Genomic DNA, 56,475 nt, shown 5'->3' on the forward strand with positions numbered 1-56,475 from the left:
CGCATGCCATCGCCGATGACCCGACGTCGGCGGACGCCGAGGATGTTCGGGGGCAGGCCGGGTAGATCCGGATTGGTCAGGAAAAACGCCGCGGAGTAGTGCTCGATGGTGCCCGAACTCAGGACGAGCAACGGCGAGCCGTTGACCGTGAGTTCCCACCTGTTGAGGAACCTGGTGTCGGCGCGCATCAACCCGCCGATTGAGTTCCGGGGGACGTCACCAGCGGCGTTGGAGAACATGAAGGTGAGCCCGTCGAGCACCGCGACGGTGGCCGGACCCAGATCCGGTGGCAGCTTGCGGACGGTCCGGCTGGGGATCCGCTCGTTCGGCGTGAGACCCGGCGTCGGGTCGGCCGGGGTGGGGCGTCGGCTTGGCGTGGTCACGGCGAACCTCCGCGGGAGGGTAGACGTTTGCATTATCGCCGAGTCCCATTCCACCCACGCCGAGATGCCACAAGTGCTGCGGACACGTCTCCTGCTCACCCCAGCACGCGCCGCGACCGCAAGTCGGGGTTCCGTAGGGTGGGGTCCCTGAGAAGGTTGTTCGGGACCGAGGCGGGAAGCCACGACAAAGGTAGGGCAGCCCGGCGCAGGCAATCGACAGCCCCGCCCGCCTGCGGGAGGTCAGCGGTGGTCAGCGCGGCCTCCCACCGTGCCTGAGTCCGAACGGGCGTGGCGGTCACCGCGGCCGGCCTGAACAACGGCGAGCCGTCGCCTGTGGTGACTGGGTTCGAGTCCCGGGCGGCCCACTCGAAACGGATACCCAAACGGAGGGGTCCACGAGCAGCGAAGCCGCAGGCCGGGGGGAGACCATCCAGCACACGATCGCGGTAAACCCCTATCGAACTGGAAAACCACTCGACGAGCCCTTCGACGGCGTCCACTCCGCCCGCCGCTGCACGTACCGAATCATCTACCGGATCAACGTAGCCAACCGCTTCGTGGAGATCCACTCGATCCGCCACCGGCACGACGCCTACCGCTTCTAGGCCACGGTTGGAATCGCACCCACCCGGGGTGAAAGGACCGTCCGCCCGCCCTCAGTGGGGTGGCGGAGGGCGGTGAGTGATCCGGCGGGTGAGAGGCACCTGGTGCAGACCGGCGCTGGTGACCGCGTAGAACACCGGCAGCACGACGAAGATCGCCAGGCCGGCGAGCGGCGCGAGCAGATAACCGATGAGCCCTGCGGCGACGTAGAGGATGATCCCGACGAATGCCCGCACCCGCTCGACGGGGAAGTGCCGTTCACTCACCTCTTCCCTGAGTAGGTCCTTGCGCCGGGCCAGGTAGTGGAAGAACGCCAGCCAGCTCGCGCAGAGCAGCGCGCCGACCAGCGCGTAGAAGGCGACGGCCACGCGTTGGTCCTGCTGGTTGTGCTCCTGCAACGCGGCCGAGACGACGGCGGTCGGGAACGGCAGCAGCGCGGTGCTGAACAGGATGAAGAGATTCACCCAGTGCAGCCCCCGATCGCTCTCCTTGATGCGATTGAACGCGCTCTTGTGGTTCAGCCAGACGACGGCCACGTAGGCGTATGAGGCGAGATAGGCGGCGTAACCCGGCCACTGCTCCAACAGCCCCGACAGCAGGCGACCGGGCGGTACGTCCGGCACCCGGAGATCCACCACCAGCAGCGTGATGATGATGGCCAAGACGGCGTCGCTGAACGCCACGGCACGACTGGTGTCCGACCGGGTACCGAGGTCGTCGGTTGGCCTGTTCACGGCCGGTGCCTACCCACCGACGCGGACGATAACCGGGAACAGGAGTGAGCCGGCGGTGTGCGGGCTCAGGGGTGGTACTCGCCGCGGGTGCGGGGCAGCCACTCGGGGTGGTGGTCGCGCAGGTACCGGATGAGGCCCTCGCGGACGTCGCACCGGAGGTCCCACGCACTCGGCCCGTCGTCCGCCGATGCCTGGACCTGAATGACGACGGTCTGGGGCGTCGCGTCCACCATCTGCAGCACCCACTGCTGCCGGTCCCACAGTGGTGACGATTCGACGATCCGGCTCGTCACGGCACGGAGGTCGTCCAGGTCGGGGGTGTGGTCGACGTGGAGCCGGGTCTCGCCGACCACCGACGTCTCATGCCGGGTCCAGTTCCACCGGATCGGGCTGTTTCGAGGGCGGCGAATCGACGGTCCGCCACCCTCGAACGCGGAGGGGTAACCGCAGGTCAGGCCATACCCTGCCGGTTGACCCTTCCCTCTCGGGCCGCCTTCGACCGGCCATGGTCGCGCTCGGTCCCGGCCGATCCGGTCGCGGTGCGCTCGTGTCGCTGATCCGGCGAATGCTCCACGGTGGCCCCCTGCCGGCCTCGCGCTCCGCTGCCCGGATGCCGGCGGCCCCGCGCCGACTCGCCGCCGCTGTCATGCTTGTTGCGCTTGTGGCTACCCATGCCCGGCGGGTACCCGGCGCCAGGGCACCCATGCTTTCGAGCGGGACGGCTCCGGCGAAGGATGCCGAACTGTTCGGTAGGCCGAACTCCTCGAGACGGACACGGGCGGCGGGCCGAGATCTTCTCCACCGCACTATCGGCCTGCCGACGCCGGCTACCAGGTCATCGAAGGCGACCCCAAAACCGCCGCCGGACGCCGCCCAGTCGCCCTGGACAAGCGCACCATCCAGGTACTGCGCGACCACCGACGCCGCCAACGAGATCAACAATCTCACCGAAAGGCGACCGGAAAGACGTGGACCGACTCCGGCTATGTCTTCGTCCGCAAGGATGGCAGCCCCATCCACCCCGGCTACGCCAGCGGCCGATTCCGGCTCCTGGTCAAACGCGCCGGCATCCCACCGGTACGGCTGCACGACCTGCGCCACGGCGCCGCGTCCCTCGCACACGAAGCCGGCGCCGATCTCAAGACCCTGCAGGACATGCTCGGACACTCCAGCATCGTCGTCACCGCCGACACCTACACCAGCGTCCTACCCCACTCGCAGCGCCGCTGCGCCGACGCCACCGCCCACCTCGTCCTCGCCGCCGCCCACCGCACCCGCGCCAAGATCCGTAAGAACGGCCGCCGCAACCGCCACCAACCCCGAGCGGCGGCACATACTCCAGCCCGCAAGGCACCCGACAAGCACAAGAAGCCGCAGATCAACACTTCACGGCGAAACCTATCGTCACGGAAAGTGACAACACCCGAGTGGCACCCACGTGACACCCACCGTCCACGCAGGTCAGACAGCAAAGGGTCTGACCCGCGTTACGGCAGGTCAGGCCCCTTATGATCTTGCGCGCCCGAAGGGACTCGAACCCCTAACCTTCTGATCCGTTGCTGAACATCCGAGCACCGACGGAGCACCATCACAACCGGTAACCCTTAGCGACCAGCCGTAGCAGGACGATGACCGCTACGAGCCGGAACCGTGACGACCACGGCGTCGCCCTGGCGGGTAGAGAGGTCAGCGGATCACCCGGTGGACCTGGCCGCCGGGGCTCGCCAGCGCTCGGAACCTGCGGAGGGAGGTGGAACGCGGCATGACCTGCTCGATGAAACCCTGTGAGCCGCTTCGATGTCAGCGAATTTCCACTCTTCTCCTATCGGATCAGTATGTTATTCTCCTGGCATGACCGCTCGCATGACTGGCCCGGCCGGCGCCGCAGCTGCTGGGATGCTTGTCGTTCGGCGGCATGTCGACTTCCAGCGCACCCACAGCGCTCTCTGTCGCTAGGCGAGGCCTCTCCGAGTGGCGCGCATCGGAGCAGAGCCATAAACGGTTGATCATCGCCCGCTTCTTACGCCCATGCTGGAGTCCACGATGACAGTTGTGCCTGATGTTCTGCGCCTGCCGAGTCAGCGGGCGAATCTACCCGAGCGCGAGCTCCATCTGACGATCACGGTCCACCTCAGGCTTGATGCTGCTGCCCCTCACGAAAAGGACCTGTTGCGGCAGTTGGTGGAACGACTGTCGGCGGTGAGTGCTACCGGCCGGCCGGGCTGGTTCGGCCATGTCCGTCCCGACGTCCCGGATGGTCCGGATGTGGTTCGTATCGATCCTGATGCCCGAACCGTCACTCGCGGTGGCGTTCCGGTCGAGCTGTGCCGGCGGGAGTACGACCTGTTGCTGTTCTTCGCCGAGCATCCCGGCCGGGTGTTCACCCGCACTCAAATCCTGGACGTGGTGTGGAACCAGCCATTCACGGGGCCTCGCACCGTTGATGTCCACATTCGGCGGCTGCGACACAAGCTCGGTGTCCAACCGCCGTTGATCACCACGGTGCATGGTGTGGGTTACCGGCTCGCGGCCGATGCGCCCGTCGTGTTGGTGCGCGCCCTGTACCACGGTTTTGATGGCGCAAAGGTTTCCGTCGCGCCCACCGGTCCGCTCTCGGGTCACTTACGGCGGAGGGCGGCATGAGCACGGCTGTATCTCGCACGGGGTTCGCTCCGCCTGGTACGGGTGGCGACCCGCTGGCCGTTGCCCGCTGGTACGCCGCTCGTCGCGCCGACTGGCCGCAGGTGCGGTTCGACCGGCGTCGGCGCTGGTACCAGCGCCTCGCCGCGGGGTCGGAGACTGAGGTGTGGCTGTTGAGCTGGTTGCCAGGGCAGGGCACCGATCTGCACGATCATGGCGGCTCGGCAGGGGCGTTCCTGGTGGTTGCGGGAACGTTGACCGAACGCACCCCGGTACTCGACCGAGATGGCGGGGCGTGGGGGCTGCGTCAGGGCCGGATCGGTGCCGACCAGGGTCGGGCCTTCGGCGCCCGCCACATCCACCAGGTCATCAACACGGAGGCCCAACCAGCGGTGAGCCTGCACGTCTACCGTCCCGCGCTGCGGGAGATGACCCGCTACCACCTCACGGACAACCGGCTCGTCGTGACCGCCTTGGACCGGGCCGGGGTGGACTGGTGAAGCGCAACATTCTTCCGCCGGCCGGATCCCGAGGAATCGACGAGATCCTCGCAGCGGCCCGTAGTCGGCTGCGCCGGCTGTCCCCCATCGACGCCCACGCGGCGCAGCGGGCCGGCGCCGTGATTGTCGACATCCGGCCCGCCACGCAGCGGTCCACGCACGGGGAGATCCCTGGTGCCGTGGTGATCGAACGCAACGTACTCGAGTGGCGTCTGGACCCGCGCAGTGACGCCCGGCTCGGCTTCGCCGACGGGTACGACCTTGCCGTGGTGGTGGTCTGCCAGGAGGGCTACACCTCGTCGTTGGCCGCTGCGGCGCTGCATGACCTGGGCCTGCAGCGGGCGACCGACGTGGTAGGCGGCTTCGCCGCATGGCAGGCCGGCGGCCTTCCGGTGGAAGCCGGTTCGCCGGGCCGGTCCGATCCGGCAGCAGCCCACGGCACCGCCGAATAACCCCCACTGGCCTCGGCAGACCGGGCGGCCTGCCGAGGCCGGCTTTCCCGAGAAGAGAGACTGTCCCCCGGCCGGGGTCTGTCAGTGGGAGGCCGCAAGGCTCGGCGACACCGACGAGCGGTGATCGGGGCTTGTGGCGATGGTGGTGGGACTGTTCGGCGCGACCGTCAGGTGAACCAGAGCGTTGTCGTGGAGGCCGAGGGCGAGGAACTCGTTGCGGGTGAGGGTCACGGTGACGACCTGGCCGGTGACGGTGGTGACCTCGATGCGGATCTCGAAGCCGACGCGGGTGATTCGGGTGACTCGTCCGGGCACCGCTGCCGGCTGCCCATCGCCGGTGTGGATCTGCAGGTCGTGTGGCCGGACGAGGTGGTCGCCGAGTTGGGTGACGGGGCCGAGGAAGCGCATGACGAAGTCGTTGGCCGGGCGGTCGTACAGCTCGTCCGGCGGCCCGATCTGTTCCACCCGGCCCTCGTGGATGACGACGATCTCGTCGGCGACTTCGAGTGCCTCTTCCTGGTCGTGGGTGACGAAGACGGTGGTGACGTGTACCTCGTCGTGCAGGCGGCGCAGCCAGTCCCGGAGTTCCTTGCGGACCTTGGCGTCGAGGGCGCCGAAGGGTTCGTCGAGCAGCAGCACGGTCGGTTCGACGGCGAGCGCGCGGGCCAGGGCCATGCGTTGGCGTTGGCCGCCGGACAGTTGTGACGGTAGCCGGTCGGCGAACTGTTCCAGGTGGACCAGGGCGAGCAGTTCGTCGACGCGCGTGCGGATCTCAGCCTTGGGGCGCTTGCGGATCTCCAGGCCGAAGGCCACGTTGCGGCGTACGGACAGGTGCTTGAAGGCCGCGTAGTGCTGGAACACGAAGCCGACGTTGCGTTTCTGGGGTGGGAGGCTGGTCGCGTCCACGCCGTCGATCTCGACTCGTCCGGTGTCGGCGCGTTCCAGTCCGGCGATGATGCGCAGCAGCGTGGACTTTCCTCCGCCGGAGGGGCCGAGCAGGGCCGTGAGCTGGCCGGCAGGGATGCTCACCGACACGTTGTCGAGCGCGACGAACCCTCCGAAACGCTTGCCGACGTTGGCGATTTCGATACTCAACGGTCTTCCTTCGGCCTGAGGGCGGATACGACGATGATGCTGGCCACGGCGACGAGAGCGAGGAGGAAGGCGGTGGCGTAGGCTCCGCCCTTGTCGAAGTTCAGGTACTTCTCCTCGACCACGAGCGTGGCGGTGCGGGTCTGGCCGAGCACATTGCCGGAGACGACCTTGACCGCCCCGAACTCGCCCAGCGACCGGGCGAGGCTCAACACGACCCCGTAGATCACGCCCCATTTGATCGAGGGCAGGGTGATCCGGCGGAACGTCTGCAGCGCGTTGGCGCCCAGGCTGCGGGCCGCCTGCTCCTGGTCGTCGCCGAGTTCTTCCAGCACCGGCACGACTTCCCGGATGACCAGGGGCAGCGCCACGAAGACGGTGGCCAGCACCATGCCGGGCACCGCGAAGATGATCTGCAGTCCGGTTGATTCGAGTGTCGGACCGAACCAGCCTTCCCGGCCGCCGTAGACAAGTACCAGGGCGAGCCCGACGACGATGGGTGAGACCGACAGCGGCATGTCGAGCATGGCGTTGAGCAGCCGCTTTCCGGGAAACTGGTAGCGCACGAGCAGGATCGAGATGCCGACGCCGAACACCGTGTTGATCACGACCGCGACCACCGCGATGACGACGGTGAGCCGCAGCGCGTGGGTCACGTCGGGGTCGGTGAGGATCGCGGTGAGGTCCACGAATCCGTCGGCGAAGGCGTTGCGGCCGACGAGGTACAGGGGCCAGGCCACGAGGAGGAACAGGTAGGTCGTGACCACGAGCCGCAGCAGGTAGCGGCCGGGTTTTGGACTGCCGGTTCGCGTGCGGGTCGTGGTGGAGTGGTCAGCCACGGCGCACCATCCTGCGTTGGATGAGGTCGAGCACGACGATGACGGCGAACGAGATCGCTAGTAGCACGACCGCGACCGCCGCCGCGCTGTCGGGGTTGTCGTTCTCGATGCTGCTGAGGATGCGTACGGAGGCCACCTCGGTGCGCATCGGCAGGTTGCCGGAGAGCAGGACCAGCGAGCCGTACTCGCTGACCCCCCGGGCGAACGACAGCGCCGCGCCGGCCGCGATGGCCGGGGTGAGACCCGGAAGGATGATTCGCCGGAACGTGGTGAGTCGGCTGGCGCCCAGTGATGCCGCCGCATCCTCGGCCTCCGGGTCGAGTTCGGCCAGCACCGGCTGCACGGTACGCACGATGAACGGCAGCGTGACGAACAGGAAGGCGAGGAACACCGCGGCGCGGGTGTTGGCGACGTTGACCCCCAGGGGGCTGTCCGGCCCGTAGAGCGACAGGAGTACCAGACCGGCGACGATCGTCGGCAGCGCGAACGGAACGTCGATGAGAATCTCCAGCACCCGCTTGCCGGCGAACCGGTCCCGCACCAGCACCCAGGCGATCAGGGTGCCCATGACGATGTTGACCAGGGTGACGAGTGCCGCGGTGCCCACGGTGAGGCGGATCGCGGCGGCGGTCTGCTCGTTGGTCACCGTCTGCCATAGACCAGCCCAGCTCCCCTGGGACGCGGTCACCACCACGGCGGCCAGCGGGATGAGCACGAGCAGGCTGAACCAGAGCATCGCCACGCCCAGGCCCAGGCCGGAGACAGGAGTCAGCGGCAGGCCGCCCCGGGCGGGCCGGCGAGTGACCGCCGGCCCGTCCGGAGCGAGTACGGCCGAGGTCACTGGGCCTTCCCGGAGGCCGCGATGATCTTCGACACGATGCCGTCGTTCTCGTCAAAGAACTTCTTCGACAGCGCGGACCAGCTCTCGAAATCCTTCTCCACCGTCAGCAGGTTCTGCGGGGCCGGAAACGGGTTGTTCGGGTCGAGGGCGCCCTCGACGCCGCTGGTGTCGACGCCGTCGATGATCGGGCGGAACCCCTTCAGCGCGAACTGGCGCTGGCCCTGCCTGCCCAGAACGAAGTCCAGCCACTCCTTCGCCTTCGGGTCCGCGTCCTTGAGCACCGCGCCGGGGTTTTCGATCCGGATGGTGGTCGCCGGCAGCACCCAGTCGAGGTCCTCGCCGTTCTGACGGGCCAGGATCGTCTCGTTCTCGTAGGCGAGCAGGACGTCGCCGGTGCCACCGAGGAACGCGGTGGTGGCGTCCCGGCCGCTGTTGGGCAACGCCACCACGTTCGCGAAGAGCTTGCTGACGTACTCCTCGGCCTGGGCTTCGTTTCCGCCGTTGGCGGTGATGTGCCCCCAGGCGGCGAGGGCGTTCCAGCGGGCGGAGCCCGAGGAGGCCGGGTTCGGTGTGACGATCCCGATCCCCGGCTTGACCAGGTCGTCCCAGCCCTGGATGTTCTTCGGGTTCCCCTTTCGCACCGCCAGCACGACCACCGACGAGGACACGATGCCCTTGTTCGGGCCGTCGTCCCAACTCTCGTCGACCAGCCCCTCATCGACCAGCCGGGTCACGTCGCTGGCCACCGAGAAGTGGACGTAGTCGGCCTTCAAGCCGGCCACCACCGCACGGCTCTGGTCACCCGAAGCGCCGTAGGATGTCTTGAATCCCACGCCTTCGCCCGCGTCGGTCTTGGTCCACTCGGCCGCGATCGCCTTGTTCGCCGCCTCGGGTACCGCGAACCCGACGACGTTGAGTGTCGTGCCGTCTCCGGCCGCCTGCCCACTTCCGCACGCCGAAAGCGCCAGACCGGCGACGAGAACGAGCGCGGTGCTGAGCCGATATCTGTTTCTCACGGGGTTTCCATCCTCCTTCGCCGCGCGGGAGCGCGGTGCGTCGTGGCAGGTGACACCTGCTGTTCTGCGTCGTCCGCAAACCCTCCGCGCAGCAGGTCGGCGAGGCTGGCCCGGTCGACGACCTCCTCGACGGCCCGGTGGACCGACCGCCACACCTCGCTGAGCCCGCTGGCGACGCCCTGGTACGACGTTGCGGCGACGGGCAACCCACGGACCGCGGTGATCGCCCCGACGGTGGCCCGCAGCACGTCGCCGACCCTGATCTCCTCAGGCGAACGGGTCAGCCGGTAGCCGCCGTCGGTGCCGCGGAGGCTGTCCACCAGGTCGGCCCGACGCAGGTCGAGCAGGATGCCGCTCAGGAACGGATGCGGAATCTCCTGGCTCGACGCCAGCGCGGCACCCTTCACCAACTCCGGGTGCCGCGACGCCAGCACGAGCATCGCCCGCAGGGCGTAGTCGGTGCGCGCCGAGACGTACAGGACCCACTCCCTGCTCTCCGGTTTTCCTACTTGAGATATAGGAATAGTGGACTAAGGTGGTCTCGTCAAGACCCGTCCCGCCACTCACCGGGCAACGCCCCGCCGTGTGGGCGACTCCCCACCGGACAAGTGGCTTGAGGCTGGTGCGCCCCACCCAGGAGGCCGTCGCATGCACGCCACCGCCGGACCGCCGCTGACCGAGCAGGACGCCGAGGCGTACCTGGCCCGGCACGCCTTCCACACCGGCGCCCCCCGGCTCGTCGGACTGCGCGTCGAGTGGCTGCTGCGTGACTCGACCGGCCCAGGGCGCGCCGTGCCGGCGCCACGGGTGGAGTCGGCGCTCGCCGCGCACGGCGCACCTCGGCACGGACGGCACGAGGTCGCCCCTTCCGGTGCAATCACAGTGATCAGCCCGCCATACCGCGACCTGGGCGAGTGTGTTCGCCGTACCGCCGAAGACCTGGCCGCGATACGCGCGGGACTCGCCAGCGGCGGCCTGGCTCCCCTGCCCCGCGCGGTCGACCCGCGCGGCGCGACGACGGCCGCCGCGGCGGTGCGGGTACGCCTCGACGTCGGCCACGCCGGGTCCGGCCCGCTCGGGTTTCGCCGCCGGTGGGCCCTCGCCCACGCCGTCGGTCCGGTGTTGCTGGCCGCGTTCGCCAACTCGCCGACGACCGCAGGCGGCGGGTGGCGCTCCATCCGGCAGGCCATGCTGCTACGACTTGACCCCCGCCGCACCGCGCCACCGCCCGGCGGCGATCCCCGCGAGTCCTGGTCCCGCTACGCGCTGGATGCCCCGGTGGCCCCTCTCGCCGGTCCCGGCACGGTTCCGGTCGGGCTGACCTTCCGGCAATGGCTCCGTGCCGGCCATCCGCGTCGGCCAACTCTCGACGACCTCAACCGACACCTGGATACGCTGCTGCCCCCGGTGCGCCCACGTGGCCACCTGGAACTCGCGATGATCGACGGACAGCCGGCCGACGGCTGGCCCGTGCCGCTCGCCGTGACCGCCGGACTCTTCGCCGACGCCCAGGCCGGCGACGAGGCGCTGGCCGCCACCGAGCGGCTGCACGTCCATCGTGAGCCCTACCAGCGCGGTCCGTGGGTCCGCGCCGCCCGGCACGGCCTGCGAGACCCCCACCTCGCCGCCGCGGCGCCGGACTGCTTCCACATCGCGTACGCGGCCCTGGCCCGCACCGGTGCCCCGCCAGCGGTACGCGGCGCGGTCGCCGATTTCATCGAACGCTACGTCGCCCGCCACCGCTGCCCCGCCGACGACACCATCGCCACGCTGACCGGCGGCGGCACCACGGCGCGCACCTGACCACCAGCAGATCCGGTCAGGAGGTGTTCCCCGGACAACGACGGTCCGCGAGGTGGAGCCTAGAGCGCCCAAACCACCTGATCAGTAGGCAGGCGCGGCAGCCGGTCACGCCACGCGTCCGGGCCGGGCCGGCCGATGTTGAGCAGCAGCAGCACCTCGTGACGGCCGTCCGGGAAGAACTCCTGCCCGACTGCTGCGGCGTCGAAGCCGGCCATCGGGCCGGCGGCCAGCCCCGCCGCCCGGACGCCGACGATCAGGTAGCCGATCTGCAGGGCGGCGTTGAACCGGGCCTGCGCCGCCCGCTGGTTCCGGTCGGTCAGCCAGTCCTTCGCCTGCGGCCGGTGCGGGAACAGCTCCGGTAGCCGCTCGTGGAAGTCGATGTCGGCGGCGAGCACCGCGGTCAGCGGAGCGCTCTGGGTCTTGGCCCGGTTGCCGCCGGCCACGTGCGGCAGCAGCCGGGCGCGTGCCTGCGCCGAGCGCAGCAGCAACACCCGCAGAGGTTGGCCGTTGAGCGCGGTCGGCCCGTACCGGACGAGGTCGTGGATCGCGGCGACCTGAGCGTCGGTGACCGGCTCGTTGGTGAACGTGTTCGCGGTGCGGGCCGCCCGGAACAGCAGGTCCTGGGCGGCCCGGTCGAGCGCGAGCAGGTCGGCGGCGACGACGCTCACGCGGGCACCGTCGGCTCGGCCGTCGTGTACGCGCCGCGGTGGTAGACCAGCGGGTCCCCGTCCGCGCCCGGGCCGAGCGCGAGGGGTTCGGCGATCACGACGGTGTGGTCGCCGGCCGGCACGCGGTGCACGACGCGGCAGAGCATCAGGGCCAGCACCCCATCCAGCAGCGGCACCCCGAACGGACCGGGCGACCAGTCCGGGTACGCGGCGAACCGGTCGATGCCGCTGGTGGCGAAGACCCGGGCCGCGTCGCGTTGACCGGCGCCGAGCAGGTGCACGGCGACATGGTCGGCGCGGGCCAGCACCGGCCAGCTCGACGAGGCGTGGCCGAGGCAGAACGAGACCAGCGGCGGGTCCAGCGACACCGACGTGAACGAGGTCGCGGTGAAGCCGGCGCGGACCAGTTCCCCCAGCCCGCCCAGGCAGGCCGGGCCTCTGGTGCCCGGTGCCACGGCGGTGACCACGACCACCGTGGCGGCCTGCCGGCGCAGCACCGCGCGGAACAGGTCCCGATCCACCGGCAGCAACTCGGTGGGCGCGTGCGTCCGGGGTCGGTCGACGGTGGTCACGCCGGCACCAGGGCCGACGTGGCGTACGCGCTGGCCGGGCGGGGCAGCCCGTAGTGCTCGCGCAGCGTGCGGCCGGTGTACTCGTGCCGGAACAGCCCTCGCGCCCGCAGCAGCGGCACCACGTGGTCGACGAAATCCGCCAGCCCCGAGGGCAGCAGCGGCGGCATGACGTTGAAGCCGTCGGCGGCGCCGGAGGTGAACCACAGCTCGATCTGGTCGGCGACCTGCTCGGGGGTGCCGGCCACCACCCGGTGACCCCGGCCGCCGCCGAGCCGGCCGATGAGCTGCCGGATGGTGAGCCGCTCCCGGCGTGCCAGGTCGACGACGAGCTGGTAGCGGCTCTGGTGGGACTGCACGGCGGTGACGTCGGGCAGCTCGGGCAGGGGGCCGTCCAGTGGCAGGCCGGTGAGGTCGAGGCCGGTCATGCCGGAGAGCTGGGCCAGAGCGTGCTCCGGGACGATCAGCGCCTCCAGTTCGTCGGCGAGGGCCCGTGCCTCGGCCTCGGTGCCGCCGAGCACCGGGGCGATCCCGGGTAGCACCTTCACCAGTTCCGGGTCGCGGCCGGCCGCGGCGGTGGCCTGCTTGAGGGCGGCGTAGAACCGCTGCCCGTCGGCGAGGGTCTGCTGGGCGGTGAAGACGGCCTCGGCGTACCGGGCGGCGAAGGCGATGCCGTCGGCCGACGACCCGGCCTGCACCAGCAGCGGCCGGCCCTGCGGTGAGCGCGGGGTGTTCAGTGGGCCGTGCACCCGGAACCGCTCGCCGGCGTGGTTGATCTCGTGCACCCGGTCGGAGTCGGCGAAGATCCCGGCGGCGGTGTCCAGGACCAGGGCGTCGTCCTCCCAGCTGTCCCAGAGCTTGATCGCCACGTCGACGAACTCGGCGGCCCGGCGGTACCGCTCGGCGTGCGCGGGATGGTCGTCGAGGCTGAAGTTGCGGGCCTCGCGGGCCTGGGCCGAGGTGACGATGTTCCATCCCGCCCGGCCGCCGCTGAGGTGGTCCAGCGAGGCGAACTTGCGGGCCAGGTTGAACGGTTCGTTGTAGGTGGTGGACGCGGTGGCGATCAGACCGATGTGCTCGGTGGCCGTGGCCAGCGCGGCGAGCAGGGTCAACGGTTCGAAGACTGCCTGGATGTTGTGCCGCACGGCCGGCCCGACGGCGAGGCCGTCGGCGAGGAACACCGAGTCGAGGGTGCCGCGTTCGGCGGTGCGGGCCAGCTCGACGAAGTGCCGCACGTCTGCGACCCGGTGCGGGTCGGTGCGCGGGTGCCGCCAGGCGGCCTCGTGGTGGCCGACGCCCATCAGGAACGCGTTCAGGTGCAGGGTACGGGACACGGCAGGTCCTTTCAGGAGGCGGAGACGTCGACGCGCCAGGTGGAGAAGCGGCGTTCGACGGCGACGAGGAGCTGGTTGACCACCAGGCCGATCGCGGAGATCGTGATGATCCCGGCGTACATCTCGGGGATCGCGAAGTTGTACTGCGCGTAGTTGATGAGGTAGCCCAGCCCGGCCTTCGCGCCGACCATCTCGGCCGCGACGAGCACGAGGATCGAGTACGCCCCGGCCAGCCGCACGCCGGTGAAGATCGTCGGCACCGCGGCCGGCAGGATCACCTTCTGGAACAGCCGCAGGTGGTTCAGGCCCATCGAGCGGGCCGAGCGGATCAGCAGCGGGTCGACGCCCTTCACCCCGGCGATGGTGTTGAGCAGGATGGGCCAGGAGCAGGCGTACAGCACCAGGGCGATCTTGGAGGTCTCGCCCAGGCCGAGGATGAGGACGAAGACGGGCAGCAGGGCCAGGGCGGCGGTGTTGCGGAACACCTCCAGCAGCGGGCTGAGCAACTCGGCGAGGGGCCGGTACCAGCCGATCAGCAGCCCGAGCGGGATCGCGGTGAGCACGGCCAGGCCCAACCCGGTCAGCGATCGGGTGAGGCTGGCGCCCACGTGCTCGGCGAGTTGCCCGCTGCGCAGCAGCGCCGTCCACCCGACCAGCACCTCCGACAGCGGCGGCAGGAAGACCCGGTCGACCACGCCCAGCCGGGGCGCGGCCTCCCAGACCAGGGCCAGCGTGAGCAGCGCGGCGGTGCGGTGCAGCACCCGCCCGCCGAGGCCGAACAGCCGCCGGGGAAGCCGGGGCGCGGCGTCGGTGGCCGCCATGGGTGTCGTGGCGGCGGTGGCCGCCAGTCGGGGTCGTTCGGCGATGTCAACCAACGCGGGCCTCCTCGTGACGGGCCGCCGCCGGCGCCGCGCGGTCCGCGTCGGCGTCGCGCACAGCAGCAGGGGTACGACCGACGTCGGATCCGGTGCCGGCGATGCAACCGGCTGCCGAGGCGCCGGGCCGAGCCCACCGGCGGGGACGACCGGGCGCGGGAGCGGGAGCGGGTGGTCGCTCGGCGGACTGGGCGGCTCGCACCTCGTCGCGCAGCAGCGTCCAGATCTGGTGCCGGTGGTGGCGGAACGCGTCGGTGGAGCGGACGTCCTCCACCGCCCGGTCGCCCAGGTCGATGTCGATGACCTGCTTGATCCGGCCGGGCCGGGAGGTCATCACCGCGACCCGTTGGCCGAGGTGGACGGCCTCGTCGATACCGTGGGTGATGAACACGATGGTCTTGCCGGTGGCCTGCCAGATCCGCACCAACTCGTCCTGCAGCGAGTCGCGGGTCTGCGCGTCCAACGCGGCGAACGGCTCGTCCATCAACAGGATGTCCGGGTCGTACGCGAGGCTGCGGGCGATCGCCACCCGCTGCTTCATCCCGCCGGACAGCTCGTGCGGGTGCCGGTCGGCGAAGCCGGAGAGCCCCACCAGCTCCAGGTGGTACGCGACCAGGTCGGCGCGCTCGGCACGGGGCACGCCCTTGGCCTCCAGCCCGAACGCGACGTTACCCGCGGCGGTGCGCCAGGGCAGCAGCGCGTACTGCTGAAAGACGATTCCCCGGTCCAGACCGGGCCCGGCTACCGGCTCACCGTCGACGAGCACCTGCCCACCGCTGGGCTTCGACAGCCCGCCGAGCAGGTCGAGCAGAGTGGACTTGCCGCAGCCGCTGGGGCCGACGACGACCAGGAACTCGCCGTCGCGTACACCCAGGGTCACCCGGTCCAGCGCGGTGACCGCGCCGGCCTGCGAACGCCGCGTGGCGCGGACCGGGAAGATCTTCGACACCCGATCAAAGAGAATCTTGTTGGTGCTCACGCGGCACCGCCGTCGGTGGCGAACGGGTTGAACTGGTTGGTGTAGATGTCGCCGGGTTTCGGCTTGTCGCCCTTGAGCTCACCCTCGGCGGCGAGCCAGTCGATCCAGGTGCCGAACTCCTGGTCGCTGATCACGCCGCCGGTGCCGGCGACGCCGCTGCTCTTCCAATACCTCACCAGCGACGTGTCCTCGTTGCGGCCCCGCTTGGCGATGATCGACTCCATCCGGGCGACCACCGTCTCCCGGGGCTGGTTGCGCGCCCATTCGATGGCCTTGGCAACTCCCGCGACGAACGCCCGGACAGTGTCCGGGTTCTTCCGGATGAAGTCGTCACGGAAGACGTACGTGCCGCCGCTGAACACGCCGAGCAACTCGTAGTCGGTGAAGATGGTGCGGATGCCGCCGCTGGCGACGGCCTTGTCCCGGATCACGCCGCCGAGCACGGCCACGTCGATCTGCTTCTGCCGCAGCGACTGCTCGGTGCTGACCGGTGGCAGCGCGACCAACTCGACCTGTCTGATCTCGGCCGGGGTGAGCCCGCCGCGCGCGAGCCACGTCTTGAGTACCGCCTCGGCGTGCGCGCCGAGGGTGTTCATGCCGACCTTCCGGCCGATCAGGTCGCGCGGGCCGCGGACCGGACTGTCGTCGAGCACGTAGTAGCCCTGGAAGGTCTGGGCGTCGGAGCCGTAGTAGCTGACCACCGCAGTGATCGGAGCGTTCGCGACGGCGAGCTTGACGATCGCGCCGTTGAACGCCCCACCGAAGTCGCTCTGGCCGGTCGCGGTGGCCTGGATGTCGGCGGGGCCGCCGGTGACGTTGCCGATCCAGTCGAGTTCGACATCGCCGAGGTAGCCGAGGTCGGCGGCGAGTTCGGGCAGGGTGACCTGCCCGACGGAACCCTGGTAGCGCAGCTCCTTGGCCTGGTCGGAGCTGGCTTCGGCGCCCCCGCCGCAGCCGGTGACGGCGGCGAGGGCGAGCGCACTCGCGGCGGCGGTGAGCGTACGCAGGACAATACGACGGGATGAGGACATGGCGGATCTCCTGGGTCTGTCCACAGTGGGTGGTGAGGCACCCGGGCAGGTGTGTGGGCAGGCCGCTCCGCGGTGAGCGGACAAGCCGTGAGTGTGTGGCACCGGCACCGGACGTATTCCCGGTGCGGTGGTGGAAGCAGCGGCTACGGTGTGGCCGGTCAGTTACGGCGGCCGGCCGGCTGCGGTGGTGAGGTCGAGGTCAGCTCAACAGAGCGCGCTCGCGTGCCGGACCAGGTCGACGTGCACGCGAGCGGTGAGGAGAAGCTCATCCCGCCGCGACATGCACCCATGCTGACTGCGGATCCTGCAGCCGGTCAACGGTCTTCCGGAAGCGTTCACTGTCCCGAAACACCCACCTGAGAAGTGGGTTTGTGCAGAGCAGTCTTGGGCAGGCCCGTCAGAGTGGCCCGAAGGCATTGATCATCTGGTCAAACCCGAGGCGCGACAGTCGGTGTGAGGGCAGTCCAGGCGCCCCGCTGCCGGCCTCGCCATTCGAACCCGCAGTGCGACCGGAAATCGGCTCACGTCGTTTGTTGGGCTGGACCCGGAGACTCGGGTAACCGTCTGGATGTGTGCTGCCGATGTCATGGCCAGCGAGGAGTAGGACGCCCCGGTCCTCACTGATGACCGCTGCAACGCAACGCTACGGAGCGACAGAAGGCAGCACCGCCAGAGAAGGCTAGATCCGCCGCCCTGCCGGCCGAGCAACGGCTCACCCCCAGACAGCACGCGCTGATGGTCGGAAGGCACAGCTAGTGAGTATCGGCGGACAGCCCGGTACCAGCGGGCCGACGGACGTCGATGTACTGGGTGACCTCTACGAGAAGGGTGCCGTCATGGCGACGTCAGGTGTGATCTTCAAACGGTGCGGATGCCGCGACGACAGCGGCCGGCGTCTGGAACAGCGCTGCCTCGGACTGGTACGGCAGCCGCCGTTCGGGATCATGGCTGGAGTTCGAGGTTGAGGCGTCGGGTGTAGTGGGCTCGTCGGGCTCGGGTTTGATGGCGGCGTCGCCAGTCTGACCAGCGCAGACGGTGGGCGGGGTCGCGGATCGGGCGGAGTACGAGGGTGTTGATCAGCCGGCGGGTCTCGTTGACGGTCAGCTTGATCAGACCGGTGTCGGTGGAGTCGTCGGCGGCGTCGGCGGCGTCGGCGGCGCAGATCGCCAGGACGGCGACGGCGGCCAGGGCCAGGGTGGTGAACCGGTGCCAGGAGTCCCGGCGGCGGACCTGGTGCTGGTCGAGGCCGACCTGGCCCTTGGCGGCTTGGAAGCTTTCCTCGACCGTCCAGCGGATGCCGGCGACCCTCACGAGCTGGGCCAGGGTGGCCGGTCTGGGTGTCCAGCAGCGGTAGAAGGCCAGTTCACCGGTGGTGGTGTTGCGGCGGATCAGGAGGCTGTGGTGGCCGCCGTCGTCGGGGTCGGCATCGGTGCAGACGTCATCCAGCCAGGTCCAGTCGTAGAAGCGTGGGCCCTTGGATCCGGCGCCTGCGCTGCGGCGTTGCCACGCCGAGGCGGGCAGGTCGGCGGCGACCTGGTCAGCCCGCAGGCGGGTCTTGCCGCCGTCGAGGGGGACGAGGTGGCTACGGGACACGGCCAGGACATAGCCCAGGCGGTGTTCGCGCAGGTGAGCGCGGAAGGCGCTGCTGTTGCCGTAGGCCTCGTCCGCAGCCGCCCAGCCGGCCGGAACGCCAGCGTCGAGGGCTGCGGTGATCATGTCGGCGGCCAGCTCGGACTTCGTGGCGAAGACGTTCTGGTACCGCGCACGGCTGGGGCACCGGCGTTCTCGGCGGCAAGACGCTTACGAAGGGTTATACCCAGATCTCCTGGACGGGTAGTGGCGCCGAGATCATTGAGCCCTTTTCATCCTGACCCTGCAGGTCAGAGGAGGTGTGCGTAGCCCCGGGATCGATGAGGGCGAGGCTCCAGGTAAGACAGCAAATCGACCAAAACCCGATGCCCCGACCGGGAGCCTCGCCTGTGCTGTCTTACCCGTCCACGATCTCGTTGTCCAGCCGGACCCTCAACCACCTCGCCGACCGCATCCGCCAGCACCGTAACCAGCAACGATCCAGGTGGCGGCGCCTCGACGCGGGACGCCAGGCACTACTCGCCCTTGCCCATCTACGTAACGGCGACACATACACCCGGCTGGCCTGCGGGTTCGCGATCGGCGTCGCCACCGCCTGGCGCTACGTGCAGGAAGCGACCGCCCTGCTCGCGGCATCCGCCGACGACCTGGCCACCGCGATGAAACGCATCCGCATGCTGGCGTACGCGATCCTGGACGGCACCCTGATCCCGATCGACCGGATCGCCGACCAGAAGCCCTACTACTCGGGAAAACACAAACGCCACGGCGTGAACGTGCAGGTCATCGCCGACGCAGCGGGCCGCCTCGTCTGGGCATCGCCCGCGCTACCCGGATCGGCTCACGACCTGACCGCTGCCCGCACGCACGGCATCATCGACGCGCTGACCAGTGCACACGTGATGACCTTCGCGGACAAGGGCTATCAGGGCGCCCACGGCAGCGTGCGTACCCCGTTCAAGCGGCGCCGCTTCCGGCCGAAGCTGTCACGCAGGCAGAAAGCCGTGAACCGCGCCCACGCGAAGATCCGCGCCCGCGGTGAGCGAGCGATTGCCACGCTCAAGACCTGGAAGATCCTCGCCAAGCTGCGCTGCTGCCCACGCCGAGCCACCGCGATCGTGCAGGCCATCCTCGTCCTGCACCACACCGAATCCAACCGCTACACAGGATGAAAAAGGCTCATTGAGGCATCTCCGGCTGCTAACCAACGTGGGAACAACTGCGGCAGCTTCACCATCTCGCTTGCCCACTACATCGGACTCTCCTATGAGACGCCGCTGTGTGACGACGGCTGGAACGTGACGTGGGACCGTGCGCTCCACAAGGTGGAATGGCATGGAGAGAGTGCCGGCGGCCCCTCCGATAGCCGCAGCGCCTCGGGTGCTAACACGGTACGGCTGCCGTGGAGCACTCCAAGCGTGCAGCTGAACTACCTGATCGGCTGGGGATACTCCTGCTTCTGTTGATCGTTCCAGGGGTTCTCGAGGTCCTCGTGGCGACCGTAGTCTCCGCGAGGACCCGGAACAGGGATACTTCAGGTATGCGCTCTCGCATATTCCCGATCTTGGTTGTAGGGATACTCAGCGTCCAGGGGTGTTCTCCCGAGCCGTCCGCCGTCGAGCCGTCGTCCAGAGGGCAGCCGGTGGTCATAGATTCGCGGCTGCCTGGCTGGGAAACTGCGGCTTGGTTAACTGAGGCTTCTTTCTGCGTTCGGGTCGCACGCAGCGACGGAAAACGCGAGGACAAGGAGAACGAGTTCGTTTTCTGCGATCCAGCACCCTCGGCTCTGCGCGTCGCAGGTCCGCCGCTGCTGCCTGCCAAGCCGCTGCCCTATAATGTGCCCCAGGATCCGCAGTCCCGAGAGATTATCCTCGTCGGCGTCACTCGAGGAGCTATCGCGACCGTTTCGGTGACTATGTTCGACAGCACCAGTACAGCGGCCGTGCATTCGTTGCCAACGCCTGGTAGTAGCCAGGTCGGCGCCTACGCTGTCTGGCTTCCCCATAGCGGTGCTGAGCGAAACGGGATGGATCTTACCGAGGTCAGCATCGTCGGCCGCGACGCGGCTGGCGCTGTGGTAGCCCGGTTGGTTTGAGCAGCGAAGCCAGTTCACCGGGTAGACCATGCACAGAGGGCGGTCTTGCCGCTCGATCACGCCCTCTACGACCTATGTCAATAATCGTCGAGATTCTGCTATTCCGACATGCCCGTGCGGGCATACCAGGCGTTTCATTTGATCTACAGTTCTCAGTCATGCAGAAGCCTCGCGCCGGACTGCTCGGTGCCTTCCTCGCACTCACCGTGCTGCTGCCGACGACGGCCGCCGAAGCGGCCGCGCCGCCCGGTACCAACCTTCAGCTCCTGACCTGGAACATCTGCGGTTCCCAGCGGGCGAACTGGGGATGCAGCAGCTTCGGGACCTGGGCGGACAAGAACGCCGTGATCCAGGCACAGATCCAGGACAACTACGTTCAGGCCATGCTTCTTCAGGAGATCTGCGAGAACGATCTCGCAAGCCTGATGACGACGCTTGGCTCGGGCTGGACCCGCAGCTTCGCTCCGTACCAATGGGCCAGTAAGGGCGTGTTGACCAATAACCGGTGCGGCGAGGACAACAGCCCACGCGGTGACCGCATCGGCACCGCCATTGTGATCAAGGCGGGCTCGTCGAACGCCCAGACCATCGCGACGACCCAGCCGTGGGACGGCCAGCAGCGCCCTTTCCACTGCGCGACCGCCACCTACTTCAACGACATCCGCCTCTGCAACGTGCACCTGTCACCGCCGGGCAGCGACACCCGCGACAGCAGCTGGGAGTACTCCGACGACCAACTCGGGGAGATCAAGAAAGTGGTCGACGGCTACCCGAACGTAGCGTTCGGGGGCGACTTCAACATCCTCCCGCCAGACCACGTCTACCCCGTGAACGACGAGAACAACCCGGACCGCGGCTGGATCTGGGACGCCAAAGATGGCAATCCGTATCCGAGGTACCGCGAGTGCGACCAGACGAACCCGGCGGGCGGCGGCCGCCCAACGAACACCCGGGGAGAGAAAATCGACTACGTCTTCAGCAGCCGACCATGGCGCTGGTGCGCGGTCACCCCCACCGCCTTCTCCGACCACTACCCGCTCGTCTACAGCATGCAGATCGCCTGATCGAACGGCGCGGACCGCGACGAACCGAACGCGGCCCCACCCAAACGCCGACTCTGCACACAGGAGGTGCGATCCCGAGCAGCTCGGGCACGCCTCGGCCCTGGTCGTTCAGACTCTCGGCTCTCATCCCCGCACTGGCGCAACGACGACCGACAGTTCCTCTGCGGGTGACCGTGAAGTGCGGGCCCAAGGGTCACGCTGGAGACGGAGGCGCTCGATAGGAGGCGACGGTCATGGCGAGCACAGGTTCGATCTTCAAGCGGTGCGGGTGCCGCGACAACGCGGGCAGGCGGCGGGAGGGATCCTGCCCTCGGCTCGGAAAGCGCGGGCACGAAAGCTGGTACTTCCACTGCTACGCCACCGATCTGCTGGGCCGGGCCGAGCGGGTCCGCCGTGGCGGCTTCGTCTCGAAGGCCGCCGCCCGCCAGGCCCGGGACGGATGGCTCACCGCCAGCGAGGCACGTCGCACCGCGCATGGCTGGACCATGGAGCGGTGGCTGCGGCACTGGCTAGAGTCACGCACCCACATCCGGCCCACCACCCGGCTGCACTACAGCCGGGACCTCGACCTGGTCCTGGTACCGCACCTCGGGCATTACCGGCTGGCCGACCTGGACGCGCAGCTCCTGCGCACCGTCTTCACGAGGATCGCGGCCACGCTGAACAGCAAGGGCAAGCCGCAGTCGCCGTCGGCGATGCAGCATCTGCGCACCACCCTGCGCGCCGCGCTGAACCTCGCCGTCCGCGAGGGCCTGCTCGACACCAACCCGGCCCGGCACATCGAGATCGTCGGCTACCGCGCGCCGCACGCGCAGGTGTGGACCGACGGTCGTGTCGAACACTGGCAGGCCACCGGCGAACACCCCGCCGTCGCGGTGTGGACGGCCGAGCAGCTCACCTGTTTCCTCGACACCGTCGCCAGCGATCCGCTGTTCGCCCTGTGGTGGCTGGCCGGGCTGCGCGGCCTGCGCCGCAGCGAGCTGTGCGGACTGCGCTGGGCCGCCGTCGATCTCAACCACGGGGTGCTGTTCGTCGAACGCAACCGCACCACCGCCGGCTACCAGATCTTCGAAGGCGAACCCAAGACCGCCGCGGGCCGCCGCCCGGTCGCCCTCGACAAGCACACCATCGCGGTGCTGCGCGCCCACCGCCGCCACCAGCTCGACCAACGCGACCGCCAGCACGCCGCCGGTAAACCCTGGACGGACTCCGGGTACGTGTTCACCCGCCCCGACGGACTGCCGATCAACCCGAACTACGCCATAACCCGCTTCCGGAAACTCACCGACCGGGCCGGACTACCGCCGGTGCGCCTGCACGACCTGCGCCACGGCACCGCGTCCCTCGCCCACCAAGCCGGCGCTGACCTCAAGACCCTGCAAGACCTGCTCGGGCACTCCAGCATCCTGGTCACCGCCGACACCTACACCAGCGTCCTACCCGAGGCGCAGCGCCGCTGCGCCGACGCCACCGCCACCCTGGTCCTCGCCGCCGCCCGCCGCGCCCGCAAGAAGATCACGAAACAGGGACGGAAGAACCGACCCGCCAGCCGACGAAGAACAGGTGCCCCTGCCCCGACCACGCCGACACAGGAAGCAAAGAAGCAGGCCACCAGGCCAGCACCGACACAGAGCCAACGGGCGGCGCCCGCACCCAACAGACACCAGCCGGACACCCACCGTCCGAGCAGGACAGACAGCATGAAGGGTCTGACTACCGTTACGGCAGGTCAGACCCTTTATGATCTTGCGCGCCCGAAGGGACTCGAACCCCTAACCTTCTGATCCGTAGTCCGAACCCGTCAGATGCTCTCTACGCTGCGTAACGGCAGCTTCGCGCGTGCTGCTGCATGCCTACGCATGCCAAGACGGTCGGCCGAATGTCTGCTGGTCAGGGCGATGCAGCGGCCGAGGTGCAACATCGCAGGGTGCGGCGATCGGCCGTGCAGGGCGTGCGGTGCTGGTCCTGTTCCGGTTGTGCTGGTCATGCGCCGAACATCCGAGCACCAACGGAGCACCATCACGGCTGGTAACCACCGGCGCGAAGGTTACTTGCTGGTAGTCGCTGCTTGCGCATACCGACCGCTGGACGACAGCAGTCAACGAGCCTTCGTGAGTTGCTCACGTTCCGAGGCTAGTTGGTTGCCTGCTGTAGATTGCGGTGTCGTGCTTCTCGTGGCAGCGAATCCGGAGCCCGTCGCGCAGCCCACGTTCTGGGAGAACGTCGTCTGCATTCTGTTCTTCTCGTCGATAGGCGTGCTGTACGTCTGCTACTACTTCGGCTTCAGGATCGATGCCAAGTGTCTCGTCCTCACCAAGACCACCCGCAAGCCCTGCATCAAGGTCGGCAAGGTTCTCGTGGGCTGCCCAAAGCACAAGCGGCAGAAGGTGGTGGCCTGGGTTCGCCATCTCGGCGCTGCTAATTGGCTGGATCCTTGGCTTCACCGGTTGCACATCGTTCCGCCGTCGTTCGCGCCTGTGCCGTCGCCTCCGACGCCGCCAACCGTCCAGGGTGTCGCGTCGCAGGTGGTGACCCAGACGCCTGGCAGGCGCATGGCGCTCGAAGCCCGTATCGCGTTGTGGGCTTTGGGCTTCGGCGTGCTCCAGGCGGTCACGGCCCTCGTCGCGCTCGCTGTCGATGTCGCCGCTGGCAAGTAGCGGCTGGCCTCCCGGGAGGCGGACGCATGCGTCGACCGGTGTGCTCAGGTGGTGACGAGGTCCCGTAGGCCGGCGGGGTCGCCTGCCGCAATGTAGCGGAAGCTCTGTGGAGGGCGGAAGGGTGCCTGCTCGCGTAGGTGGTGCAGCGGTAGCGGCTCGTTGAGGCGGTTGACGGTGGTGAGGTGCAGGAGGTGTGCGTTCGCAGCGCCGTCGAGGTAGGTGTCGTATTCGTCGCGGTTGAGGCCGAACTGCTGGTGGAAGCGTCGCCATCCGTCGTCGGGGGCGCAGACGGTGGTGGCGCCGAGTCGGGCGGTGCCGACGACGGCCATCTGTGGGGAGCTGGCGTAGAGGATGATCGGTGTGCCTGGGGCGGCGTTCACCGGGCGTCGTCGGATCTCGATGTTCTTGGTTCCGTTCAGGATGGCGGTGGCGAAGCGGGGGCGAAGCGAGAGCAGCAGTGTGCGCTGATGGTTCATCGGGCTCGGCCTTCCTGGTAGAGGGCGGCGAACAGCGCGGCGGTGATCCGCGTTGGTTGTTGCGGCGCGGTGGCCGGGCCGCCGCGTGTGGCGGCGAGTCGGCGGAACGTTTGCCGGGAGATCGGCCGCGGGAAGATCTCGGTGTTGGTGAACCGTAGGGCTTGTGCGTGGCCGTTGCGGGCGACTCGGTGCACGGTGTTTCTGTCCCAGACGCCGAGGTGCTGGAAGCGGTCGTAGAGGTCGTCCGGTGGGTCGGTGACGACGGCGTCGAGTTGGGAGCAGGCGATGATGGCCGCTGGTTGTTGGGTGGTGGTGCCGCCCTTGCTCATGTACCAGAGCAGTCGTGCGGGAGCCTGGGGCCTGGTGCCGCCGGGGCTGCGGTAGTAGACGTGTTCCCGGCTGATGCCTAGGGCGTCGTGTCGGGGGAAGATGCTGGCGGGCACGCCGAGCAACTGGCTTGAGAAGGGTTGCTGGATGGGGATGAGGTAGGTCGGCAGCTCACTGTCGACGATCTTGATCGGCCACCAGATGCGTTCGAGTTCGGCGGCGGTGACGGCGGGCATACCAGATCGTAGCGGTGCGGGTGCGGGCAGTCCGGCTATCTTCGCCGCGGAGATCGCGGCCCGTTCGACCTCCGCGGCGGGGCCCACTGCGGCGATTGCGTAGCCGTAGAGGGTGCCGTCGGTTTCCTGGAAACCGTCGTCGACCGCAGCGAGTCGCGCCTGGGGTGACATGTGCGGATCAGTTATCTGGATCATGGGGAGCGCGGCGTATCGTGCTGACTGCCGTAGGCGGAACAGCAGCTGCCGGGCGAGGGTGTCGGCGAGTGGCTGGTTCGCCACGCGCAGTAGCGGCACTCGTAGGACGCCGGACGACTCGGTGGTGGCGTAGGCGGCGGCGAGTTCGCCCGTGGGTTGGTAGATGCCCAGCCGTTGGGCGCCGCTGACGGCGAGCTTGTTCAGGGCGCCTTGGAGTTGGCGTGGCCGTTCCCCAGAAGGGTGGTTGCGCAGCGCTTCGATCGTCTGGTTCTCGCCGCTGCGCAGGCGTCGCTCGACGTAGCCGGTGTCGAGGAGGCTGGCCGGACGGTAGGCCTCGGCGTGCGCTAGCTCGTCGATGTGGATGACCACGTCGGCGGGTCGCATGATTCGCAGGCCGTGCCGCTCGGCGACCTCCCGGTAGATCCTGGTGAGGTTCTGATCGTTGGTGACGAGGACGTTCAGTTTGGCGGCGATGGCATCACCGACGTGCTGCAGGTCCAGAAGGTCTTGGGTGTCTCTCGGGTTCGCGGGATCCAGCGGACGCGTGTATCGCTGCAGTTCGTCGATGATGTGGGCACGCGCGGCGGGATCGGAGCGCACCGAGGGGAACGTCTGCACCCGGTCGGTGCATTGGGCGCGAAGATCGCTGTCCAGCCGGTCGATCTCGGTGTTCAGCGCCGCGGTGCGGACGATCTCCAGGAGCCCGACCAGGTGCGGTGCGAGCAACGCGTGCGACTCGTCGGCGTTGGTGCGGCCGGCCTCGGTGAGGTCGCGCACCACGTTCATGTCGATCGCCGCTCGGACCAGGACGGTGTCAGCGTCCGCGGAGAGCAGGTTGGGGTGGTCGTGGTCCCGCCACCAGTCGATCAACGGTTCTCCGCTGCTTCCACGGCCTGGGCGTTCACCGCGCTGCGCGAAGCCGAGACGGATCCACATCTCACCAAGGCGGTAGTCGCGCCGGCAGCGAGCGGCGATGCCGAGGTGATCATGGTGGAGATCGCTGATCCGCTCGACAAGCAGCCGGGCGATCCCCTTGCCGCGCCAATCGGGGTCGACGCATAGGTGACTGAGCCGCACCCGTCGACGTGCCAGAGCGAAGAGGGCGTAACCCACGACCCGTTCGCCGGCGTGGGCCACCAGCAGGGTGCCCTTGACGGCGGCGTCATCGTAAGCGGAGAACGGCATGTGACCGAGAGTCGCGCGGGCAGCGTTTCCGAGCTGGATGGCCGCGTCGATAGCTTCCCGATCTTGCGGGCCCGGTGTCACCAAATTGATAGAGGTGGGACTGTCGGCACTCCCCATTGCCAGCATGTACGCAGTGTCCACGATCCACTGTTATGTGTGAAGGCCTCGGTGGAATCGCCCGGCGTCTCCGGAAGGCATACAGGCGACGGAAGCCGCCGAGGGACACCGACAGTTCGCTGATCGAGAGTGTCGATGATCCAATTCCGGGGCAGAGTCGGCTCAGGCGCGGACGTGCTTACGGCATAAGGATCACCGGCTGCGGCCGTATCGGTTCGGTGCGGTGCCACACTCCTTAGCTCGCTGCGACACGGAGCCTGCTTGCACACGGGGAAGCCTTGGAGGAAGTCGCCACGGCGAACTGCCGTCAACAACAGACCGTGAAACGTGGCAGGGCCCGGACGTCCGGGCCCTGCCACGTGAGCCCGGCTGGTGGCTCAACCTGCAAACGCATCCGGCGGCAAGGTCGACCTGATCGACGGGCGGCGGTCGGTACGTGCTTACGCCGCGACAGGCGCGAGCGGGTGCCGCCGCGGGCCCGCTGGCGAGAGCTTGTGCAACGAGGAGTGGTACCTGTAACCAGGTCGAACGCAGCGCCCATTTCCTTCGCCCGTGGCCGCCTCCACAGCGCTTAAGGGGCTCGGGCTCGGCGCTAGGCCAGTTCCTGGGCCAGCGATCATTCGCGATGGCGTGACAGGATGGCTCTGTCGATCGGCGTTAGTACAGGAGCGTGAGGTCCGTGCGCGTCAACAAGAGCGAAATGATCGAGGGCCTGCCTGCGGTAGCAGCGCGAGATCTGATGCGCGCCTACCGGGATCACACTGGCGCCTGGCAGGCGGCGGAAATCCTTCACGCTTCGGAGGCTGACGCAACTGCTCACCTCGCACGGCTCTGCGCCGCAGGTTACCTGGACAGTAGCGAGCACTCAGGCGGCGAGACGCGATGGATCACGACGGTACGCGGGAACGCGCTCGCGCAGGCTTCCTTCCGGAAGCCGATCAGCCGGGCGACCGCCGAGAAGCGTCTCGCGTCCACGATCGAACGAGTCCAGGAGTACAACTGCGACCCCCGTAAGTTGCTAACAGTCACCCGTCTTGTGGTGTTCGGCAGCTACCTCGACGTGGAGAAGGAGCAGCTCGGCGACCTCGATCTCGCCATTGAGGCGGTTCGTAGGGTAGGAAGCGATGAGTGGGTGCAACGGTCTCTCGAGTATGCGGCCTCAAGTGGCCGTAAGTTCGGCCGGTTCATCGATGAGATCGGCTGGCCCGGGCGAGAGCTCAGGATGCTCCTTAAAGGTGGCAGCGCAATGGTCAACATTACCAACGAGGACGTGAAGCTACTCACCGACCGCTACCGCCTGGTTTACGACGTGCGGGACGATGCGCGTGCTGTTCAACCGAGCCCCGACGCGATGGTTCACCCGTTCTAGGAAGCACTCACGAGCTAGTGCCCTGAGCCTGCATCACCGGCGGGATGGGCCTTAGCTCGTTCTTGCCAGGTCGCCAACCTGACGACCAGTCGGCAGGCAAGGCAGCCTCGCCCCTACCGGGCCTTCTGCCGGTTCCTCCGCGCGGGCCGCGCGGCAGCGCCCACATCGGTACGGTGACGGCCATGAATGAACCGCGGTATGGGTATGGCAGAGGAGAACGGCCGCTGTGGTCGCCGCGTGACCGCGCCGCCGAAGACATCCGGCGAGTGCTGCGCCGTGCCGGTTTCCGTGACTTTAGCGAGCAGCATCTCGACGGGTTCGCCGTGGAGGGCGCCAACACCAGCCAGGACGGGCCGGAGGAATTCAGCGTCGCCTACTGCGGCACCAGCAACTCCGACCCGCTGCACCGCTACCGGGAACTGCTGGAGCGGGCCGGCTACCAGGTCGACCCTGACCCGCAGGACGCCCACCTCCTACTCGTGCGGCGCCGGCCCGCTAAGTCCACGCCGGCGACCGCTGGCCCCGATCGGGCGCTGGCCCCAGCGGCTGTGTGCGCGGCGCTGGCAACGATCGCGCTGGTCGCTTCCTGGATGGGCAGCGGGCATGTTCGGCTGGCCGGTGGGATCGGCTCCGCTGTCCTCGGTGTTCTCGCGGTGTTCCTGGCTGCGTTGTGGTACCGCCGCCGGCTCGACGAGCAGATGTGAAGAACCACCATCAGCCCCAAGGCGGCACCGGATCAGGCCACCGTCTACGAACCTCGGGCATGCCCTCAGACCGGGAGGGGCCAGGCGGGTAAGCCTGGCCCCTCCTCCGTCAGGCGATGAACAGCGCGACGACGGCAGCGACGGCAGCGACCAGCGTCCAGTCGGCTCGAGAGGGCACCTCACAGGTGTGATTGCATCGTGCGCCGCGAACACCGCCGGAAAGGTCGCTACGACCGTGGCTCGCCGACACAGACAGCATCGACGGCACGCATGAATCAGCCCACGCCGAGCGAGCTGATGATGACGATGATCATGCTGCCGGTACCAGCAGACCGTGAGCCAGTCGGGCCACCCGTGCAGGCGGGACCGGTTGCAGAGCCTCCAGGGTCATTAAACGGTGGCTTCGTCGAGGTAGCCGTGGCTGGTGAGAATGCGCCCGAAGAATGCCTGTATCTCGGTCCGGGCCTGTCGTGCGTCGCGGAACTCGTGTCCGCCGAACCGGTAGACCTCGTAGCCGTCCATGCGGAGCGCACGGTCCTCGCGCATCATGTCTGCGTACAGCCGTGGGCTCGGGCGGTCGCCTTCGGCGTAGTGGTGCTGGCCGTCTATTTCGATCACCAGGCGGCGCCTGCCTCGTAGCAGCATGAGGAAGTCCATACGCTGGCGCGGCAATGGGCCAGCGGTACGGCGTCGTTGGCGGCTGTAAGGGTCGTAGTGCCAGGTTCACCTCGACGCGGACCTGCAGGTAATGGGCATGCTCGCCGACCGGCGTGACGAGCTCGGCCGCGCCCGCACCCAGACCATCAACCGGCTGCACCGATTGCTGCTGGAACTGCTACCCGGCGGGGCGAAGAAGTTCCTGTCCGCGCCACAGGCCCGCGCGTTGATCGCGACGGTCAAACCCCGCGACATCGTGGGCAAGACCAGACGCCGCCTCGCCGTCGAGCTGATCAGTGAACTCGAGGCGATCGACAAGAAGATCAAAGCCGCAGAGAAGGACCTCAAGGAGCTGGTGGCCGCCCGCGGCTCCACCCTGATGGAGCTGCACGGCATCGGCCCCTCAGGCGCGGCCCGCCTCCTGGCAGACGTCGCAGACATCAGCCGGTTCGCCGACCGCGACCGGTTCGCCTCCTGGAACGGCACCGCACCCCTGGACGCCTCCTCCGGCGACCAGAAGCGTCACCGGCTCTCCCGTGCCGGCAACCGGCGGATCAACCGCACGCTGCACATCATGGCCGTGGTCCAGCTGCGCAACCGCACGCAAGGCCGCGCCTACTTCGACGCGAGAAAGGCCGCCGGGAAGACCTCCATGGAAGCCATGCGTGCCCTCAAACGCCGGCTGTCCAACGTGGTCTACGCACGCATGGTCGCCGACCAGAGGAGAAGCCATGCGGCGGACCCGGGAGGGCACTCGGGGACGACTCTGCAATCCAGCGTGACCGACCTGACCCCGGACATCGGCCCTTCGGACAAGCCACTTCCCGGACCCGCCACCAACCACCCTAAACCCTTGGTGTCAGCGGCGCCTTGACATAAAGGGGTGCCATGAGCGTGCCCCCGGTCGAACGCCGCCATGAGCTGCCGGGCAACACGGACATCGTTCGCGGGTAGGACGCTGGCCGACTCGCTGCCGCGCCGGCTGGCGGCCCAGGAACACGTCCCGACCGGTTCTCACGGTCGGCCGCGCCGTGTGGCCTACCGCCCGTCACCGCATGGGGCCTCCATCAAGCAACCGGCTCGCCGTTACGAGGGTCGGCTTCGGCTGCCCACGCCACCTCAGCCCTTCCCGATCGGACATCTCGCCCCCACCACGCCATCAGATCAGCCGCGCCGCAATCAGATGCACGGCCACATGATCGTCGCCTCCAACCATCCGTCTCCAGCCGGCCGTGCCGCCCTGCCGACGCCACGGCGTCGACCCAGCTGAGCACCGACCGCGACGCCCCCGCAGCATCCCCACCGCTAGATCCACACAACCGGCCACAGTGGACAATCGTCCACGTTCGGATGACGGTCGCCTCAGCCATGATCCAGACGGGGCGACACGCACACGCACTGGTCAGCACGCATGCGCACGAACCGCCCCTCGGACGGCACGCAGACTTTGGAGCACCAACGGAGCACCAAGCTCCCACATGGTGGAAGATCACGGCACATGCCGGGAAAGAGTCAAGGCCGCAACCAACGTTTTTGCTGGTCACGGCCTTGATCGCGTGGCGCGCCCGAAGGGACTCGAACCCCTAACCTTCTGATCCGTAGTCAGATGGTCCCGGTTACCCTGGCCTGCAGCTATGCATATTTGTCCGTATTTGACATGTTGCAATGTCGACGGAACGTGACGATAGACTGCGGTTCCCAACCCCCTCGTGCATCCATGGATGCACGCTTCAGAAAGGCTGGCGAGACCTTGGCGACGAAGGGACAGCGCGGCACCAGCTGGCGGGTGTACTGGCGCCGCAAGGGCCGTGACGGCCGGTCCGTACGCGACCAGGCGGGCAAGGTGATCACGGAGTCAACCACCTGGCCAAGCGAGGAACTCGCTGATCGAGCACTGGAGATCGCGGAGGGGCACCGCCACGAGTGGACCGCAGAGCAGGTGTACGCGGAGATCCTTGGCCCGTCGGAGGAGGAGACGCCGTCCGGGGCTCCCACCTTCGCTCAATTCTTCGACGAGTGGCTGCCCACGAAGACGCGCATCTCACCCGGAACACGTGCGCAGTACCAGCAGCAGTTCCGCGACCACCTCGCGCCCACGTTCGGCAGTCTTCCCCTGGACCGAATCGACTACAAGCTGATTGGCCAGTGGATTAACGCGCGCAGGGAAAAGGTGAAGCCCACAACCGTCACCCGCGAGTATTCGGTGCTGTATCAGGTCTTGGAGAAGGCCGTCGTCGAGGGGCATATCAACCGCAACCCTTGCCGGCAAACCGACTTCAAGCGTGACCGGCGTGAGGACGACGACGTCCCCGACCTCCGGGAGAAGTACCTGACTGCGGACGAGTACGACTTCGTCAAGTCGCTGTTCGCCGAGGAATGGCATCCGCTGCTGGAGTTCTTCGCCGGCACGGGGGCGCGGTGGTCGGAGGCAACGGCGGCGACCATCGGTCACATCGTGCATCCGACCGATCGCGATCCCGTGCCGAAGATCCGCATCTGGCAGGCGTGGAAACGGACGGGAGAAGGCGCCGCGCAGTACCTGGGTGTCCCCAAGGGACGGGAGAAGCGCACGGTCCCGATCGAGATGCCCTTGTACGAGCTACTGCTGAAGATCACCAAAGGCCGCAGGAAAAAGGAGCTGATCTTCCCCGGGCCTGGTGGACCACTTCAGCCCCTGCACTACTCGAACTTCTGGAACAAGGTGTGGGTGCCCGCGCTCATCGAGGCGCAGCGTTGCCATGAGCACCCGCCGCCGCCTCGCGAGCGTCGGCTGGAGGGCGCCAAGGGTCGGTGCCGCGACTACGGGGGGATGACGAAGAAGGGCGGACCCTGCGGCGCGCGGGTGCAGACCGGGATCACGCGCTGCACCGGGCACATGGGGCCGGACCCGGACGCGGTGTCGACCTGCGACTGCCCGGGGGTGCTGCGGCTCGACGGTGAGGTGTACGGGCCGCACCTGTTGCGACACTCGTTCGCGACGTGGCTGTACAACCAGGGTGTCCCGCGGATCACGATCGCCAATCTGCTGGGCCACGCCGACACGCGGACCACCGAGCGGTACGGCCACGACATGCGGGATGAGGCGTCGGTCGTGTTGGCGTTGGCGACGGCCCGCTCCCGGGTTCCGGCGTCGCCGCGAAAGGCTGCGTGACAGCCCCTACGGCTGGTCGAGGGGCGTTGCTGGGCCGTCCAGCTCCGCAACGCCCCTCGGCCGCGGTAAGGCACCGGCGGCCCGGAGTGCTCGGCCGGCGGGCTCACTCACCGTCGGCGGCGGTTACTGAGGGTCTCGGACTGGCCGCACGTTGTGATGTGACGTGTAACGTATGAGTACGAGAAGCGGCCACGTGAGCGGGGCCGATTGCCCCATCTGCACCATGGCCGCCATTACCGGCAATCACCGCGTGTAGTTGTTGATCATTACGCTGAGTAGTTACTCAGGCGCTACGCCGAGCGGCCCGATCGCCTTCACGCCGCTGGCGGCTAGCACCCGACGAAGGCGCGCTCGACGGAGCCTGGCTGCCGCCTTCGCCACCCCCGGTCATGCCTACGACCATGTCGTAGAACTGGAGCATCGTCCGACGCTGATCCCGCGTGAATATAGGGTCGGTCATGATCGCCTCGCGGGTGGCGGAATGCCTGGATACAGGCGGTTCGTAGCCCGCTAGAACGCGAGCCTGGTTCCGGTTGAGCCCTATGGCCTTCGCGATCGCGTCGACAGTGTGCCTGCGAGGCTTGTCACGCCCGTAGGAGAGTCGGTCGACGGTCGGGCGCGTGACCCCGCTAAGTCGGGTGAAATCGGACTTTGTCATGGAGTGCTCGTCGAGGAACTTCATCACCTCGACGTACAACCCGTGCGCTACTCCCTGTCGATCACTACTCACGCCCCACCCCTGCCGCTCGTCACGCATTGCTTTGTAGCACAGCCAACGTTACAGGTCATAGCAGCGCCCAAACTTAATCAAGATTTATGGATCGAACAGCTACCGACCGCCACGGGGGCGGCACGAGTCGGAGCGGCCGGCAAACGTGAACGGTTGTTGTAATGATGTGTAACGAGGTGTACGTTACGGATCGCTACAGGCGTTCCGGCACGACGCAGGTGAGGGCGGGTTGGCACAGCACCGGGTTGATGGCCTGACCATCGACGAGACCAGCCGCCTCCTCCGTGTCTCGCGCTGGACGATCTGGCGCGCCGTCCGCGACCGCCTGCTCCAGGTGGTCGTGGTTGACGGACCCGGACGTGACGGAGCGAAGCGGATCACCCGCGCCAGCCTCGTCGCCCTGGTCGCAAGCTGCACCGTCGCACGGGAACAACCGGGGGACCAGCACGTGGGGCACAACACCGACCCTGATCTCGACCTGATGACGTTCGAGGAGTTCGCCGCCGAGACAGGTATCTCGAAGCGAGTCCTGGACGACATGGCCCGCAACCGCGGGCTCACCCACATCCGGTTCGGCAAGACCAGGTACCTCAACCGGACGCAGCGCGCCGAGTTCCTCAAGGCTCACACCGTCACAACGAAGGTGGGTGACGAACTCGAAGCCGTGCGCGCCCGGGTACAGCGGCAGCTCGCACGCAAGCGCAACACCGGGCGCGTGTGATGGCCAGTCCCACAACCCACCTCTGGGCCCCGACGGCAACGAACGGGCCTACCCACCGCTTTACCCGGGCGCCCAATCCCCCGGGGGCGTCGGCGCAGTAAATGCCCGGCGCCCCCGGCAGGGTCCCTACCTCCACAACGGGTGAGGCGCCGCCCCTCGGCAACGGGGTTGGCGCCTCACCTCGGCCATTCCATCGACCTCGCCCAACTGGAGAGAGCGGGCCATGACCACCCAGCAGAGTAACGCGCCCGCAGCGCCTGGCAACACCGCAACAACCGACACACGGCACGTCGTCCCCGCCGACGCGACCTGCGGCCTGCCGAGCTGTCGACTGCCAATCAACGCACACCCGCCAGTCGAACGAGCGGGCGTGCCGGAAGGCCCAATGCACGTAGACGGTGTGGTCGTGGGTAACGCCCGGTGCGCCTACCTGCTCACGCTCTCCCGCGCAGGCCACCTGTGCGAGGCGTGTGGTCGGGACAACCGGCAGTGCACCCACACCCACGCTGCTCGCGCGTGGACCACCCGACTTCGCCCCGCGATCGTCCTGCCAACGGAGGGGCGATGACTCGGTACGCGCTCACCGCCCAGAAGCACGGCCGGATCCGGCAGTTCGGCACGACCGACGACCGGACCGCGGCCGAACGATTCCGGACCTGTCTGGAGGCCAGCCTCGGCGTGCCGGTCATCGTCGCGGAGATCTCGGCGCCTCACCCCGCCGACTGCAAGATCTGCCACCTTCCGAGGACGACGCAGGAAGGTGCGTCGTGATTGAGCCGCCGAACGGGACCGTACTGCGGATGCGTTGTCCCCGCGACCTCGTCTTGCTGGTCGAGCGGGATGACTCTTGGCACGGAGCATCGCCGTGCAGGTGGTTCCTTCCCACCGGCGACGCCGAAACGTGGGAGGACATCGAGCAGCGCCTGCGGCGAGCTGTCGAGTGGCACTTCGTCACGCCCGCCGTCGAGGTCGGCGAGGCGTTCAGACGGCTGCGCGAGACGTTCAACGAGGCTATGTGGCGGGCCGGCCAAGCCGAACCAGGCGACCGCCGCACCGTGCAGGTCCAAGTGGCGCTGTCGGTGGAGCGAGCCGCGCAGGCGCTCGCGGACGCGGCGGGCCTGCCTGCTGTGAACTGGTCGCTGAGGGCATCTGGGGCGACCGGCGACGAGGACGCCACTCGTGTGCTGCCGGCCGTGGGCATGCCGCCCGGTGGCCCCGTTCCGCTGCGCGAGGTGCTGCCCCACGTCGCTGACGATCTCCGATTCCGCGCCAACCGCCCGACCGTCGGCGATAACCGGGCGCCCGAGTCGAGGTGGACCAGGTCGAGCAAGCGTGCGAACGGAGGGCAGCGTTGAACGACAAGCGGACGACGTTGCTCGGACATCCGCCGCCGGACGCAGGCAGGGACCGTCAGGCACGCGACGTACGGGGCGGCTGGTGGGTGTACCTCGCTGACAGGTCCGGACGTTTTCGGTGGCGGCTCATCGTCGACGTTCGGTTCCCCCGAGCTGAAACCGGCGGGGGCGCGCGGCGTGTGCTCGTGTGTGCCGACGGGGTGGAGGCTGATCTGCCCGCCCGTCAAGTGGTGCGCGCCGTGAACCCTCTCGGACTGCGCCGGATGGGCCTGGCCGGCGTTGACCCGGGGACGCTGCAGTGAGCGCGCCACCGGTCCCCCATCTGCCGGTCAACCGCGACCGGATGGTGTTCGCCAAGGCCATCCAGGCGCGGTGCGTAACTGAATGGCCGGTCGGTCACCGCACGGAGACGCGGCGCCGTCGCATCGGCGGCAACAACAGCCTTCGACGGCCCAGTTGGCTGCGCTGCAAGCGGCTCGCCGACGAGTTTGACCGGGCGCAGCTGGCGGTGCGGCCGACGCAGAACCTGCCGGCGGAGTGGAGCCTCACGCCGGCCGGCGAAGCGTGGCTGATCGCTGCTCAGCAGCAGATCGAAGGTGCGCCGTGGTGAAGGCGGAGGCGTACCTGCAGAGCAACGTCCTCAAGCTCTGCACCAGCTACCGGCTGTTGGCCTACCACACACACGACTCGCGGCGGTCCCAACCAGGTTTCCCGGACCTGGTGATCGTCGGTCCCGGCGGGGTGCTGTTCGTCGAGCTGAAGTCGGAGGCCGGCAAGACCACTGCCGACCAGGAGAAGTGGCTGGCCGCGCTCAACGGCGCCGGTGTGCGAGCAGAACTGTGGCGGCCCGCAGACCTGTACTCCGGCCGAATCAACGACACCCTGCGCGACCTGGCCGCCAAGCGTCGGCCGCGCAGCGTCACCTGCCCGTCCTGTACCCACAAGATCCCGCTGGAGGCGGCGTGAGCAAGAAGCCCACCACCCACGTTCTCCTCGTCACCGACATGTCCGGGTCGATGTACCCCCTGGGTGCCGATGTGCGAGGCGGGTACAACGCCTATCTCGACGGGCTCGCCCGCGACGGCGACGTGCGGTACCGCATCACCTCGGCGTTGTTCAACGAGCAATACCACCTGCTGTGCGCCGCGGCGAAGCTGAAGGACGCGCCGCGACTCGACGAAAGCAGCTACAGGCCGGGTGGAGCCACGGCGCTGCTCGACGCTATCGGCAAGACCATCGCCGACTTTGAGACACGCGTACCGACGCTCGGCGAGGCCGACCGGGTGCTGCTCGTGGTGCAGACCGACGGTCAGGAGAACGCCTCCTGCGAGCACCACACTGCCGACATCCGCCAGATGATCGCCGATCGGGAAGCGGGCGGGCGGTGGTCGTGCATCTACCTGGGCGCGGGCCCCGCCGCCTGGCGCCAGTCCCGCAACCTCGGGTTCGCCGCCGGCCAATCGGTCAACCTTCCTCACAGCAGCCAGGCCACCCGCAGCACCTACACCGTCCTGACGGACGCGACAAGCCGCTACTCGCGCGGGGCCAGCGGCGCAGACACGACCAGGTCCATCGCGGACGCGACCGGCGGCGAGCAGCGATGACTCGTGCAATCGCCGCAATCCGCGCCGGGGGTACGCGGCCGTGAGCGAGGTACACGAGGCCCGACCGGTCTGCCTGATCGGCTACACCCCGAAGGGGTCGATGCACTACGTCCGCGCCGACAGCCCAGACCGTGGGTTGTGCGGCGTGCGGTTGGAGTGCGTGCCGTTCCTGCAGCCGGCCGACCCGTTCGTCCATGACGCCTGCCAGGTCGCGCTCGCGGCGGCGCTGGCCGGCGAAGGCGAGGCGGCGGCGCTGATCCGCCCGCTGAGCGGCGAATGCCCGCACTGCGGTGGAAGCGTCGACGTCGACCAGTACGGGCTGGTGCTGGATCACCGCAAGGCCATCATCCGGGCGGGCATCTTGCAGCTGGCCGACGACTGGTGCTCCGGCTCCGGGCTACCGGCGGAGGACACGACGTGATCGGACTCTGCGTCGACCAGCCCGCTGCCTTCTGGAACACCCACCACAAGGGCAACCTGCGAGCGTTCGAACTGTGCGCCACCTGTCCCCTGCCGGCAGCCGGCCGCTGTGGGCCGCACCTGCGGCCGGTCGGGCTCATCGTCGCGGGGGTCGCCTACGACGACCAGGGCCACGCCTTGCGGCGATGCCCGAAGTGCGGCTACCCGATGCGCCGTCAGCTAGGACACCGCTACGGAGTGTGCAGCCGCGCTGCCTGTCCTGACGGGAACAGGCGCCGCAAGCGGCAGCAGGACGCCGCCACGCGGGCGCTGGGTCGCACGCGTCACAAGCCTGCCCTGTGCCAGGCGGAGATCACCGCGCTGACCCTCGCCGGCAAACCACGTGCGGAAATCGCACGCCAGCTCCAGTTGAGCCCGCGTGGCGTTCGGGCCGCCCAGGCCCGCTGGGGTTTGACCGGCAAGGCGCTTGCTCAGGCGTTGGCCGAGCACGCATCCACGACCACCCCCACCAGCAGGAAGGCCCAGTGATGGCCGGAGAAACGACGATCACCGTGATCGGCAACCTCACCGACGACCCGGAGCTGCGGTTCACGCCGTCTGGGGCCGCGGTGACCAACTTTCGTGTCGCCTCCACCCCCCGCTTCCTCGACCGGGCGTCCGGAGAGTGGAAGGACGGGGAGCCTCTCTTCCTGTCCTGCGCCTTGTGGCGGCAGGCGGCGGAGAACGTCGCCGAATCGCTGCAGCGCGGCTCCCGCGTCATCGTCCACGGCCGGCTTCGCCAGCGGACGTACGAGACACGCGAGGGTGAGAAGCGCACCGTCGTCGAGCTGGAGGTCGACGAGATCGGCCCGAGCCTGCGCTACGCCACCGCGAAGGTCCAGCGCATGAGCCGCACCAGCGGCGGCGGTACGAATCCGCGCGGCGGCAGCCCCGATGACCCGTGGTCCTCCGCCTCCGAGCCCGCGTACGGCTCCAGCGGCACCACAGGCAACGACGAACCCCCGTTCTGATCACGCCAATCTGGAAGGACACCCGCCATGAGCGACACCCCCACCAGCGATCCACAAGACATCTTCGACCGGATCTGGCGCCGACACGTGACGGTCCAGGGCCGCCTCATCGAGGACTTCGTGGCCCGGGAGTTGTACGACTACCGCCACGCCATGATCGAGATCCGGACGGTGTACAAGACCCTCACCGGCGGGATCGAACGTCCCGACACACCGCCGAATGTGGTGCTGGCCCACGCCGCGCGTATGGCCGCGACCGTGCGCACCGCCTACCTGGGCCACCGGGCGCTGGTGGTGCCGGACGACGCGCCCGGCGCGAAGGCGATCCGACGGGCCTACAAGCGGATCGCCGGCCGCTGGCTGGCCCAGACCCCCGCGCCTGCCGCCCCACACCTGCCGCCCGCGCCGGCCTGGATGACCGCGGCCTGGTATGCGCCATCTCACCGCGACCACGAAGTCGAGTACCGGGAGATTTGGCGGCAGCACGTCACGGACACCGAAGGGCGACTCGACCAGGCGAAAGTCGCAGAGATCCTCGCTGCCTACTGGCAGCTCCTCGTGTCGGTGCCGCAGGTCTACCAGGAGCTGGCGGAAATCTCGAAGCCGAACGCCATCGCCCACCACGTCATCGACGCCGCCGAACGGCGGTGGTCGGAGATCTACGCCGACCACCTGTGCGACGAGGCGCACCGGCTCAACGACGGCCCGGTGCGGACCGCGCTGATCGAGCTGGCCACCGAATGGCACGCCCCCGCCTGGGAGGAGCACCTGCGGGGCCGGCAGATCATCGCCGCGCTGACCTCGGGCCGCTCCGGCGCCTCCGCCCCCACCGCCCCAGCGGCGGCCTGACCCAGTAAGGAAGAGCATCCGGATGCGATGCGCACGCCACCACGCCGTCGGCTGCACCAGGCTGCTGTGCCGGCTGCTGCCCAGCCGCAGGTCCCGAGGAATCAGTGGCTCCGCCGACTCCCAGATCCGGTACGCCCCCGGGCGGTCCTCCGGACACCCAACCACCGGCCGCCGGGCCTTCGACGCGCCGGGGGGCGAGCCGATGCGCCCCGACGGCCCGGTGCGGGTAGCCACACACGGCGACGCCCGCCCTGCGGGGTCGGTGAACTCCCCAGATCTCGCCTTGAGGCGATCAGCACGTTCGGGCGGCTCCGCCGGCCACCGCGCCGAAGCCACCGACTACGCGCACGGCGGCTCGTCGAGCCGCTGCCGCGGCAGTGGGGGCTGATCGTGGACTTTTACGTGAAGTGGATCCTGATCATCCTCTACGCGATCAACGCCCTTGTTGTTGTCGCGACGATCGGCAAGCCACGGCGACCGCTCACCCCCCGCCTGGCCGCCATCAACCTCGCAGTCGCCGCGACCATGGCCCTCGCTGTGGCCCTGACCTGGGACACCAGCCGATGATCGACACCGTTTCGTGTGGGGTCTTCGCCGTCATCACCTTCGGCTACGGCCTCTACCGGGTCCGCCGTGGCGGTCGCGGGGCTGGCGGCGTCGCGCTGGTTCTCGCCGCGATCGCTATCGCGCTGGCCGTCGTCACCTTCCCCGGTGATGCCCGATGAGGGTCCTCGTACCGGTCTTCATCGCCGCGATCGCGGGCCTCGTCGCGTTGGCGCTCATCATCGTCAACCGGCCTCGCCCAACCCTGCCGGCCGCCGACCGACGGCTGCTCGACCAGGCCGCAGCCCTGATGGCCCGCATGGCCAATCCCACCAGCCTCGACCAGGTCGACCTGCTGACCGAGGAATCCACGCAAGCCATCTCCCGGTGGCTGCAGCTCTACAACGAGAGGCACGCACAGTGGTAACCCATCCCCACCGCTTGCACCGCGCCGCTGTCGTCATGGCGGCGCTGTCCGGCGCACCCACGCTGACAGGCGGCTCGTACCGCCTGGATGCAATGCCGGGCCCGGACCGCCGTCACGGTGCCGCCGCCCTCGCGCTGGCCAGCATGACGGCCCTGGTCGCCTGTTCCTACCGCACGGAGTCGGACGAGATCGTCCTGTACTACAACTCCGGCGCCGGCGAGAACACGACCTTCCGCGAGTGCATCGAGCCAGGCACATCCGGCCCGGAGCCCGTCGACGACCAGATCTACACGCTTCCGACGTCGCTGCGGACCTGGAACATTCGGCCATCCGGCGGTGACTCTGACCAACCGATCAAGTCGTCGTCGAAGGCCGGCCCGAACGGCCAAGCCGGCCCCGAGGTCGTCGTGTACGCGACCGCCGAGTTCTACCTCAACACCAACTGCGACGGGGGCGAGAACTCCCCGGTCGTGCAGTTCTGGGAGAAGACCGGCCGCCGCTACGGCGTCTCCAACGCCAGCGGCGAGTTCAACGACGAAGGCTGGCGCAGGATGCTGACCAACACCCTCGTCTCCGCTGAAGAGAAGGTGCTGCGCGAGCTGACCCGCATGCACACCGCCGACGACCTAGACGCCAACACCAACGGCATCTGGACGGAAATCGAACGGCAGCTCGGTACCCGCTTCAACGAGGAACTACGGGCACGTACCGGCGGCGACTACTTCTGCGGACCGACCTACGACCGCACGAGGAAGGACTGCCCGCCGGTCCGCATCGCGATCAGCGACATCAACTACGCCGACCCAAAGATCGCTGAGGCGCGAGCAGCGGTGGTCGTGGAACGGCAGCGCGCCGAGGCCAGCTACATCGCCGCACAAGCGAAAGTCCGCGAGGCACAGCTACTCGCCCAGGCCAACAAGACGCCCGGATACCTGGAGCTGGAGCGGGCCAAGCTGCAGCTGCAGGCCGCGCAGGCGTGTGCGGCCAATCCCAACTGCACGCTCCTCGTCGGCGTCGACGGCGGGCAGGTCAACGTCGCCGCCGGCAAGTAGCGCCCGGCACCGCGCGGCGCGGCCAACACCACGGGGGCCGCGCCGCGTCCCTCGCACCACCTGTGAACGAAGGCACCCGATGACCGAGTACCACCTCGCCCCAGTGCGCGACGGCCGCGCCGACTGGGACCATGCCGCGCTCCTGCCTGCGCTGAGCAAGCGGCAGCTGCACATCCTCGCGGTCATCCGGATCTACACCGCCGCCCAGGGATATCCGCCCAGCCTCGTAGAGATCGGCGCAGCGGTGAGCCTGACTCCGGCGACGGTCCTGTATCACCTGCGGCAGATGCGGGACAAGGGTTACCTGCGGCGAGAGAACGGGAAGGTTCGTGCGCTCGTCATCGCGGACCCGCCAACGGTGAGCGAAAGCCAGCTCGGGCTCCTAGCCGGCGGTGCCCCGTGATCCGTCGAGCCCCATCAGTCCAGGGCCAGTTCCGGCCCTTCACCCAAGGCCAGGCACGCCTGGCTGTAGTAGGCCGGCGGCAGCATGGCGGCCACGGGCCGGCTGAGCCGCAGCAACGTGACGTGCGCTCCTGCGGCGACTGCGGACAGCGTCTGCGTCCACTCCTGCCCACGCACCATGTCGACGCTCTTCAGCTGGCGCAGCCCCATGGGTGGCTCGCCGATAGCGCCACGGGCCCGGTCGTAAAAGTCCAGCGGCACGAGGACCGTCGCGATGGTCGAGCCGCGCATGACGATCAGCCGGTCGCCGTTCTCCACGCGGGTGAGGGAGTCGCTGAAGGCAACGCGGGTTTCCTTCGCGCCCATGATCCGCACCCTGCCCATCGCCGGATCGTATCCCACGCTCCGACGCCGACCGGGAACACGCCGCCCTGTCACCACGAGACTCATCGGTTCCCCTTCGCCGCCACTTCCAGGACTCGCCATACCTTGTCCCTTAGGATACGGTCCACCTTGATCGATTGCAATAGGCACATCGGTCCGTATCGACGTTTTTACGTCCTCGCGGGACAAATGTGGGCAGGGGAGACGCAACGGTGAACAGTTCCACGGCAGGGCGCGCGCGGAAGGCGGTGAGCAGCTGATGGCCCGTAGCGAGGCACGAGTCTCGGTCGACATCTGGGACGACGAGGACTTCATCGAGGTCACCGTCCCGGCGCAGTGGCAGTTCTTCTTCCTGCTGTCCCAGCGGGACCTCGCCCACTCAGGAGTTCTGCCGCTACGCGAGCGGCGATGGGCGCGCTCCGCGCCAGACCTCACTGAGGCTGACGTCATCAGGAACATCGCCGAGCTTGAGCAGAAGCGCTACGTCGTCATCGATGACGACACCGAGGAGCTGCTCATCCGCTCCTACATCAGGGGCGACAAGGTGTTCAAGCAGCCAAACGTCCTCCGCTCGGCCGCCGACCACCTGCCGCTGATCGCCAGCAAGAAGATCAAGGCGACGCTGCTGGTGGAGCTGTGCCGCATCGACGCGGAGGAAGACATGGCGGAAGGGTCCCGCCAGATCCTCAAGGAAATGATCTACACGCTGGAACGCGAGGTAGGCCAGGCTTCCGCCAGCCCCTCCGCGACCCCCACCCAGAACCCTTCGCCGAACCCTTCCGGGAACCCTTCACCTGAGGGTCAGAACAAGCCATCGGCGGACCCCACGCGCGGTGCCCCAGGGGAAAGGGGAGTGGTTACGGCCGTACGTAGTGATTCCCCCCTCCCCTCGCCACCTTCCCCTGACTCCGCGGCGACGGCTTCGCCGTCGCCAAACGCCGCCGACGAGCCGAGCCCGCCGCCTGGTCGGGACGAGCCCGGTAGCCGGCCCGACGTCGACAAGATCTGCCAGCACCTCGCGGATGCGCTGGTCAAAGCCCAGTACAAGCGGCCTCGGATCACCAAGCGCTGGCGGCAGGAGGCTCGCCTCCTACTCGACGAAAAACGGCCGAACCCGGTCGACCTCGACAAGGTCCTGAGGGCAATCGACTGGGCCATGGAACACGACTTCTGGCGACGCAACATCCAGTCCACCGCGTCACTACGCAGGCAATTCGACCGGATGCGAGACGAAGCCACCACCTCAGGCCGGCGCGGCAACGCCGGCACCACAGCGAGCGCGGCGTGGAACCCGACGGACCCGGAAACCTACTTCGACAAATGATGATCTTGCGGCTGAACTGGAGGGCCGAACAAGATGCGCAACGCGACCGATGTGGCACGCGCCGTCGTCGCCAGGCAAGGCATCGACCTCGACGAGGTCTTGGCGCAGGCCGGCTCGGAACCGGTCATGGACCCGCGCGGTTGGATTCACCCGGACCCGGTGGCGCACCGGATGGAAGCCTTGGGTGAGCGGCTAGCCCACGAGTTCGAGGGCACGTTCGCTGACGCCCACGTCGACCACTCCGGCATCGCCCTGTGGGTGCGCCGCAACCAGGCGAGAGGCGACGGCGGAGGCCCGGCGAAGCCGTGGCTGACTCTGCGAGGACTGGCCGGCCGAGGCAAGACACACCAGATGTACGGGGCCGTGCGCGCGATGGCCACGGCCGCCGCGCAGGCCAACCGCACGTACCGCTGGCGCATCATCACCCACCCAGAGCTGAACCGCAGGCTGCGCCCACAACCGGACAACTCGCACCTGCCGCTGATCGACTTCTACAGCGATCTCGACCTGCTCGGCTGGGACGACTTCGGCGCCGGCAGCTTCAAGGACTACGCCATCGAGACGACCTTGGAACTGCTCGACCGACGCTACCGACGCAACCTCCCGACGATCTTCACGACCAACCTGAACTGGGAAGACATGGGCGAAAGGCTCAGCGGGCGAGTGCCGTCACGGCTACAGGAGGGCACCGTCATCGACCTCAAGGGGCCAGACCGTCGCCTGACCTTGGGTGAGCGGCTGTGACCAGCACCGACACCGGGCAGCGGACCTCCCGTCCGTACGATTCGCAGCCCCGCTCCGTCCCGAGTGACGAGATGTGCGTCATCGGCGCCGTGGTCCAGAGCCGACAGGCCCTGGACGAGGTGTCGCTGATCCTGTCCGGCCCCGACGACTTCTGGCAGCCGCGCAACGCGATCATCTACCGCGCGGCGCTGGAGCAGCGAGACAAAGGCGGGGCCATCGATCCGCTGCTGATCCTCGCCAGTCTCGACCCAACCGTTCTGCGGAACATCGATGGTGGGCCCTACCTGCACACCTGCATGGCCGCCATTCCCACGATCGCCAACGCAGCGCACTACGCCCACAACGTCCGCAAAGCCGCGACGCTGCGCAGGGCAGCCGCACACGCCCAACGCGCCGCACAGATCGCCGCCAACTTCGCCATTGACCACGCCGACGAGGGCATCGCTCTGATCCAGCAGTCCGCCGGAGATCTCGGCGTGGACGGCCGGGCCGCGACAGCACGCCCGTGGGGTGACGTCGCCCGCGACGTGTTCGAGGCAATCGAGCGGATCGAGCAGGAGGCCAAGCAGGCAACCCTGCCCGGGATCCCGACCGGCTGGATCGACTTCGACCGCCTCACCAACGGCCTGCAGCCCGGACAAATGGTGATCATCGCCGGACGGCCGGCCATGGGCAAGACCGTGTGCGGACTCAACGTCCTACAGAACGCGGTCATGCGCGCCGGCAAACGCGGCCTCTTCTTCTCCGCCGAGATGGACGCCGTCGACATCGGCATGCGCATGCTCGCCGCTGGCGCCAGCATCCCGCTACATGTGATCAAAAGCGGTCAGCTCACTACCGACGACTGGGTGAAGGCCGCCCGGTACGTGGGCGACACCGGCGAGGCCGAACTGCTCGTCGACGACACTCCCGGCGTCAGCTGGGCCCACATCGAGGCAACCATGCACCGCCTCGAAGCGCAGGACAAGCGGCCCGACATCGTGGCCGTGGACTACCTCGGGCTGATGCAGCCACCCGACCCGCGCAAGCCCCGTCGCGAGCAGATCGACGACCTGACCCGGATGGGCAAGTTGTTCGGCAAGCGGTGGGGCGTGGTGCTGCTGATGCTGTGCCAGCTCAACCGCGGCAACGAGCAGCGCACCGACAAGCGCCCCCAGCTCAGCGACCTACGCGAGAGCGGCAGCATCGAAGCCGACGCCGACATCGTCGTGCTGCTGCACCGCGACGACTACTACGACAAGGAATCCCCACGGGCAGGGGAGATCGACCTGATCGTCGCCAAGCACCGCGGCGGACCGACCGACACCATCACCCTCGGCGCGCAGCTGCACTACTCGCGGCTGGTGTCCCTTGCCGTCGTGTAGCGGCACCCCGAACCCTCCGCGACCCGCGCGGATGGATACACCCCATGGAACGAAAGGAACCACCCCAACGTGACCGCAAGATTCGTCAACGGCGTACGAGTCCTCGCCGACCAGGACGCCCTCTCCCCGCTGAAGGCTCCCCACGGACAGGCCGTCTACTGGAAGCAGATCCGACACCTGCTGCTTGAGAACGAGACCGAAACCTACGGCTGCGTGCACGACAGCTTCACCCACCCGGACGCGCAGCAAGTCCTTATCCACCTCCGTAGCTGCCCCGCCAAGCCAGCAAAGGCGGGGAGGGACGCCACCCAGGTGCATGCCGCGCCTCCGGGCGACGTCAACGCCCCCGCCCCTGTCGGGTTCCCGCGCACGCCGCAGGCTCGCACCGAGCCCTCCCCGCCCGACTTCACTCCCGCGCGGATGCCCACCCGGATCCCCAACCACACCAACGTGCCGCCATCTGCCGGCCGGCACACCAACGCTGGCACGAACGGCCCCACCGCCGCCCGCTACCGGCGAGGCGTCAACGCTGGCCCAGCCCAGCCCACCGCCCAGCCCACGACGCACGAAGAATGGCAGGACATCGAGCCCGCCAGCCCTGCACCGCCCCCACGGCCTTCCGCCGCATCCCGGGAACAGGTTCTCAAGCGGCTCGCCCTGGTCGACCACCTGGAGAAGGAGAACCAGCGGCTGCGTGAGTGGGGCACCAACTGGAAGCGGCGCGCCCAGACCGCCGAGGCGGAGCTGAACGCGTGGGAAGCCGCGGTCAGCGGTTCGAAGGTTCGTCGCAACGCGCGGCGCACCTGAACCCGTCCGGGGGTCCGACGGCCGGGCCGTCGGACCCCCGGGACGAATCCATCCCGAAAGGGCTGTCCGGCTCGTCCAGTTGGGGACTCCGAGCCACCCCCGCCGAACGACAGGCGGCGCGGGAGAACCACCATGGGTGCGCGCGTACAGCGCCACCACCGCCCGTCGGAGGTCGATCGGCGCTCGACGGCCACCGGCGCATCGACCGAATGTCCCCTTCTCGACCTGCTGGCGGAACCGGGTAGTTCGCCCCCTTGACGCTGCGTATGAAACATCCTTACCTTGCCAAATGGCAACAGGCCATTTTGGACCTGGACGCCTGTCCAGGTGCCAACCAGGCCGAAGCGCGGTCACGAGGCCCGGTACCCGACCCATGGGGGCCGCCTGGCCGAGGCATCAAGCCGATCGATTGAAAGTGGGGATGAGGCATGGAAACGTCCGGAGGATCGCTCCCAAGGACCGGGGCGGGCGCGGTCACCCTTGGCGGAGGCGTCGCTGGGTGGGAAGGCAGCATCAGCATGCCGCTCCCACTCGCCATCGCACTCACCGGTGTCGGCCTGGTCCTGCTCGGGTCGCTGGCCGTGCGCCTCGCATGGCGCCGTAGGACCCCTGCGGGCCAGTGACCGCTCGCCTGGTCAAAGGGCGTCACCTCTTCGCGGCGGCGGTCGTTCTGGCCGCCGCCGCGGCATGGATGGCCCATCACGCGCTCGCGGTGCTCGGGGTAGTTCAGGGCGCCGGTAGCGGCCACGGCCTGACGGTCGCCTACGCCGCCATGTTCCTGCTCCTCGTCGTTCAGTTCGGCGCGGCCTACCTGGAACGGCCCGCCGTGATCGAGCCCGACAGCCAGGCGACACTCGACGATCTTCACGTCGTTGCCCTCGTGCCGGCGTACAACGAGGACGCGAAGGCGCTTCGGGCGTGCCTGGAGTCAATGATCTTCCAGACGCGCAAGCCCCAGCTGATCTACGTCGTCGACGACGGCTCCAAGCACACCGAGGGATACCAGGCAGTCAAGCGCTGGTTTCTCGACGCCGCTCCAGTACACGGCATCGGCGCCGCCTGGTACATCCAGAGCAACGCGGGCAAGCGGCACGCGCAGGCCGCCGCCATCAGGTCCACCCCCGACGCGGACATCTACTGGACGGTCGACTCAGACACAATCTCCGACCCGGACGCGCTGGCCGAGCTGCTCAAACCGTTCGCCAACCCACAAGTCCAATCCGTGGCCGGCATCGTCATGGCCGCCAACGTCAAGTCCAGCTTCCTCACCCGATTCACCGACCTGTGGTTCGTCGCCGGGCAGCTCACCGACCGTTCATCCCTGTCGGTGGTCGGCTCCGTGTGGGTGAACTCCGGGCCCATCGCCGCCTACCGGGCCGACATCATCCGCGAGAACCTCAAGTCCTACCTGACCGAGACGTTCTTCGGCCGCCGGGTCCCCTTCAGCGACGACAGCATGCTCACGTTGTTCGCGATGCTACGCGGCCGGACCGTGCAGCAGCCCACCGCTTTCGCCTACTCCCTGATGCCGGAAAAGATCAACCACTTCACCCGGATGTTCCTGCGTTGGATGCGGGGCAGCTTCATCCGGAGCTGGTGGAGGGTCCGCTATCTGCCGGTCGGCCGAGTCGCCTGGTGGCTACACCTCGTACGGTGGGCGCAATCGGTAGCCGCGACCATCCTGTTCGTCGCGGTCATGATCGTGGGCCCCGCAGTGGACTTTCGGGCCGAGGCGCTGCCATGGATGCTCGGCGTTCCCATCGTCGTGGGCTACGCCCAGACACTGCGCTACATGACCATCCGCCGGTCAGACCAGTCCACCCTCTACCAGTGGGGCACCTGGGCGCTCACGCCAGTCTCGGTGTTGTTCGCCCTCGTCGTACTGCGCGCAATCCGCTGGTACGGCGTGGCTACCTGCTGGAAGACAGGCAGCTGGGGAACCCGACAGTCCGTCGAAGTCTCCATGACCTGACAGGCCCCGAAGCCCTCTGAGCCCGAAGCCGGCCGCGTCCCCACCGTGGCCGGCTTCGCTGCATCAGTCTCGCCCGTGACTGTCCCATACGCCGAGCGGCCCTCTCCTGCGCGGCGGGAGATGGGTACGCCGTTCGGGCCCACGACCGGCGGGCGTGGGCGGGATCCCGACTGGGCGGGGCGCAAGGGCAAGTGGCCCCCGGTTCGGGGATGTCCTCTTCGGCGGCCGATTCAGTTCGGTCCACTCGGTGGAGCCGATCGGGCTCCTTGCCGCCGCCAGGTGGCCGCTCTCGCGTCGAGCCGCACGGCTGCGGCGACCCCGCGTTGCCGGTGGGGGCGAAGCGCTGCTCGCATTGTGCCTACCGCTGTGGCCGCGCGTCCGGATTGGATACCGGCGAGACCTTCCAGGGCCTTACTCCAGGTTACGCACGCCTGATCGATATGCCCTCGCCGGCACTGCGTCTCCGCGAGGCGGCTGAGAGTCAGGGAGTAAACCCGTGGGTGTGTCGTCGGGTTCCAGCACGCGACCGCTGCCCTTAGTTGCCGTTCAGCGCCAGCGTGGTCGCCCAACGCAACGAGGGTGTCAGCGATGTGGCTGGCGATACGTGCGGTTCGCGAGCCACCGACAGTCATCCACGCCGGTGGCGCCTCATCGGTCGCGCGGCCGGCCAGCCGTTCAGCCTGCCACACTGAGGTGAGGGCGTTGCGGCGGTTGCCAGCGAGCGCGTGTGCTTCGGCGAGGGTGAGGTGAAACATGGCTTCGGTGGCGGGGTCGACCCGCCCACGCACGAGCGACTTGGCGGCTTCGGCAAGATCCACGCATCGACCGATCCTGCCGAGCCGGTTAGCTTGATTCGCAAGAATCCGCAGGCAGTAGCCGGCGTGCCCTGGGTCGCCGGAGGCATCCGCCAGCTGATAGGCGGACAGGTAGTACCGCTGGGCGACACCCTGGGCATGGCCGGCGTCGTGGGTCTTCCAACCGGCGAGGTAGGCGAGCTGAGCGGCGGTGGCAAGCATGGCCCGCCGGGCGGTTTCGTTGCGGAATACAGCACTGCACAGAGCCATCACGTCGTTGGACAGGTAGTCCACCACGGTCGTGCGGCCGTGGGCTCCGCCCAGGCGCTCGTCGAGATCGTTGAAGGCGGTCACGATATGCCGCACCGCGGCGACGTCGCTCATGCCGACGGCGCGGGCGTCGAGGGCAGACACTGAACGGTGTGCCAACTCGCGGCGGTGGTCCAGCGGGAGCGCCAAGGCCGACAGGGAGTAGACGATCCCCGAACTGATTAATGCGCGTCGGTTCAAGTCGCTCCTTCCCAGCTCCACAACCGCGGCTATCGGGTCCTGCGGTAGGTCGTCCAGCCCGGGATGACTCGGGGCATCGGGATACCCGATGTCGGCGGCGGACAGCGGCCGGCCTGTGCATCGGCGTAGTGCCTCGACCAGATAGCCGAGGGTACGCGGTTGGGGCCGAGATCCGGCTATCCAGTGTGCGACGGTGCTGCGATTCGCGTTGACGTGGACGTTGTCGTCGTCGCGGGCCACCTGCCTGACGGCTCGCGCCACCCCGTCGTACGACAGCCCAGAGTCAGCGATCACCGCAGCGAGTGCGTCGTTGCGCTCGCGGTGTGCCACGGGTCCTCCCGCGCCTGAGGTTGAGGGTGAAACGCATTAAACACCCAGCACCAGTCAGACAGGTAGCGCGGATCCGACTACTGAGGGTTAGGTAGAAGCGCCCGGCCCGGTCGGCTCCCGTGGAAAGCAGACGACCAGGCCGGGGAGGTGCACCACGGCGCGGGGACCGAATCCCCGTACAGCAGCACCCGGAGGGAGATTCTCTCATGACGAGAGATCTGTACGAAGAGATCGACCCGCGCAGGGTGAACCTGCGGAAGCTGTGCGGCGGCGGCATCACCAGCTCGATGGAGAGCTGCGTCGCCGCAGGCGTCGTCCCGGGCAACCCGGACGCGATCGTGATTGGCGACTCGAAGCTCGGCGAGGCGTCGCCGCTGCTGATCTTCGAGCGCGGTGAGCTGCAGAACTTCGTCAACGCATTCAACGCAGGCGAGATCTGATCTACCCGGCTGGCCGCGCGGTGAAGCGCGGCCAGCCACCACCTGAGGGGACAATGGCGACCGTGGAGTTGCACTGGCACGGGTACGGGCCGTGGACGGGCCCGCACGAGACTTTCGCACGGAACCACCAGCACGAACGTGAGCCAGGCCCGGATCCCGGCGACGCACAGACGGCCGCGTTCCTCCGCTCGACGGTGCCAGCGATACAAACCGGTCACTACCTGCTTCGCCGATCGCAGACGACACGGGAGCGGACCTGGACCGACGTGCAGAATGCGCTGCACTGGCTTGCCGAACTGTACGAGACGCGCCTACCCGACCCGACGCTCAGCTACTTGAGCTTGGCCGCACGCCTGGAGCACACACGCACACACCTCGAAGGCGGCGTTGACTCCTTGTGGCACTACACCCAGAGCCTGAACGTCAACCGCTGTGTCGTCTTCGCGGTCATCTGCTGTCCGCACCGCCACCACACCAGGACGCCATGCCCCCTCCCGCCGAGTCCGAACTGATAGACGCTGGGAGATCACATGTCCCTCGAAATGCTCCTCGGGGCCGAGGCCGGCCGGGCCCTGCTCACGGCCTGGCCCGAATGCCCCTACACGCTCACGCTTCCGGGCGATAGCCCGATCGGACGAGCGATCAACGCGACGACGATCCTCGGGTTCCTCGACGCCGGCTGCGCTCCGGCCTCCTACGTCAACGTGTACCACGAGGGCGAAGGGGTGCATCCGGCGCGCTTTACGACCGACGACCGGGTGACGCCAGCGGCCGTGCCGGTGCTGCTCAACCAGGGTTGCACCATCCAGCTACGCGAGCTGAACCGCTGGCATCCGCCGCTGGGCGCCATCTGCGCGAGCATCCAGAGGCAGACCGGCTACCCGGGGTACGTCACAGCGTTCATCACCCCCGGCGGCACACAGGGGCTTGACTATCACTGGGACCAGTACCTGGGGATCGTCGTGCAGCTGGAAGGCTCGAAGACCTGGGAAGTATGGAAACCGAAGGTCACCGACCCCTACCGCGATCACTTCATGTCAACGAACCTGTGGGATGACAAGTGGGTTGAGCAGTGGAAGGGGAGCACACCCGACCAGACGTTCGATCTCCACGCTGGGCAGGTGCTCATCCTGCCGAGGGGTTGGGTGCACAACCCACACTCACGGAACTCCGCAGAGACCAGCGTTCACCTGACCTTCGTGCTGAAGGAGCGGACGCCGCTCTGGGTCGCTGAGCGACTGGTCGGCAGCGCGATCAACGACGCCCGTTTCCGACGCGTCATCCCACCGCAAGGTCTGGCCGCCAGCGAGATGAGCAAGACGATCAACGAAGTACGGTCCCTCGTGGCCGACTATCTCGATGGGGTTGACCCCGACGCGTTGGCGCGTGCCCTGCGGTATGCCGCAGAGAATGAGACGAGCCATGCCACGGTGTGACCCCCCACTGGGCAGACGCCGGCTTGAACGTCGCTACCCCCAGTCGAGATATAGCTTGTCGTCACGCTCAGAGCGCCTCAGCTGAGGCAGTCCGTACGCGATCGACTGCCCAACAGCCTGAGAAGCCAAGCGGAGCCGGCCGCAGTCCCACTACGGCCGGCTTCGCCGTGCGTGCCGCCCAGAATCTTTGCCCGGCGCTCGGGCCGGGCGTACGGTCCCGCCGTGACGTCCGTTTCGCGAGGTGGGTAGATGGCAGACGGCGACGCAGCCCGCGCGATCCGCCTGGGTCTGCTGCTGCTCACCGAGCTGGTCACTCCGATGCATGAGTGGCTCGACGGTCAGCGGATGTACTTCCGAGCGCAGGGGTACACGGAGCCGGAGGCCCGAGCGATGGCCGCGGCGACCTACGTCGCTGTCTTCGGCAATCCCATCCACGCGCCGCCCAACGGTCGGCCACAGGCTGATGAGTCGTGACCGATCCCCGTGGTGCGGGCGGTGGCATCGCTGGCTGCACCATCACACCCGGCTGCACCTTCCCACCGCACCCTGCGAGCGCTCATCCGTGCGGGACCCCACACGTGCCCGGCAGCGCCTGCAAGCACTGTGGGAAGGCTACGCCCGCTGGCGGTGGCCCGTGTGCGGAGTGCTGGACCCCTATCACGATCGCGGACGCGAAGGCGCTGTTTGCCGAGGCTGGCCTCTCTGTGGACCTCCGGAGCTGATGGGTTCGCTTGAAGTGGGGGTCGCGGTGTGGCCTTGGGTGGGCTCGCCCCCATCGGACTGTCGGCGCGCGGAGCCCCACCTACGCAGGCCGAGCCGGGCTCCCGTCGAGCCGGTGCGGCACGGATGGCCGGAAACCGCCCATCCACTTTGGGTGATTCTCTTGTGACCTTGGTGGCAACGTGCCAAAGTGACTATTGCCGGTAGGAACGAGGCCGGCGGCGTACCGGGCAAGTCACGAGGACGCGGGTGGGAGCGATCTCCGCCAGCAGCCGTTGAGACCGCAGCTCCCGCGTCCCCCAGCAGGGCGCGCCTCCGGGGATCCCCCTCTCCGGGCGCGCGCCCGACGGACCGGTGTGGCGGCAGAAGTCGGGGAGGGCTCCTGCCGCCACACCGCCCCTTTAGAGGGAGGCTGACGATGCGGCGATTCTGGATCTTTCGGCTCTGGCGGCGCCGGCGCTTCCGGCGCGAGTTCAGGGCGTTCGAGGCGGCTCTCCGGAGGCCGTTGGGCGGTCGCGATGGATGATGCGCACCGCACCGATCGCGCACCGCGAGGGGGTCGCGGCGCGGCTTCCGTCCCCCGCTGGTACGTCGGAACGGCGCGAAGCGTGGCGAATGTCGCCACGCTTTCACCGCAGCAGATCCTCAACCGGCAGCTCTTGGCCGCCCGACGTGTCGTTCAGCGTCACCCGCGTGACGACTCTGGCATGTGCGGGAGTTGTGGGGTGGTCGACTGTGACGCGGGGGTAGCAGCGCAGGCGCTTTTGGATCGATTCGCCGAGGCGCCCGAACCGATTTTGCGGGGTAAGCGGTGAGGGCCGACGGGCTGGCAGCCGCGCTCGCCGACGGCAGCGATCAGGATGAACGGACCTGTCTACCGTGTCGGGTGGCGCAGACCGCGAACTGGTACCACACGCCATGTCCAAGGCCGGTGCTGGACTCGGCGGGAAAGCCTGTCCCCGGTCCCGCGTGTGCTTGCCCGTGTAGGTTCATGCCGGCGGGGCAGGCCGTCCTGGTGCCCGTCGAGGGGTGCCCTACCGAAACCACTGATTGATCGAATACTGGCAATTCGCTGTCCGTGTGCGTGAGAATACGAGAAGGCCCCGTGGCGCTACGTCCGTCACGGGGCCATTCCCATTCATCGGCAAGAACGCGCGGGTGGGTCAGCTGGGCAGGTTGAACTTACCGTCCTTCGTCGCGCTGATGAAGTTCATCCACCCCGCAGCGTCGAAGACCAGGGCGGGTCCGCCCTGGTCTTTCGAGTCGCGGACGCCCGTGCCGGCGTCGAGGTCGGCGACCTCTACGCAGTTGCCCTGGCCGTTACTTCTGCTGCTCTTGACCCAGTGGGCGCGGGCCAGCTCGTTGCGGTCCATTTCCCCTGTACCTACCTCTCTATGCCTTACTTGGCCTTGGCGATCCCCGCGATGAGCGCGGCTGACTCTCGGTCCGACAGTGCCACGCCGCGGAGGTAGTTCAGGCTATCGCTACAACGCCCAATGTCTTCTGGGTCCTCCAGGTAGAAGCCTCCACCCAGGTTCTCCAAGTAGACGGCCGGCGGGTCGCCCTCGCCGAACTCGAAGAGCGTAAAGCCCGAGCCCATCGCAGGATAGGCCCCCACGGAGTACGGCACGACTTGAATCGTCACCGCTGGGCGCTCGCCGATGTCCAGCAGGTGCATGAGCTGCTCTTTCATCACACCCCGGCCACCCACCTCGCGGTGCAGCGCGGCTTCGTCGATGACGGCCCAGAGCATCGGTGGGGTGCGGTTCTGCAGGACCCGCTGGCGAATCATTCGCACGTTGGTCAGCCGTTCGCTGATCTCGGGTTGCAGGCTGGGGCGCCACGATACGAACACTTCGCGCGCGTACGCCTCGGTTTGCAGCAGCCCAGGGATGAACTGCGCTTCGTAGTTGCTGATGGTCGTGGCGTCTTGTTCCAGTCCGACGTAGGTCCGGACGGAATCGGTCAGGACATCCTTGTACGGATGCCACCATCCGCGACGTCGGGCATCTCGGGCGAGCTGGACTAAAGCCTCCGCTTCTTCGCCTTCCACCTGGTAGACGCTCAGCAACTCTCGGACGACGCCCGCGTTGACGCCGCGCCGGCCACTCTCGATCCGGCTCACCCTGCTCGCGTGGTAGCCGAGTCGTTGCGCGACCTGCTCACAGCTCAGCCCTTTCTCCTCACGCAGCTCCTTGAGCCGGATGTTGAGCCTGCGCCGCCTAATGGTCGGCCCCATCGGAGCGCCCATCGTGCCTCCCTTGCTGCATACATGTGCGCAATCGACTGATTTTGCCGCTCCGGGACCCGGCCGGCAAGGGCAGGTCAGGCATCTTCGATTTAGGCACGATGCCAGTATGGACGGTGCCTACCATCCTGTTGCAGAATCTCCACTACGCACAGCGGACCCCCGGTTGCGTGGCGCGACATAGACGCTGCGGCCTGTCCTGCGTCAGGATCCCCTCACGGGAAGGCACTTCCAGTGCTCGCCAATGACTTCTACCTCGTAGCCCATGACGACGTGTCCGGCCGCCGCAACCTCAGCAGCGGGGCGGTCGCCTTCGGGCTAGCGGGCGCGCTGCTCGGTGAACTGGTGCTGGAAGGCAAGATTTCGATCGACAACGGGCGTCTTCTGCTGCCCATGAGCGGGACCATCCCGCCTGCCGACGCCCTGGCGCACATGGTCTTCGAGCAGATCATCCGGGATCCGGACGACTACACCGTGCGGAACCGCATCCTGTACCTCAGCGCGACCGCCCTGGACCAGGTTGCCGACCGACTCGTGAAGGCCGGCCAACTCCAGCGCCAGGTCAGCCGCAGCATGTTCGGGCGCCGCGTGTCGTACGTCCCCACCGATTCCACCGAGGCGGCACGCCCGATGGTGAAACTCAGCTACCACGTCAACGGCCAGCGTCCCCTCGACATGTGTGGACTCACGTTGGCCGGCCTGGTGGAGACGACCGGACTCAGCCGCACGGTCCTGCCTACCGCACAGGCCGAGGACCTCGCCTTCTTGCGCCGGGATCTGCCCCGAATGTGGCGGCCCCTGCGCGAACTGGTTGACGAGGTCGGCGCCGTCATCGGCGACGCCGTGCTGAGTCACCGCCTGTAAGTGACCCGATCCACCCTCCCCCCGAACAGGAGTTGTTCGTGAGCAACGCTCCAGCCCCAGCTCGCGCCAGTCACGTGGCGACGACGCTCGCGCAGAACCGACTCGGCATCCCCGCCGTGATCTTCTTCGTGATGGCCGCTGCGGCCCCATTGACCGTGGCCGCCGGCGGCGTTACCGCTGGTTACGCCATCACCGGCCAGATCAGCATGCCCGTCGCGTACCTGGCCGTCGCGACCATCCTCATGCTGTTCGCCGTCGGGTACGTCACGATGAGCCGGCATGTCATCAACGCTGGCGCCTTCTACACCTACATCACGAGGGGTCTGGGACGGCCGGCAGGCACAGGCGGGGCGTTCGTCGCGCTCCTGGCTTACAACGCCATGCAGATCGGCCTCTACGGCGGCTTTGGCGTCGTGCTCAAGCAGTTCCTGCAAACCCACGCTGACATCAACCTGCACTGGCTGGTGTGCGCACTGATCGGGTGGGTTGCCGTCGCGGTCCTCGGCGTCCTACGCGTGGATCTCAACGGCAAGGTCCTCGCGGTACTGCTCATCGGCGAATGCGTCGTCGCTCTCGCCTTCAGCGCTGTCATGGTCGGCAACCCCGCCGAAGGACAGATCAGCGTCGCCACGCTCAACCCCGAACTCCTGCTTTCCGCAGGCATCGGCGCCGCCCTCGTCACCGCAGTCACCGGCTTCGTCGGGATCGAAGCCACGGTGGTGCTCAGCGAGGAGACGAAGGACCCCAAGCGCACCGTGGCCCGCGCCACGTATCTCGCAGTCGGCATCATCGGTGTGCTCTACGCCGGGGCCGCCTGGGCGATGTCTGTGGCTACCGGGCCCGCCAACATCGTCGAACGTGCCGGCACCGACGGACCGCAGCTCATCTTCAACCTGGTCAACCCGTACGTCGGCCAGACGGTGATTACCCTCGGGGAACTGCTGTTCGTCACAAGCTTGTTCGCCGCTCTGCTCGCGTTCCACAACACGGTCGCCCGGTACGCCTTCGCCCTGGGCCGTGAACGTGTACTACCCGCCGCGTTCGGCCGCACCAGCCCGCGTACGGCCGCGCCGGTGGTCGGTTCGACCGCCCAAACCCTGCTGGCCCTCGCCGTCCTGATCGGCTACGCCGTCTCAGGCGCAGATCCGTACGTTCACCTGTTCTTCTGGATCACCGTCACCGGCGGGCTCGGGGTGCTTGTGCTGATGGTGCTGACCTCCGCCGCCGTGATCGCCTTCTTCGC

The 56,475-nt window shown here is 68.1% G+C and carries 61 protein-coding genes and 1 pseudogene (2 of these 62 cut by a window edge); 38 read left to right on the forward strand and 24 right to left on the reverse strand.

Annotation, left to right across the window (positions count from 1 at the left end):
* The 3 genes from KBX50_RS04505 to KBX50_RS04515 form a co-directional block, all read right to left on the reverse strand.
* Window positions 1-383, reverse strand: the start of a protein-coding gene (locus KBX50_RS04505; protein WP_307870845.1) for a glycogen debranching N-terminal domain-containing protein. 1,780 nt of this gene lie to the left of the window's left edge; only the first 383 of its 2,163 coding nucleotides appear in the window; it begins with the start codon at window positions 381-383; its stop codon lies beyond the left edge, outside the window.
* A 656-nt stretch (window positions 384-1,039) separates the two neighbouring features.
* Entirely contained in the window at window positions 1,040-1,720 is a 681-nt protein-coding gene (locus tag KBX50_RS04510; RefSeq protein WP_210934876.1) for a TMEM175 family protein, read from the reverse strand.
* Window positions 1,721-1,785: 65 nt separating this feature from the next.
* On the reverse strand, window positions 1,786-2,073 hold the full coding sequence (locus tag KBX50_RS04515; protein ID WP_247673082.1) for a hypothetical protein: 288 nt from the start codon (window positions 2,071-2,073) through the stop codon (window positions 1,786-1,788).
* A 553-nt stretch (window positions 2,074-2,626) separates the two neighbouring features.
* Between KBX50_RS04515 and KBX50_RS04520 the strand changes: the two genes are divergently transcribed.
* From KBX50_RS04520 to KBX50_RS04535, 4 genes are all read left to right on the forward strand, one after another.
* On the forward strand, window positions 2,627-3,232 hold the full coding sequence (locus KBX50_RS04520) for a tyrosine-type recombinase/integrase (RefSeq protein ID WP_247673163.1): 606 nt from the start codon (window positions 2,627-2,629) through the stop codon (window positions 3,230-3,232).
* 540 nt (window positions 3,233-3,772) lie between these two features.
* Window positions 3,773-4,363: a winged helix-turn-helix domain-containing protein gene (locus tag KBX50_RS04525; protein ID WP_210934877.1), complete on the forward strand. Its 591-nt coding sequence runs from the start codon at window positions 3,773-3,775 to the stop codon at window positions 4,361-4,363.
* Complete coding sequence (locus KBX50_RS04530) at window positions 4,360-4,860, forward strand: cysteine dioxygenase family protein (protein ID WP_210934879.1); 501 nt, start codon at window positions 4,360-4,362, stop codon at window positions 4,858-4,860. Before KBX50_RS04525 ends, KBX50_RS04530 begins: the two co-directional genes overlap by 4 nt.
* Window positions 4,857-5,312: a rhodanese-like domain-containing protein gene (locus KBX50_RS04535; protein ID WP_374224571.1), complete on the forward strand. Its 456-nt coding sequence runs from the start codon at window positions 4,857-4,859 to the stop codon at window positions 5,310-5,312. The genes KBX50_RS04530 and KBX50_RS04535 overlap by 4 nt, the downstream gene beginning before the upstream one ends.
* A gap of 81 nt (window positions 5,313-5,393) precedes the next feature.
* On the opposite strand, the gene KBX50_RS04540 is transcribed toward KBX50_RS04535, so the two are convergent.
* Genes KBX50_RS04540 through KBX50_RS04560 form a run of 5 tightly spaced genes read right to left on the reverse strand, consistent with a single transcriptional unit; the run spans window position 5,394 to window position 9,624 of the window.
* On the reverse strand, window positions 5,394-6,407 hold the full coding sequence (locus KBX50_RS04540; protein WP_210934881.1) for a sulfate/molybdate ABC transporter ATP-binding protein: 1,014 nt from the start codon (window positions 6,405-6,407) through the stop codon (window positions 5,394-5,396).
* A complete protein-coding gene (locus tag KBX50_RS04545; RefSeq protein WP_210934883.1) occupies window positions 6,404-7,243 on the reverse strand; it encodes a sulfate ABC transporter permease in 840 nt (279 codons plus the stop codon). Before KBX50_RS04545 ends, KBX50_RS04540 begins: the two co-directional genes overlap by 4 nt.
* Window positions 7,236-8,084 carry a sulfate ABC transporter permease subunit CysT gene (gene cysT, locus KBX50_RS04550; RefSeq protein ID WP_210934885.1) on the reverse strand — a complete coding sequence of 283 codons (849 nt, stop codon included), beginning with the start codon at window positions 8,082-8,084 and terminating at the stop codon, window positions 7,236-7,238. Before cysT ends, KBX50_RS04545 begins: the two co-directional genes overlap by 8 nt.
* Window positions 8,081-9,100 (reverse strand): sulfate ABC transporter substrate-binding protein, encoded by a 1,020-nt coding sequence (locus tag KBX50_RS04555; protein WP_210934887.1) that lies wholly within the window; start codon window positions 9,098-9,100, stop codon window positions 8,081-8,083. Before KBX50_RS04555 ends, cysT begins: the two co-directional genes overlap by 4 nt.
* Window positions 9,097-9,624, reverse strand: coding sequence for an Rrf2 family transcriptional regulator (locus KBX50_RS04560; RefSeq protein ID WP_307870852.1), 528 nt, complete (start codon window positions 9,622-9,624; stop codon window positions 9,097-9,099). The genes KBX50_RS04555 and KBX50_RS04560 overlap by 4 nt, the downstream gene beginning before the upstream one ends.
* A gap of 124 nt (window positions 9,625-9,748) precedes the next feature.
* Here KBX50_RS04560 and KBX50_RS04565 point away from each other — a divergent pair, with 124 nt between their 5' ends.
* Window positions 9,749-10,903 (forward strand): glutamate-cysteine ligase family protein, encoded by a 1,155-nt coding sequence (locus tag KBX50_RS04565; protein WP_210934889.1) that lies wholly within the window; start codon window positions 9,749-9,751, stop codon window positions 10,901-10,903.
* Between the two features lie 59 nt (window positions 10,904-10,962).
* Here KBX50_RS04565 and KBX50_RS04570 read toward each other — a convergent pair whose 3' ends face one another.
* The 8 genes and pseudogenes from KBX50_RS04570 to KBX50_RS04600 form a co-directional block, all read right to left on the reverse strand.
* Window positions 10,963-11,571 (reverse strand): malonic semialdehyde reductase, encoded by a 609-nt coding sequence (locus KBX50_RS04570; protein WP_210934890.1) that lies wholly within the window; start codon window positions 11,569-11,571, stop codon window positions 10,963-10,965.
* Window positions 11,568-12,143 (reverse strand): flavin reductase family protein, encoded by a 576-nt coding sequence (locus tag KBX50_RS04575; RefSeq protein ID WP_210934892.1) that lies wholly within the window; start codon window positions 12,141-12,143, stop codon window positions 11,568-11,570. The genes KBX50_RS04570 and KBX50_RS04575 overlap by 4 nt, the downstream gene beginning before the upstream one ends.
* Window positions 12,140-13,474 (reverse strand): LLM class flavin-dependent oxidoreductase, encoded by a 1,335-nt coding sequence (locus KBX50_RS04580; protein ID WP_210934895.1) that lies wholly within the window; start codon window positions 13,472-13,474, stop codon window positions 12,140-12,142. Before KBX50_RS04580 ends, KBX50_RS04575 begins: the two co-directional genes overlap by 4 nt.
* A gap of 11 nt (window positions 13,475-13,485) precedes the next feature.
* Window positions 13,486-14,349: an ABC transporter permease gene (locus KBX50_RS04585; RefSeq protein ID WP_210934897.1), complete on the reverse strand. Its 864-nt coding sequence runs from the start codon at window positions 14,347-14,349 to the stop codon at window positions 13,486-13,488.
* Window positions 14,342-15,328 (reverse strand): ABC transporter ATP-binding protein, encoded by a 987-nt coding sequence (locus tag KBX50_RS04590; RefSeq protein WP_210934898.1) that lies wholly within the window; start codon window positions 15,326-15,328, stop codon window positions 14,342-14,344. Before KBX50_RS04590 ends, KBX50_RS04585 begins: the two co-directional genes overlap by 8 nt.
* Entirely contained in the window at window positions 15,325-16,359 is a 1,035-nt protein-coding gene (locus tag KBX50_RS04595; RefSeq protein ID WP_210934899.1) for an ABC transporter substrate-binding protein, read from the reverse strand. The genes KBX50_RS04590 and KBX50_RS04595 overlap by 4 nt, the downstream gene beginning before the upstream one ends.
* Before the next feature lie 204 nt (window positions 16,360-16,563).
* Window positions 16,564-16,776: a putative leader peptide gene (locus KBX50_RS33770; RefSeq protein WP_374224572.1), complete on the reverse strand. Its 213-nt coding sequence runs from the start codon at window positions 16,774-16,776 to the stop codon at window positions 16,564-16,566.
* A gap of 525 nt (window positions 16,777-17,301) precedes the next feature.
* Window positions 17,302-18,132, reverse strand: a pseudogene (locus KBX50_RS04600) (transposase); the annotation flags it as partial.
* Window positions 18,133-18,338: 206 nt separating this feature from the next.
* Here KBX50_RS04600 and KBX50_RS04605 point away from each other — a divergent pair.
* From KBX50_RS04605 to KBX50_RS04620, 4 genes are all read left to right on the forward strand, one after another.
* Window positions 18,339-19,121: a transposase family protein gene (locus tag KBX50_RS04605; protein WP_210934479.1), complete on the forward strand. Its 783-nt coding sequence runs from the start codon at window positions 18,339-18,341 to the stop codon at window positions 19,119-19,121.
* Between the two features lie 1,129 nt (window positions 19,122-20,250).
* A complete protein-coding gene (locus tag KBX50_RS04610) occupies window positions 20,251-21,108 on the forward strand; it encodes an endonuclease/exonuclease/phosphatase family protein (RefSeq protein WP_307870846.1) in 858 nt (285 codons plus the stop codon).
* Window positions 21,109-21,341: 233 nt separating this feature from the next.
* A complete protein-coding gene (locus tag KBX50_RS04615; RefSeq protein WP_210934901.1) occupies window positions 21,342-22,892 on the forward strand; it encodes a tyrosine-type recombinase/integrase in 1,551 nt (516 codons plus the stop codon).
* A gap of 381 nt (window positions 22,893-23,273) precedes the next feature.
* Window positions 23,274-23,765, forward strand: a complete 492-nt coding sequence (locus KBX50_RS04620) for a hypothetical protein (RefSeq protein ID WP_210935162.1) — start codon at window positions 23,274-23,276, stop codon at window positions 23,763-23,765.
* 44 nt (window positions 23,766-23,809) lie between these two features.
* Here the strand turns inward: KBX50_RS04620 and KBX50_RS04625 are convergent, their stop codons facing one another.
* Window positions 23,810-24,241 (reverse strand): hypothetical protein, encoded by a 432-nt coding sequence (locus KBX50_RS04625; RefSeq protein WP_210934902.1) that lies wholly within the window; start codon window positions 24,239-24,241, stop codon window positions 23,810-23,812.
* Window positions 24,238-26,184, reverse strand: a complete 1,947-nt coding sequence (locus tag KBX50_RS04630; protein WP_247673084.1) for a GNAT family N-acetyltransferase — start codon at window positions 26,182-26,184, stop codon at window positions 24,238-24,240. Before KBX50_RS04630 ends, KBX50_RS04625 begins: the two co-directional genes overlap by 4 nt.
* A 796-nt stretch (window positions 26,185-26,980) precedes the next feature.
* Between KBX50_RS04630 and KBX50_RS04635 the strand changes: the two genes are divergently transcribed.
* Complete coding sequence (locus KBX50_RS04635; RefSeq protein WP_210934905.1) at window positions 26,981-27,670, forward strand: hypothetical protein; 690 nt, start codon at window positions 26,981-26,983, stop codon at window positions 27,668-27,670.
* 182 nt (window positions 27,671-27,852) lie between these two features.
* Window positions 27,853-28,374 (forward strand): hypothetical protein, encoded by a 522-nt coding sequence (locus tag KBX50_RS04640; protein ID WP_210934907.1) that lies wholly within the window; start codon window positions 27,853-27,855, stop codon window positions 28,372-28,374.
* A gap of 390 nt (window positions 28,375-28,764) precedes the next feature.
* On the opposite strand, the gene KBX50_RS04645 is transcribed toward KBX50_RS04640, so the two are convergent.
* Window positions 28,765-29,031, reverse strand: coding sequence for a DUF559 domain-containing protein (locus KBX50_RS04645; protein WP_307870847.1), 267 nt, complete (start codon window positions 29,029-29,031; stop codon window positions 28,765-28,767).
* A gap of 97 nt (window positions 29,032-29,128) precedes the next feature.
* Between KBX50_RS04645 and KBX50_RS04650 the strand changes: the two genes are divergently transcribed.
* Both KBX50_RS04650 and KBX50_RS04655 read left to right on the forward strand, forming a co-directional pair.
* Window positions 29,129-29,905: a transposase gene (locus tag KBX50_RS04650; RefSeq protein WP_210934912.1), complete on the forward strand. Its 777-nt coding sequence runs from the start codon at window positions 29,129-29,131 to the stop codon at window positions 29,903-29,905.
* 804 nt (window positions 29,906-30,709) lie between these two features.
* Window positions 30,710-32,182 (forward strand): tyrosine-type recombinase/integrase, encoded by a 1,473-nt coding sequence (locus KBX50_RS04655; protein ID WP_210934913.1) that lies wholly within the window; start codon window positions 30,710-30,712, stop codon window positions 32,180-32,182.
* 283 nt (window positions 32,183-32,465) lie between these two features.
* Here the strand turns inward: KBX50_RS04655 and KBX50_RS33775 are convergent, their stop codons facing one another.
* Window positions 32,466-32,939 carry a helix-turn-helix domain-containing protein gene (locus KBX50_RS33775; RefSeq protein ID WP_374224573.1) on the reverse strand — a complete coding sequence of 158 codons (474 nt, stop codon included), beginning with the start codon at window positions 32,937-32,939 and terminating at the stop codon, window positions 32,466-32,468.
* 202 nt (window positions 32,940-33,141) lie between these two features.
* On the opposite strand from KBX50_RS33775, the gene KBX50_RS04665 reads away from it, so the two are divergent.
* The 15 genes from KBX50_RS04665 (at window position 33,142) to KBX50_RS04735 (ending at window position 41,296) form a co-directional block, all read left to right on the forward strand.
* Window positions 33,142-33,633, forward strand: coding sequence for a hypothetical protein (locus KBX50_RS04665; RefSeq protein ID WP_210934915.1), 492 nt, complete (start codon window positions 33,142-33,144; stop codon window positions 33,631-33,633).
* Window positions 33,634-34,197: 564 nt separating this feature from the next.
* Entirely contained in the window at window positions 34,198-34,404 is a 207-nt protein-coding gene (locus tag KBX50_RS04670) for a hypothetical protein (RefSeq protein WP_210934916.1), read from the forward strand.
* Window positions 34,401-34,988, forward strand: coding sequence for a hypothetical protein (locus tag KBX50_RS04675; RefSeq protein WP_210934917.1), 588 nt, complete (start codon window positions 34,401-34,403; stop codon window positions 34,986-34,988). Before KBX50_RS04670 ends, KBX50_RS04675 begins: the two co-directional genes overlap by 4 nt.
* Before the next feature lie 298 nt (window positions 34,989-35,286).
* The gene (locus tag KBX50_RS04680; RefSeq protein WP_210934918.1) at window positions 35,287-35,598 is read left to right on the forward strand and encodes a hypothetical protein; all 312 of its coding nucleotides are present in this window, start codon (window positions 35,287-35,289) and stop codon (window positions 35,596-35,598) included.
* The gene (locus KBX50_RS04685) at window positions 35,592-35,954 is read left to right on the forward strand and encodes a VRR-NUC domain-containing protein (RefSeq protein ID WP_210934920.1); all 363 of its coding nucleotides are present in this window, start codon (window positions 35,592-35,594) and stop codon (window positions 35,952-35,954) included. Before KBX50_RS04680 ends, KBX50_RS04685 begins: the two co-directional genes overlap by 7 nt.
* Window positions 35,951-36,592 (forward strand): vWA domain-containing protein, encoded by a 642-nt coding sequence (locus KBX50_RS04690; RefSeq protein WP_210934922.1) that lies wholly within the window; start codon window positions 35,951-35,953, stop codon window positions 36,590-36,592. The genes KBX50_RS04685 and KBX50_RS04690 overlap by 4 nt, the downstream gene beginning before the upstream one ends.
* A 40-nt stretch (window positions 36,593-36,632) precedes the next feature.
* Complete coding sequence (locus KBX50_RS04695) at window positions 36,633-37,013, forward strand: hypothetical protein (RefSeq protein ID WP_210934923.1); 381 nt, start codon at window positions 36,633-36,635, stop codon at window positions 37,011-37,013.
* Window positions 37,010-37,540, forward strand: coding sequence for a hypothetical protein (locus tag KBX50_RS04700; protein ID WP_210934924.1), 531 nt, complete (start codon window positions 37,010-37,012; stop codon window positions 37,538-37,540). The genes KBX50_RS04695 and KBX50_RS04700 overlap by 4 nt, the downstream gene beginning before the upstream one ends.
* Complete coding sequence (locus KBX50_RS04705; RefSeq protein WP_210934925.1) at window positions 37,540-38,022, forward strand: single-stranded DNA-binding protein; 483 nt, start codon at window positions 37,540-37,542, stop codon at window positions 38,020-38,022. The genes KBX50_RS04700 and KBX50_RS04705 overlap by 1 nt, the downstream gene beginning before the upstream one ends.
* A 27-nt stretch (window positions 38,023-38,049) precedes the next feature.
* Window positions 38,050-38,871: a hypothetical protein gene (locus tag KBX50_RS04710; protein WP_210934926.1), complete on the forward strand. Its 822-nt coding sequence runs from the start codon at window positions 38,050-38,052 to the stop codon at window positions 38,869-38,871.
* 390 nt (window positions 38,872-39,261) lie between these two features.
* The gene (locus KBX50_RS04715) at window positions 39,262-39,438 is read left to right on the forward strand and encodes a hypothetical protein (protein ID WP_210934927.1); all 177 of its coding nucleotides are present in this window, start codon (window positions 39,262-39,264) and stop codon (window positions 39,436-39,438) included.
* The gene (locus KBX50_RS04720) at window positions 39,435-39,596 is read left to right on the forward strand and encodes a hypothetical protein (protein ID WP_210934929.1); all 162 of its coding nucleotides are present in this window, start codon (window positions 39,435-39,437) and stop codon (window positions 39,594-39,596) included. Before KBX50_RS04715 ends, KBX50_RS04720 begins: the two co-directional genes overlap by 4 nt.
* Window positions 39,593-39,841, forward strand: coding sequence for a hypothetical protein (locus tag KBX50_RS04725; protein ID WP_210934930.1), 249 nt, complete (start codon window positions 39,593-39,595; stop codon window positions 39,839-39,841). Before KBX50_RS04720 ends, KBX50_RS04725 begins: the two co-directional genes overlap by 4 nt.
* Before the next feature lie 35 nt (window positions 39,842-39,876).
* Window positions 39,877-40,893: an SPFH domain-containing protein gene (locus tag KBX50_RS04730; RefSeq protein ID WP_210934931.1), complete on the forward strand. Its 1,017-nt coding sequence runs from the start codon at window positions 39,877-39,879 to the stop codon at window positions 40,891-40,893.
* A gap of 79 nt (window positions 40,894-40,972) precedes the next feature.
* The gene (locus KBX50_RS04735; RefSeq protein ID WP_210934932.1) at window positions 40,973-41,296 is read left to right on the forward strand and encodes a hypothetical protein; all 324 of its coding nucleotides are present in this window, start codon (window positions 40,973-40,975) and stop codon (window positions 41,294-41,296) included.
* Between the two features lie 14 nt (window positions 41,297-41,310).
* Here KBX50_RS04735 and KBX50_RS04740 read toward each other — a convergent pair whose 3' ends face one another.
* Window positions 41,311-41,679: a hypothetical protein gene (locus KBX50_RS04740; RefSeq protein WP_210934933.1), complete on the reverse strand. Its 369-nt coding sequence runs from the start codon at window positions 41,677-41,679 to the stop codon at window positions 41,311-41,313.
* A gap of 259 nt (window positions 41,680-41,938) precedes the next feature.
* Here KBX50_RS04740 and KBX50_RS04745 point away from each other — a divergent pair, with 259 nt between their 5' ends.
* The 5 genes from KBX50_RS04745 to KBX50_RS04765 all read left to right on the forward strand — a co-directional run bounded on the left by KBX50_RS04745 (window position 41,939) and on the right by KBX50_RS04765 (window position 47,890).
* A complete protein-coding gene (locus tag KBX50_RS04745; RefSeq protein WP_210934934.1) occupies window positions 41,939-43,003 on the forward strand; it encodes a hypothetical protein in 1,065 nt (354 codons plus the stop codon).
* Between the two features lie 33 nt (window positions 43,004-43,036).
* Entirely contained in the window at window positions 43,037-43,747 is a 711-nt protein-coding gene (locus KBX50_RS04750) for an ATP-binding protein (protein WP_210934935.1), read from the forward strand.
* Window positions 43,744-45,111 carry a replicative DNA helicase gene (locus KBX50_RS33515; protein WP_210934937.1) on the forward strand — a complete coding sequence of 456 codons (1,368 nt, stop codon included), beginning with the start codon at window positions 43,744-43,746 and terminating at the stop codon, window positions 45,109-45,111. The genes KBX50_RS04750 and KBX50_RS33515 overlap by 4 nt, the downstream gene beginning before the upstream one ends.
* A gap of 69 nt (window positions 45,112-45,180) precedes the next feature.
* Complete coding sequence (locus tag KBX50_RS04760; protein WP_210934939.1) at window positions 45,181-45,918, forward strand: hypothetical protein; 738 nt, start codon at window positions 45,181-45,183, stop codon at window positions 45,916-45,918.
* Window positions 45,919-46,537: 619 nt separating this feature from the next.
* A complete protein-coding gene (locus tag KBX50_RS04765) occupies window positions 46,538-47,890 on the forward strand; it encodes a glycosyltransferase (protein WP_210934941.1) in 1,353 nt (450 codons plus the stop codon).
* 230 nt (window positions 47,891-48,120) lie between these two features.
* Here the strand turns inward: KBX50_RS04765 and KBX50_RS04770 are convergent, their stop codons facing one another.
* The gene (locus KBX50_RS04770) at window positions 48,121-49,524 is read right to left on the reverse strand and encodes a hypothetical protein (protein WP_210934942.1); all 1,404 of its coding nucleotides are present in this window, start codon (window positions 49,522-49,524) and stop codon (window positions 48,121-48,123) included.
* Window positions 49,525-49,730: 206 nt separating this feature from the next.
* Here KBX50_RS04770 and KBX50_RS04775 point away from each other — a divergent pair, with 206 nt between their 5' ends.
* The 3 genes from KBX50_RS04775 to KBX50_RS04785 all read left to right on the forward strand — a co-directional run bounded on the left by KBX50_RS04775 (window position 49,731) and on the right by KBX50_RS04785 (window position 51,874).
* Window positions 49,731-49,964: a DUF397 domain-containing protein gene (locus tag KBX50_RS04775; RefSeq protein WP_210934943.1), complete on the forward strand. Its 234-nt coding sequence runs from the start codon at window positions 49,731-49,733 to the stop codon at window positions 49,962-49,964.
* A 530-nt stretch (window positions 49,965-50,494) separates the two neighbouring features.
* Window positions 50,495-51,400 (forward strand): cupin domain-containing protein, encoded by a 906-nt coding sequence (locus KBX50_RS04780; protein WP_247673085.1) that lies wholly within the window; start codon window positions 50,495-50,497, stop codon window positions 51,398-51,400.
* A 249-nt stretch (window positions 51,401-51,649) separates the two neighbouring features.
* Complete coding sequence (locus tag KBX50_RS04785; RefSeq protein ID WP_210934944.1) at window positions 51,650-51,874, forward strand: hypothetical protein; 225 nt, start codon at window positions 51,650-51,652, stop codon at window positions 51,872-51,874.
* A 1,409-nt stretch (window positions 51,875-53,283) separates the two neighbouring features.
* Here the strand turns inward: KBX50_RS04785 and KBX50_RS04790 are convergent.
* Entirely contained in the window at window positions 53,284-53,493 is a 210-nt protein-coding gene (locus tag KBX50_RS04790; protein WP_210934945.1) for a DUF397 domain-containing protein, read from the reverse strand.
* Window positions 53,494-53,519: 26 nt separating this feature from the next.
* On the reverse strand, window positions 53,520-54,371 hold the full coding sequence (locus tag KBX50_RS04795; RefSeq protein WP_210934946.1) for a helix-turn-helix transcriptional regulator: 852 nt from the start codon (window positions 54,369-54,371) through the stop codon (window positions 53,520-53,522).
* A gap of 231 nt (window positions 54,372-54,602) precedes the next feature.
* Between KBX50_RS04795 and KBX50_RS04800 the strand changes: the two genes are divergently transcribed.
* Together KBX50_RS04800 and KBX50_RS04805 are read left to right on the forward strand one after the other, a co-directional pair.
* Window positions 54,603-55,232, forward strand: coding sequence for a GPP34 family phosphoprotein (locus KBX50_RS04800; RefSeq protein WP_210934947.1), 630 nt, complete (start codon window positions 54,603-54,605; stop codon window positions 55,230-55,232).
* 38 nt (window positions 55,233-55,270) lie between these two features.
* Window positions 55,271-56,475: the 5' portion of an APC family permease gene (locus KBX50_RS04805; RefSeq protein WP_374224574.1), read on the forward strand. 313 nt of this gene lie beyond the right edge of the window; only the first 1,205 of its 1,518 coding nucleotides appear in the window; it begins with the start codon at window positions 55,271-55,273; its stop codon lies off the right edge, out of view.

Source organism: Micromonospora sp. C51 (assembly GCF_018070435.1).
GTDB classification, from domain to species: domain Bacteria; phylum Actinomycetota; class Actinomycetes; order Mycobacteriales; family Micromonosporaceae; genus Micromonospora; species Micromonospora sediminimaris.

Excerpts from the sequence above, each read along its gene's own strand:
- KBX50_RS04530 (WP_210934879.1), top strand. The coding sequence starts at position 4,360 with ATGAGCACGGCTGTATCTCGCACGGGGTTCGCTCCGCCTGGTACGGGT.
- KBX50_RS04565 (WP_210934889.1), top strand. The coding sequence starts at position 9,749 with ATGCACGCCACCGCCGGACCGCCGCTGACCGAGCAGGACGCCGAGGCG.
- KBX50_RS04595 (WP_210934899.1), bottom strand. The coding sequence starts at position 16,359 with ATGTCCTCATCCCGTCGTATTGTCCTGCGTACGCTCACCGCCGCCGCG.
- KBX50_RS33770 (WP_374224572.1), bottom strand. The coding sequence starts at position 16,776 with ATGCCTTCGGGCCACTCTGACGGGCCTGCCCAAGACTGCTCTGCACAA.
- KBX50_RS04615 (WP_210934901.1), top strand. The coding sequence starts at position 21,342 with ATGGCGAGCACAGGTTCGATCTTCAAGCGGTGCGGGTGCCGCGACAAC.
- KBX50_RS04625 (WP_210934902.1), bottom strand. The coding sequence starts at position 24,241 with ATGAACCATCAGCGCACACTGCTGCTCTCGCTTCGCCCCCGCTTCGCC.
- KBX50_RS04630 (WP_247673084.1), bottom strand. The coding sequence starts at position 26,184 with ATGCCGTTCTCCGCTTACGATGACGCCGCCGTCAAGGGCACCCTGCTG.
- KBX50_RS04640 (WP_210934907.1), top strand. The coding sequence starts at position 27,853 with ATGAATGAACCGCGGTATGGGTATGGCAGAGGAGAACGGCCGCTGTGG.
- KBX50_RS04645 (WP_307870847.1), bottom strand. The coding sequence starts at position 29,031 with ATGGACTTCCTCATGCTGCTACGAGGCAGGCGCCGCCTGGTGATCGAA.
- KBX50_RS04650 (WP_210934912.1), top strand. The coding sequence starts at position 29,129 with ATGCTCGCCGACCGGCGTGACGAGCTCGGCCGCGCCCGCACCCAGACC.
- KBX50_RS33775 (WP_374224573.1), bottom strand. The coding sequence starts at position 32,939 with ATGCGTGACGAGCGGCAGGGGTGGGGCGTGAGTAGTGATCGACAGGGA.
- KBX50_RS04670 (WP_210934916.1), top strand. The coding sequence starts at position 34,198 with ATGACTCGGTACGCGCTCACCGCCCAGAAGCACGGCCGGATCCGGCAG.
- KBX50_RS04705 (WP_210934925.1), top strand. The coding sequence starts at position 37,540 with ATGGCCGGAGAAACGACGATCACCGTGATCGGCAACCTCACCGACGAC.
- KBX50_RS04710 (WP_210934926.1), top strand. The coding sequence starts at position 38,050 with ATGAGCGACACCCCCACCAGCGATCCACAAGACATCTTCGACCGGATC.
- KBX50_RS04720 (WP_210934929.1), top strand. The coding sequence starts at position 39,435 with ATGATCGACACCGTTTCGTGTGGGGTCTTCGCCGTCATCACCTTCGGC.
- KBX50_RS04725 (WP_210934930.1), top strand. The coding sequence starts at position 39,593 with ATGAGGGTCCTCGTACCGGTCTTCATCGCCGCGATCGCGGGCCTCGTC.
- KBX50_RS04730 (WP_210934931.1), top strand. The coding sequence starts at position 39,877 with ATGGCGGCGCTGTCCGGCGCACCCACGCTGACAGGCGGCTCGTACCGC.
- KBX50_RS04735 (WP_210934932.1), top strand. The coding sequence starts at position 40,973 with ATGACCGAGTACCACCTCGCCCCAGTGCGCGACGGCCGCGCCGACTGG.
- KBX50_RS04740 (WP_210934933.1), bottom strand. The coding sequence starts at position 41,679 with ATGGGCAGGGTGCGGATCATGGGCGCGAAGGAAACCCGCGTTGCCTTC.
- KBX50_RS04745 (WP_210934934.1), top strand. The coding sequence starts at position 41,939 with ATGGCCCGTAGCGAGGCACGAGTCTCGGTCGACATCTGGGACGACGAG.
- KBX50_RS04750 (WP_210934935.1), top strand. The coding sequence starts at position 43,037 with ATGCGCAACGCGACCGATGTGGCACGCGCCGTCGTCGCCAGGCAAGGC.
- KBX50_RS04775 (WP_210934943.1), top strand. The coding sequence starts at position 49,731 with ATGACGAGAGATCTGTACGAAGAGATCGACCCGCGCAGGGTGAACCTG.
- KBX50_RS04780 (WP_247673085.1), top strand. The coding sequence starts at position 50,495 with ATGTCCCTCGAAATGCTCCTCGGGGCCGAGGCCGGCCGGGCCCTGCTC.
- KBX50_RS04785 (WP_210934944.1), top strand. The coding sequence starts at position 51,650 with ATGGCAGACGGCGACGCAGCCCGCGCGATCCGCCTGGGTCTGCTGCTG.
- KBX50_RS04790 (WP_210934945.1), bottom strand. The coding sequence starts at position 53,493 with ATGGACCGCAACGAGCTGGCCCGCGCCCACTGGGTCAAGAGCAGCAGA.
- KBX50_RS04795 (WP_210934946.1), bottom strand. The coding sequence starts at position 54,371 with ATGGGCGCTCCGATGGGGCCGACCATTAGGCGGCGCAGGCTCAACATC.